Origin of the sequence: Bartonella australis AUST/NH1 (genome assembly GCF_000341355.1) — a bacterium.
Lineage (GTDB): Bacteria > Pseudomonadota > Alphaproteobacteria > Rhizobiales > Rhizobiaceae > Bartonella > Bartonella australis.
Genome location: NC_020300.1, coordinates 807,400 through 865,070 on the forward strand (window position 1 = coordinate 807,400; position 57,671 = coordinate 865,070).

At 39.7% G+C, this 57,671-nt stretch carries 45 protein-coding genes and 1 tRNA gene (2 of these 46 only partly in view); 17 read left to right on the forward strand and 29 right to left on the reverse strand.

The annotated features are described in order from the left end of the window. The 5 genes from tmk to BANH1_RS03460 all read left to right on the forward strand — a co-directional run. Positions 1–123, forward strand: the final stretch of a protein-coding gene (gene tmk, locus BANH1_RS03440; RefSeq protein ID WP_015398032.1) for a dTMP kinase. It extends 522 nt beyond the left edge of the window; the window shows 123 of its 645 coding nt (coding positions 523–645); its start codon lies off the left edge, out of view; its stop codon occupies positions 121–123. Further along, positions 120–1,175, forward strand: coding sequence for a DNA polymerase III subunit delta' (locus BANH1_RS03445; protein ID WP_015398033.1), 1,056 nt, complete (start codon positions 120–122; stop codon positions 1,173–1,175). Before tmk ends, BANH1_RS03445 begins: the two co-directional genes overlap by 4 nt. 62 nt (positions 1,176–1,237) lie before the next feature. Continuing rightward, a complete protein-coding gene (gene metG / locus BANH1_RS03450) occupies positions 1,238–2,797 on the forward strand; it encodes a methionine--tRNA ligase (protein ID WP_015398034.1) in 1,560 nt (519 codons plus the stop codon). Continuing rightward, positions 2,787–3,560, forward strand: a complete 774-nt coding sequence (locus tag BANH1_RS03455; RefSeq protein WP_041583226.1) for a TatD family hydrolase — start codon at positions 2,787–2,789, stop codon at positions 3,558–3,560. The genes metG and BANH1_RS03455 overlap by 11 nt, the downstream gene beginning before the upstream one ends. A 10-nt stretch (positions 3,561–3,570) precedes the next feature. Further along, positions 3,571–4,392, forward strand: coding sequence for an MBL fold metallo-hydrolase (locus BANH1_RS03460; protein ID WP_015398036.1), 822 nt, complete (start codon positions 3,571–3,573; stop codon positions 4,390–4,392). Positions 4,393–5,743: 1,351 nt separating this feature from the next. Here BANH1_RS03460 and BANH1_RS03470 read toward each other — a convergent pair. Both BANH1_RS03470 and pcsA read right to left on the reverse strand, forming a co-directional pair. Next, entirely contained in the window at positions 5,744–6,784 is a 1,041-nt protein-coding gene (locus tag BANH1_RS03470) for an enoyl-CoA hydratase/isomerase family protein (protein WP_041582981.1), read from the reverse strand. Beyond that, positions 6,774–7,556, reverse strand: coding sequence for a phosphatidylcholine synthase (gene pcsA, locus BANH1_RS03475; protein WP_015398038.1), 783 nt, complete (start codon positions 7,554–7,556; stop codon positions 6,774–6,776). The genes BANH1_RS03470 and pcsA overlap by 11 nt, the downstream gene beginning before the upstream one ends. A gap of 224 nt (positions 7,557–7,780) precedes the next feature. On the opposite strand from pcsA, the gene BANH1_RS03480 reads away from it, so the two are divergent. The 7 genes from BANH1_RS03480 to sodC all read left to right on the forward strand — a co-directional run bounded on the left by BANH1_RS03480 (position 7,781) and on the right by sodC (position 14,441). Further along, positions 7,781–9,031: a UbiH/UbiF family hydroxylase gene (locus BANH1_RS03480; protein ID WP_015398039.1), complete on the forward strand. Its 1,251-nt coding sequence runs from the start codon at positions 7,781–7,783 to the stop codon at positions 9,029–9,031. Positions 9,032–9,041: 10 nt separating this feature from the next. Further along, positions 9,042–9,506: an NUDIX hydrolase gene (locus tag BANH1_RS03485; RefSeq protein WP_015398040.1), complete on the forward strand. Its 465-nt coding sequence runs from the start codon at positions 9,042–9,044 to the stop codon at positions 9,504–9,506. A gap of 212 nt (positions 9,507–9,718) precedes the next feature. Further along, a complete protein-coding gene (locus BANH1_RS03490) occupies positions 9,719–10,060 on the forward strand; it encodes a hypothetical protein (protein WP_015398041.1) in 342 nt (113 codons plus the stop codon). Then, positions 10,038–10,367, forward strand: coding sequence for a hypothetical protein (locus BANH1_RS03495; RefSeq protein WP_015398042.1), 330 nt, complete (start codon positions 10,038–10,040; stop codon positions 10,365–10,367). Before BANH1_RS03490 ends, BANH1_RS03495 begins: the two co-directional genes overlap by 23 nt. 261 nt (positions 10,368–10,628) lie before the next feature. Then, positions 10,629–10,718, forward strand: a tRNA-Ser gene (locus BANH1_RS03500). Between the two features lie 544 nt (positions 10,719–11,262). Further along, on the forward strand, positions 11,263–13,215 hold the full coding sequence (locus BANH1_RS03505; RefSeq protein ID WP_015398043.1) for a DUF1561 family protein: 1,953 nt from the start codon (positions 11,263–11,265) through the stop codon (positions 13,213–13,215). A gap of 674 nt (positions 13,216–13,889) precedes the next feature. Beyond that, positions 13,890–14,441, forward strand: coding sequence for a superoxide dismutase family protein (gene sodC, locus BANH1_RS03510; protein WP_015398044.1), 552 nt, complete (start codon positions 13,890–13,892; stop codon positions 14,439–14,441). A 185-nt stretch (positions 14,442–14,626) separates the two neighbouring features. On the opposite strand, the gene BANH1_RS03515 is transcribed toward sodC, so the two are convergent. The 6 genes from BANH1_RS03515 to BANH1_RS03540 all read right to left on the reverse strand — a co-directional run bounded on the left by BANH1_RS03515 (position 14,627) and on the right by BANH1_RS03540 (position 21,189). Next, positions 14,627–15,031 carry an SUF system Fe-S cluster assembly protein gene (locus BANH1_RS03515; protein WP_015398045.1) on the reverse strand — a complete coding sequence of 135 codons (405 nt, stop codon included), beginning with the start codon at positions 15,029–15,031 and terminating at the stop codon, positions 14,627–14,629. Further along, positions 15,024–16,271, reverse strand: a complete 1,248-nt coding sequence (locus tag BANH1_RS03520; protein WP_015398046.1) for a cysteine desulfurase — start codon at positions 16,269–16,271, stop codon at positions 15,024–15,026. Before BANH1_RS03520 ends, BANH1_RS03515 begins: the two co-directional genes overlap by 8 nt. Then, the gene (sufD, locus tag BANH1_RS03525; RefSeq protein WP_015398047.1) at positions 16,264–17,532 is read right to left on the reverse strand and encodes a Fe-S cluster assembly protein SufD; all 1,269 of its coding nucleotides are present in this window, start codon (positions 17,530–17,532) and stop codon (positions 16,264–16,266) included. Before sufD ends, BANH1_RS03520 begins: the two co-directional genes overlap by 8 nt. 11 nt (positions 17,533–17,543) lie before the next feature. Continuing rightward, positions 17,544–18,299 (reverse strand): Fe-S cluster assembly ATPase SufC, encoded by a 756-nt coding sequence (gene sufC, locus BANH1_RS03530; protein WP_015398048.1) that lies wholly within the window; start codon positions 18,297–18,299, stop codon positions 17,544–17,546. Between the two features lie 55 nt (positions 18,300–18,354). Next, on the reverse strand, positions 18,355–19,869 hold the full coding sequence (sufB, locus tag BANH1_RS03535; RefSeq protein ID WP_015398049.1) for a Fe-S cluster assembly protein SufB: 1,515 nt from the start codon (positions 19,867–19,869) through the stop codon (positions 18,355–18,357). A gap of 174 nt (positions 19,870–20,043) precedes the next feature. Continuing rightward, positions 20,044–21,189 carry a cysteine desulfurase family protein gene (locus tag BANH1_RS03540; RefSeq protein ID WP_015398050.1) on the reverse strand — a complete coding sequence of 382 codons (1,146 nt, stop codon included), beginning with the start codon at positions 21,187–21,189 and terminating at the stop codon, positions 20,044–20,046. A gap of 180 nt (positions 21,190–21,369) precedes the next feature. On the opposite strand from BANH1_RS03540, the gene BANH1_RS03545 reads away from it, so the two are divergent. The 3 genes from BANH1_RS03545 to BANH1_RS03555 all read left to right on the forward strand — a co-directional run bounded on the left by BANH1_RS03545 (position 21,370) and on the right by BANH1_RS03555 (position 24,575). Further along, the gene (locus BANH1_RS03545) at positions 21,370–22,050 is read left to right on the forward strand and encodes an alpha/beta hydrolase (protein WP_015398051.1); all 681 of its coding nucleotides are present in this window, start codon (positions 21,370–21,372) and stop codon (positions 22,048–22,050) included. A 574-nt stretch (positions 22,051–22,624) separates the two neighbouring features. Continuing rightward, on the forward strand, positions 22,625–23,878 hold the full coding sequence (tyrS, locus tag BANH1_RS03550) for a tyrosine--tRNA ligase (protein ID WP_015398052.1): 1,254 nt from the start codon (positions 22,625–22,627) through the stop codon (positions 23,876–23,878). A gap of 226 nt (positions 23,879–24,104) precedes the next feature. Next, positions 24,105–24,575, forward strand: a complete 471-nt coding sequence (locus BANH1_RS03555; RefSeq protein ID WP_015398053.1) for a peroxiredoxin — start codon at positions 24,105–24,107, stop codon at positions 24,573–24,575. A 116-nt stretch (positions 24,576–24,691) separates the two neighbouring features. Here BANH1_RS03555 and prfB read toward each other — a convergent pair. The 3 genes from prfB to BANH1_RS03570 all read right to left on the reverse strand — a co-directional run bounded on the left by prfB (position 24,692) and on the right by BANH1_RS03570 (position 29,864). After that, positions 24,692–25,820, reverse strand: a protein-coding gene (gene prfB / locus BANH1_RS03560) for a peptide chain release factor 2 (RefSeq protein WP_144050536.1) whose coding sequence is annotated in 2 segments (ribosomal slippage) — positions 24,692–25,750 and positions 25,752–25,820 — 1,128 coding nt in all. Because the reading frame shifts where the segments join, the coding sequence is not laid out codon by codon here. 188 nt (positions 25,821–26,008) lie between these two features. After that, on the reverse strand, positions 26,009–28,414 hold the full coding sequence (locus BANH1_RS03565) for a penicillin-binding protein 1A (RefSeq protein WP_338022622.1): 2,406 nt from the start codon (positions 28,412–28,414) through the stop codon (positions 26,009–26,011). 220 nt (positions 28,415–28,634) lie between these two features. Beyond that, positions 28,635–29,864: an N-acetylmuramoyl-L-alanine amidase family protein gene (locus BANH1_RS03570; RefSeq protein WP_015398056.1), complete on the reverse strand. Its 1,230-nt coding sequence runs from the start codon at positions 29,862–29,864 to the stop codon at positions 28,635–28,637. A gap of 613 nt (positions 29,865–30,477) precedes the next feature. On the opposite strand from BANH1_RS03570, the gene BANH1_RS03575 reads away from it, so the two are divergent. Beyond that, positions 30,478–33,099 carry an Rne/Rng family ribonuclease gene (locus BANH1_RS03575; RefSeq protein WP_015398057.1) on the forward strand — a complete coding sequence of 874 codons (2,622 nt, stop codon included), beginning with the start codon at positions 30,478–30,480 and terminating at the stop codon, positions 33,097–33,099. Between the two features lie 59 nt (positions 33,100–33,158). Here the strand turns inward: BANH1_RS03575 and BANH1_RS03580 are convergent, their stop codons facing one another. Then, on the reverse strand, positions 33,159–33,767 hold the full coding sequence (locus BANH1_RS03580) for an invasion associated locus B family protein (protein WP_015398058.1): 609 nt from the start codon (positions 33,765–33,767) through the stop codon (positions 33,159–33,161). A 297-nt stretch (positions 33,768–34,064) separates the two neighbouring features. Between BANH1_RS03580 and BANH1_RS03585 the strand changes: the two genes are divergently transcribed. Then, positions 34,065–35,876, forward strand: a complete 1,812-nt coding sequence (locus BANH1_RS03585; protein ID WP_015398059.1) for an extracellular solute-binding protein — start codon at positions 34,065–34,067, stop codon at positions 35,874–35,876. A gap of 295 nt (positions 35,877–36,171) precedes the next feature. On the opposite strand, the gene mfd is transcribed toward BANH1_RS03585, so the two are convergent. The 17 genes from mfd to nuoE form a co-directional block, all read right to left on the reverse strand. Continuing rightward, complete coding sequence (gene mfd / locus BANH1_RS03590; RefSeq protein WP_015398060.1) at positions 36,172–39,660, reverse strand: transcription-repair coupling factor; 3,489 nt, start codon at positions 39,658–39,660, stop codon at positions 36,172–36,174. Positions 39,661–39,668: 8 nt separating this feature from the next. Further along, entirely contained in the window at positions 39,669–39,953 is a 285-nt protein-coding gene (locus BANH1_RS03595; RefSeq protein WP_015398061.1) for an FAD assembly factor SdhE, read from the reverse strand. A 60-nt stretch (positions 39,954–40,013) separates the two neighbouring features. Beyond that, complete coding sequence (locus tag BANH1_RS03600; RefSeq protein ID WP_015398062.1) at positions 40,014–40,694, reverse strand: ABC transporter ATP-binding protein; 681 nt, start codon at positions 40,692–40,694, stop codon at positions 40,014–40,016. Then, positions 40,694–41,962: a lipoprotein-releasing ABC transporter permease subunit gene (locus tag BANH1_RS03605; protein WP_041583230.1), complete on the reverse strand. Its 1,269-nt coding sequence runs from the start codon at positions 41,960–41,962 to the stop codon at positions 40,694–40,696. The genes BANH1_RS03600 and BANH1_RS03605 overlap by 1 nt, the downstream gene beginning before the upstream one ends. Before the next feature lie 11 nt (positions 41,963–41,973). After that, a complete protein-coding gene (gene proS / locus BANH1_RS03610) occupies positions 41,974–43,299 on the reverse strand; it encodes a proline--tRNA ligase (protein WP_015398064.1) in 1,326 nt (441 codons plus the stop codon). Positions 43,300–43,541: 242 nt separating this feature from the next. Continuing rightward, positions 43,542–45,218: a ribonuclease J gene (locus BANH1_RS03615; protein WP_015398065.1), complete on the reverse strand. Its 1,677-nt coding sequence runs from the start codon at positions 45,216–45,218 to the stop codon at positions 43,542–43,544. Positions 45,219–45,271: 53 nt separating this feature from the next. Beyond that, a complete protein-coding gene (locus BANH1_RS03620) occupies positions 45,272–46,081 on the reverse strand; it encodes a biotin--[acetyl-CoA-carboxylase] ligase (RefSeq protein WP_015398066.1) in 810 nt (269 codons plus the stop codon). Then, complete coding sequence (gene nuoN, locus BANH1_RS03625; protein WP_015398067.1) at positions 46,081–47,535, reverse strand: NADH-quinone oxidoreductase subunit NuoN; 1,455 nt, start codon at positions 47,533–47,535, stop codon at positions 46,081–46,083. The genes BANH1_RS03620 and nuoN overlap by 1 nt, the downstream gene beginning before the upstream one ends. 19 nt (positions 47,536–47,554) lie before the next feature. After that, a complete protein-coding gene (locus BANH1_RS03630; protein ID WP_015398068.1) occupies positions 47,555–49,024 on the reverse strand; it encodes an NADH-quinone oxidoreductase subunit M in 1,470 nt (489 codons plus the stop codon). Then, positions 49,024–50,988, reverse strand: coding sequence for an NADH-quinone oxidoreductase subunit L (gene nuoL, locus BANH1_RS03635; protein WP_015398069.1), 1,965 nt, complete (start codon positions 50,986–50,988; stop codon positions 49,024–49,026). Before nuoL ends, BANH1_RS03630 begins: the two co-directional genes overlap by 1 nt. 7 nt (positions 50,989–50,995) lie before the next feature. Further along, positions 50,996–51,304: an NADH-quinone oxidoreductase subunit NuoK gene (gene nuoK / locus BANH1_RS03640; protein ID WP_015398070.1), complete on the reverse strand. Its 309-nt coding sequence runs from the start codon at positions 51,302–51,304 to the stop codon at positions 50,996–50,998. Positions 51,305–51,317: 13 nt separating this feature from the next. Beyond that, positions 51,318–51,938, reverse strand: coding sequence for an NADH-quinone oxidoreductase subunit J (locus BANH1_RS03645; RefSeq protein ID WP_015398071.1), 621 nt, complete (start codon positions 51,936–51,938; stop codon positions 51,318–51,320). A 99-nt stretch (positions 51,939–52,037) separates the two neighbouring features. Continuing rightward, positions 52,038–52,529 (reverse strand): NADH-quinone oxidoreductase subunit NuoI, encoded by a 492-nt coding sequence (gene nuoI, locus BANH1_RS03650; protein ID WP_015398072.1) that lies wholly within the window; start codon positions 52,527–52,529, stop codon positions 52,038–52,040. An 11-nt stretch (positions 52,530–52,540) separates the two neighbouring features. After that, positions 52,541–53,587 carry an NADH-quinone oxidoreductase subunit NuoH gene (gene nuoH, locus BANH1_RS03655; RefSeq protein ID WP_015398073.1) on the reverse strand — a complete coding sequence of 349 codons (1,047 nt, stop codon included), beginning with the start codon at positions 53,585–53,587 and terminating at the stop codon, positions 52,541–52,543. 24 nt (positions 53,588–53,611) lie between these two features. Then, positions 53,612–55,681 (reverse strand): NADH-quinone oxidoreductase subunit NuoG, encoded by a 2,070-nt coding sequence (nuoG, locus tag BANH1_RS03660; RefSeq protein ID WP_041583232.1) that lies wholly within the window; start codon positions 55,679–55,681, stop codon positions 53,612–53,614. Positions 55,682–55,747: 66 nt separating this feature from the next. Further along, a complete protein-coding gene (gene nuoF / locus BANH1_RS03665) occupies positions 55,748–57,055 on the reverse strand; it encodes an NADH-quinone oxidoreductase subunit NuoF (RefSeq protein ID WP_015398075.1) in 1,308 nt (435 codons plus the stop codon). 178 nt (positions 57,056–57,233) lie between these two features. Further along, on the reverse strand, positions 57,234–57,671 hold the 3' portion of the coding sequence (gene nuoE / locus BANH1_RS03670) for an NADH-quinone oxidoreductase subunit NuoE (RefSeq protein WP_015398076.1). 198 nt of this gene lie beyond the right edge of the window; the window shows 438 of its 636 coding nt (coding positions 199–636); its start codon lies off the right edge, out of view; its stop codon occupies positions 57,234–57,236.

The window sequence follows — 57,671 nt, forward strand, 5'->3', positions numbered from 1 at the left end:
CTTCAACTAGCTAAAAATGAACCTCACAGGTTTCGGGTAATTGATGCGACAGGCACAATAGAGATGATCGCACATAAAATAAAAGATATTTGTCATAAAGTGATGTTAGATTATAGCCTATGAGTGATATAAATTTTTTACACCAACATGATGATATTGATGGAATTTTGCCACCATCACAAAACAATATCATAATAGGCCATGAATCAGTTCTTCTTTTTTTAATGCAAATGCGCAAAGAAGGGCGTCTACATCACGCACTATTGTTTGAGGGGGAATATGGGATTGGAAAAGCGACAGTAGCATTTCACTTTGCTTGGAATATTTTAAACAATCAAGAAAGTAAATTTTTACAACCTAAGCGTGATTCAATTGTGTGGCGTCAAATCGCGCAGGGCTGCCACCCCGGCTTTCTGTATGTTTCGCGTCGTTTCGATTCAAATACAAAGAAGTTTAAAACAAGCATATCAATTGACGATATCCGCGACGTCACACACTTCTTAACCCAGACATCGCAAGATGGCGGGTGGCGTGTTGTTATTATTGACTCGGCTGATGATATGAATAGAAACGCTGCTAATGCAATTCTTAAAACACTTGAAGAGCCTCCAGCGAAGACTTTATTTATTGTTATTACGCATTCATTAGGGAGATTACACCCGACAATCCGCTCACGTTGTCAAAAAGTCTCTCTGCGACGGCTACGTGATGATGAGATGAAACAGGTTATTTTACGCGTTTTCCCCAATCAGTCATCTCTCGATGAAAAGACCGTTGAAATAGTTACTCAAAAATCTCACGGAAAGCCTCGAAAAGCGGCTTTATTGATTTGCAGCAACGGGATTAAAATTGTTAAGACCATCGACAATCTTTTAAAAAAAACTATCTATGACCCGACCGTCGCTCACGATCTTGCTCAAACTCTTTCGTTATCTAATACTGATAGTCAATTCCGGCAACTTTGCGACGAAATTCTTGATGAGATTCACAAGAGGGCTGTTATGTTGGCCAGGGGAGGGGCTTTCACTCTTTCCCAAAAATGCGCGCAAACATGGAGAGATATTTATCAAGAAACAGTAGAAATGCAGTTATTTAACCTTGATAAAAAACAATTTGTCACCACTATGCTGCTTAAAGCTCACAAAGTCGTTCAAGAATGTAAGCTTTTTCCGTGACAACGCGGCTAGTAAGAGTTATGTCACTACATCTTTTTATTGCATTTTATGACGGATACGATATGCGTGATACATATTATATAACGACTCCGATTTTTTACCCTAATGCCCACCCCCATATCGGGCACGCTTACAATGCTATTGCAAGCGACGCTTTTGCCCGTTTTCAGAGATTGGAGGGTAAAAATGTATTTTTTTTATCTGGCACAGACGAACACGGCTTAAAAATGCAGCAGACGGCGCGTATATTAGGTATGACGCCCCAGCAACTCGCAGACCGTAATAGTGCTGTATTCCGAAAAATGCTTACAATACTAAATTGTTCTAATAATGATTTTATTCGCACAACGGAAGAACGGCATCATCGGGCTTGTCAAGAAATTTGGAAAAAGATGGAAGCTAATGGTGATATTTATCTTGGGCGTTATGCTGGTTGGTATTCGGTTCGCCAAGAAGCTTATTATGAGGAAAAAGACACCGAAGTTGGAAAAAACGGGATCCGCTATGAAAAGGAGCTTGGATCTCCAGTTGAATGGAATGAAGAAGAAAGTTATTTCTTCAGATTATCTTTGTATGAAAAAGCTCTTCTTGAGCATTATGAAAAATACTCTGATTTTATTGGGCCCGCTGAGCGACGTAACGAAATTATAAGTTTTATTAAGTCGGGTTTAAAAGATATTTCTATTTCACGTACAAGTTTTAATTGGGGTGTTCGTGTCCCAGGTAATCCGAAGCATGTAATGTACGTTTGGGTTGATGCGCTCACAAATTATCTTTCGGCAATTGATTTTTTTGATGAAAGCTCGAAAAAACGTGATTTTTGGCCTGCAAATATTCATATCATTGGTAAAGATATCATCCGTTTTCACGCAATTTATTGGCCAGCGTTTTTGATGTCAGCGGGAATTGAATTGCCTAAGCGTGTTTTTGCTCACGGCTTTTTACTTAATCGCGGTGCAAAAATGTCGAAGTCTATTGGGAACGTAGTCGATCCCTTCGAGATGGTTGAACAATATGGTCTTGATCAGGTACGTTATTTTTTTCTCCGTGAAGTTCCATTTGGGCAGGATGGCAGTTATAACCGCGATAATTTTTTGAATCGTATTAACGCAGATCTTGCCAACGACCTTGGTAATTTGGCACAGCGTTCTTTGTCCATGATTGCGAAAAATTGTGATGCAAAAATCCCTGTACCGGCCGCGTTATTAGCTCAGGATGAGCAGCTATTAGAACAATCTCTTCAAGCACTTGAGATTGCGCGTCAAGTCATGTCACACCAAGCACCGCATTTAGCATTATCGGCTATTTTTTCAGTTGTGACGGAAGCTAACCGCTACTTTGCTAACGAAGAACCTTGGAGTTTACGTAAAAATAATCCCGAAAGATTTCGTACAGTCCTTTATATAACCGCGGAAATTTTGCGGCGGATTGGTATTATGCTTTTGCCTTTTATTCCACAATCAGCTGCTAAACTTTTAGATAGCCTTTCAATCACCGAGGAAGATCGTTTATTGCGGCATATAGGTGATTTGAAAATTAAAGAAGGTACGATTCTTCCGCTACCAGAACCAATTTTCCCTCGCTATATCTTTAAAGAAAGTGATATTAATGATGTTAATTGATACACATTGTCATCTTGATTTTGAGGATTTTTCGCAAGATTTGGATGGTGTTATTCAACGGGCTTTAGCTGCCAATGTTCAACGCATGATAACAATTTCAACGCGCGTTAACGAACTAGACGGCCTTTTGGAAATTGCACAAACTTACGATCAAGTTTTTTGTTCCGTCGGTACTCATCCTAATCATGTGCATGAAGAAAGCCATATTAAAGCTGAAAATCTTATTCATTTATCAAAGCATCCCAAAGTCGTTGCGTTTGGGGAAACTGGACTTGATTATCATTATGATTATACCTCACCGCAAGAGCAAAAAAAAAGTTTTCAAGAACATATCATTGCTTCTCGGGAAACACAGTTACCTCTCGTAATTCACTCGCGCAATGCCGATACAGACATGGAACAGATATTACGCGAACAGATGAAAGAGGGGGATTTTCCATTTATTTTTCACTGTTATTCTTCAGGAATGCGACTTGCTTGTACAGCAATTGAACTTGGTGGTTATATATCTTTCTCAGGTATTCTTACTTTTAAAAATGCAATTGAAGTCCGTGAAATAGCAAAAATTGTACCTCAAAAGCATTTATTAGTAGAAACAGATGCACCGTTTTTAGCGCCTATTCCTCATCGTGGTAAAATAAACGAGCCGTCTTTTGTGCGTCATACAGCAGCTGTTTTAGCGGAGACGATCGGCTTAAGTACTGAAGAAGTAGCTCATATAACGACACAGAATGCTTTTCGCTTGTTTAGCAAAATGAAATAAGGAAGGCGGAATGTTTGATCGGTACCGATTTACAATTTTAGGTTGTGGTTCTTCTTCGGGAGTACCGCGCTCTAACAATTATTGGGGAGCTTGTAATCCGAATAATCCAAAAAATAAACGTTATAGAAGTTCTTTATTAGTTGAACGAGTTTGTAAATCAGGAAAAAAAACAACTGTTGTTATTGATACAGGCCCAGATTTTCGGTCACAAATGATCAATGCAGGTGTTAAACATCTCGATGCCGCTGTTTATACGCACGCTCATGCAGATCATATTCACGGTATTGATGATTTACGCAGCTATGCGCTTTCACAAAAGTGTTTAATAGATATTTATGCAAGCTCATTCACGTTAGAGCATCTCAAAAACTCTTTTGGCTATTGTTTTCAAGTGCCGAAAAATTCGTATTATTCACCTATTTTAAGAGCGCATACTATCAGTGAAGAGAGTAAATTTATAATCTGTGGACAAGGGGGAGAAATCACTTTTAAAACACATTTACAGTTGCATGGCGCTATTTATTCTTTTGGTTTCCGTATTGGTAATGTTGCATATTGCACAGATGTTAATAAATTTCCCGAAAAGACATTACTTGGTTTAATGAATTTAGACGTTCTAATTATCGGAGCTCTTCAATTTAAACCTCATTTAAGTCACTTTTCAGTTGATCAAGCATTACATTGGATAGAGTACCTTAAACCAAAGCAAGCTATTTTAACACATATGGATGACTCACTTGATTATAACGACGTTGTAAATTACGTTCCGTCGCACGTTAAGCCTGCGTATCAAGGCCTTATCTTAGAAACGAACGTACCGTTAAATGATTAATTGTCATAAAAATGTTTTCACTGAATTATAGTCATAATATTGACATAATTCGAACTTATCAAATTTAATATTAATCTTAACTTACGTGGTAAGATCGCGTAATAAAGTTCCATAATATATATTATGCGATATTTATCACGATTTTACGAGAGGAAAGGATAAGATTTATGACGATACCATCACCAACATTGTTATTGTTTATATCTGCATTATCCGCGATCGTTTCGTCCGCGTCCACTCTTGCGTGACCGCCAAAGAAGGGGCGACCGATTTAGCCGCTTTTCTTTTGCCCCTCTCAATCTCAATACCACCATGACTGTTAAGGAAAGGATATTTTTTCATGATAGAGATAATGTTTTTCGGAATTCTCTCTCTCGCGTTGTCGGCAGCTTCCGCCATAACCGCGGCCGCCGGATTACATGGGTAATTTCCCTTCACCACTTGAAAGAAAAAAGAGCAGCCCCATGTTAGCAAATTTTTGGTTTCTTCAATTTCTTAGTCTCTTTTTATCCTGAACGAACCGCCCCCGCGGAGCAAACACTTCTCCGACCGCATTATTTTTTTATTTAACAATTTAATTCAATTATCTAAAGAAAGGACAAATTTATGGTAATCGGATCACTCGTTATATTCGGAATATCCGCTACAGCAGGCTTCATCTCATCTATCGCAAATTTCGCTAAACTTTTCGTATAAATATCAAACAATTTTTATGAAAGGATGAAAATCATGGTTATAGCAGCTTTATGGGGAGCCGCGAGCAGCCTACTCTGGATAGGATCTACAGCAACCGCTACCGCAAGCATTTATAATTTATGGTGGGTCTTTTTCCTATAAACACCTCTCCAACCGCATTTCTTCAACCGTATTATTTTTTCTTTAATTTAACAATTTAACTCAATTATCTAAAGAAAGGACAAATTTATGGTAATCGGATCACTCGTTATATTCGGAATATCCGCCGCGGCAGGCCTCATTTCGTCTGTCACAAGCCTCCTCGGAATTTTTATATAACTAAACAATATCAAAGAACAAAACTGGTCGGCGCTCCACTAAACGCGCCGGCTCACAAAAAGAAAATAGCCGATTTCTCACTTAAGCACCACACACACAGAGCCTACGTACCATAGAACTCTCCCCTACTATGCGAACACTCTCCTCCCCTCTCTAAACGGGACAACTTCTAGCTCACTTTTTATGAGTTGGCTTGTAGCAGATTAACAAACCAAAAGCAAGGGATATTTATCATAATTTTATAAAAAAATGAAATTTACAATCAAATCTAAATAGCTTGTTTAATTATACTTCCTATATTCGCTAAAAAGTCGTATCGCAGTAAATATCCCCTACTTTAAGAAAGAAAAAGTTCTTTCTCAACGGGGTGAAAGTAAGATTCAATTATTTCATTTGTTACAGCTGAAAGTTTGTCCAATTGCCATTTAGGTTTCCGATCTTTATCAATAAGTATAGCACGCACCCCTTCGTAAAAATCATGATTGTTAATCATATGATGTGCAATACGATTTTCAATTTTTACGCACTCTTTCAACGTTTGGGGAGAACTTTGTTTCATTTGTCTCCAGGCAATTTTTAAGCTTATAGGAGAACGTAATTGCAAGGTATTATAACATTCTTTAGTGAATGTAAGCTCTTTTTTACAAAGTAATTCCATACATTTTTCTAATGTGCTGACACCAAAACAAGTGTCTATAACATAGCGTATTTCGCTACTCGTTTCATAATCCCTCGTAATTGCTTGTTTTTTTAAAGCCGGAGTAGGATCCCCCTGTTCAACAATAGCTTTTCTAATTGTATTTAAGCTACACTCAGGAACAGCGTGAGTTGCTAGCCCAAGATTCAAACAATCTCCCCATTTTATACATGCGCCTGTTAATGCAAGATAAACGCCAAAATGACTAGGAATAGGCGGTAAAAAAAAGCTCGCACCCGCATCTGGAAAAAAGCCGATAGCACTCTCAGGCATTGCAAAGAGTGTATTTTCTGTGACGATACGGTGCGAACCGTACACAGAGATTCCCACTCCTCCTCCCATCCAAATACCATTTAAGAAGGAAATATAAGGTTTTGGAAAATCTTTGATATAAGCATTTAAGCGATATTCATCACTGAAATACTGATAAGAAGAATCTATCGGCCCCATCCGATAAATTTCTACAACATCCCCACCAGCACAGAAAGCACGTCCCTCTCCTTCAATTAAAACACAAAGAACATCATCATCTATTGCCCATGTTTCAAGGGCCTTTGTTAAAGAAAGAACCATTTGATGATTAAGAGCATTCAATGCAGAAGGGCGTGTGAGTTTCACAATACCGGCGCAACCTTCTTTTATAAAAGAGATGTTTTCACTTGCCCCAAAGTCAATTCGCATTCTTTTCATTTTTTTGTGCACCTAATTTAGGGAATAGCTGCATAACAGCGCCAATACAATAAATATAAACGCTAGCTACTGAAATCCCGACTTTAATCCACCAAGGAGCATTAAGTTTATAAAAAAACGCGGCAATACCGAAAGCGCACCATATAAAGAAAATCGGAAGATTAAGCATGCGTAAACGAACGACTCTTACTGGATGAATAAAATAAATGGGCAAAAAAGATATGATCGCTGACAGAAAAATAATGGTAAAAGCAATCCATTCCCCTGGTTTAACGACAAAAAGCGTGAAAACCATCATGTTCCAAACGACAGGAAATCCTTTAAAAAAATTTTCTTTGGTTTTCGTGCCAGTATCCGCGTAATAAATAGCCGATGAAATAACGATAATAGCACTTAACAAAAAGGATAGTTTCGAATCTATAAAGCCACTTTGATAGAGTGCGAAGGCCGGAATTAAAACATAAGTTACATAATCAATAACATTATCTAATAATTCACCGGACCATGTCGGGAGTATATATTTAACATCAAGTTTGCGAGCAATCGGCCCATCAATACCATCAACGAGAAGTGCGAGTCCGAGCCAGCAGAACATAGCAACCCATTCTTTCTCAGACGCAGATATCAAAGAAAGAAATGCTAAAAATGAACCTGAAGCTGTTAGCAAATGGACAGAAAAAGCCTTCGCCTGCGGCATTGTTACTTTTTTATGACGCAATCGGCCAGTATTTGTTCTGATTTTTCTTGTTAATTTATGTTCCAAAATTTCTCTATCCTCACTCTTCTCGCTCTCATAGAATTCCCACCTATTTGATTATTGGCATTTTTCTCTTTATTGTATGACTGACCTATAAGAAGAACACAATACGGTTACTTCTTTATATAGCAAATGATTATACGTAATATAATAGAAAGACTTTATATAATAAAAAGGCATCGATTACATATATAAATAATAAAAAAACATCAATTACTCAGAACATCAAAATGATTGGGTATATCGGAAAGGTTCCAGCGCTTGTGATATCTGAAAAAAATAAGCATAAAAATATTACTGTAATTGGAGCAGGGCCAATTGGTATGTTGGCCGCACTTAATCTCGCACATAAAGGCTACTCCGTTTCTCTTATTGGTCCCGCTGCTTGTGAAAATGAATTGCGGACGACTGCCCTCATGATGCCAGCAGTCCATATGCTTCAAAGATTCGATATTTGGAGTACTCTCGAGCCTTATGCAGCAGCTTTATCCTCGATCAGAATCATTGATGCAACGTCTAGACTTGTGCGTGCTCCCACCATAAATTTTTACTCTGCTGAAATCGGTGAAAAGGCTTTTGGCTATAATATACCTAACTTAAAGCTGAACAATGCTTTAGTTAATTCTGTTGCACATACTCCAAGCATTACAAGATTTTTTTCTTCAGCAAAATCTTTTCATCATCAACAAAACCATACACGCATTACTCTTTCAGACGGCAAGATTATTCAAGCATCGCTTATCGTCGCCGCTGATGGGCGCGACTCCCCGACACGCACTGCAGCTGGAATCGGCGCCCAAATATGGCACTATCGGCAAACAGCACTCGTTTTAAATTTTTCGCATAGTTTGCCTCATCACAATACATCAAACGAATTTCACACAGAACACGGCCCTTTTACACAAGTTCCATTACCAGGACATAATTCCAGTCTCGTATGGGTTGTTACCCCCTCTCGTGCTGAAAAATTACTAAATATGCGATCTGAAGCGGTTGCAAAAGTGGTCGAAGATCAGATGCAGTCTATGCTTGGTAAAATAATGGTAAAAACGCCAGTTCAAGCATGGCCTCTTTCAGGACTTATTCCTCACTATTTCGCTGCCAATAGAACAATTCTAGTAGGTGAAGCAGCCCATGTTTTCCCCCCTATTGGAGCACAAGGGTTTAATTTAGGATTTCGTGATATTCAAACTTTAATTGATATTATGCCTGATAAGATATCCAATTTTAATTTCGAAAAAATTATTGCTTATTATAATCTATACCGCAAACCCGACATATTTGTCCGAAGCGGATTTATTCACGCACTTAATTGTGCGTTACTTTCTGATATGTTGCTCGTCCATATTGCACGAAGCTTCGGGATTGAATTATTGCGCAACTTCTCTTCATTACGCAATTTATTTATGCAGGAAGGTATGCATCCTGGCAGCGGATTAAGAAAAATTACGCGAATTTTTACCACAAAATCACCTAGGTGATGACGCTGATATGATAAAAAAAATCACTGGTTCGGATATCGCCCACGGTAAATATATCTTAGTAGATAACACGCATTTTTTACAAGTCGGTGCATTAATTTACCGTGTAAAAAATGGAATCCTCGAATTCCTCCTAATTACTAGCCGGGGATCTGGGCGATGGGTTATACCAAAGGGGTGGCCAATTTCGAGACAATCCTTTTCGCAAACTGTATTGCAAGAAGCTTTTGAAGAAGCCGGAATTCGGGGTATCGTTGATACATTTCCTATAGGCACATATGAATATGAAAAATTAGATTTAAGGAAAAAGAATAGCAAATTTTGCGTTTATGTTTTTTCTGTACTTTATTTACATCAAGAAAAAGAATGGCCAGAACAGAATCAACGTACATATGAGTGGGTTACAGCATTGGAAGCAGCGGGACGCATCAGCGAACCAAAACTTAAAAAAATTTTATTACAATATAAACCGTAATATAATTGCTTCTGCACATTAGTTTTTTTAATTAATTATGTATGCTGTAAACATAATTTAAGTGACTCAAATCCCATTTTCAAAAATTTACATTATTATTAAGCATAATATCAAAAATAAAAGGAATTTTGGAACTTGTCAGCAATACAGGGGTTAAGTCGGAGTACATGAGTTGAATATTTGGAAGCAGTGTTGAGACGAATGGTGACGAAATGAGATTAATTAAAAATTTTAGCTCAATTGTTTTTTTTACAATAAGCGTTTCTGTTTCGACCACAACTATAGCTTCGTCAACTGAGATTTTTTACAATCCCTATTGCAAAACTTCTGAACACATATTTACTCAAAATAACCTTAAAGAAGGGCAAAATTCATTTACCGCTTCTCAAATTAAGGCTTACCTCATAAAAAACGGCTTTAAAACTAAACGACTGCGTTTAGACGACAAAGGCATTTGGCGTGCATTAGTAGAATTTCAAAAATGCCATTTTTTCATATCGGTCGATTATTCTGGGGTGGTTAGTGTCCAAAATGAAAGAAAAGGATATGACTAATTTTGAACCTTATAGTAATTTTAATTTGAAAAGATACGAAAAAACTTTTTTAAAAAAGATCTGTCATTTTATCAAGGAACCTGCAATCATTGGAGGATTAAATGGTGGTGTCTCAGGAGCAATTGCGGCTTTTCTCGCAGTTTACGGCTATATTGCTCTTCCAGGCTTTGGGCCGATTATTGTAATGGGCGTGGGTGTAGCGCTTTCTGTAGGTGTAATAACCGGTATAGCTATAGGATCAATAATAGGCATTATAGTCGGTACGATTTTTGGTTTTGCGGGTGACTTTATATGTCGTAATAACTGAGATGCTCTTAAAATTTTTCAATGAATAAAAACTTCAGATTGCTTGCGCTAGTAATAATTATAAAACAATCTTAAGTTGTATATAATGTATTAAACAATTTTTAATTTAAATGTATGGATTAGCTTCCAAAATAAAATATAGTTTCCGATGATAAAAAGAATACAGAAAAAAGCAATTTTTGTTTTAAATTATTAAAAGCGATTGACCTTTTGAAAGAACCCTGTAAAAAGTACGCGCCTATTATAAAGCTATCTTCGTTTTGGAGGGGTGGCCGAGTGGTTGAAGGCACCGGTCTTGAAAACCGGCGTGCAGGAGACTGTACCGTGGGTTCGAATCCCACCCCCTCCGCCAGCTAATTTATAAAATTTATAACAGGCCTTTGTCGTTTATCAGCAGATATATTATTTGCCACTGGAAGTAAGAGACAAGATCGTTTGGTAAATAGCTAAAGCTTTATGCATCTTATGCAAAACTTAGCGGTTATTGCGTCGTCTTCGGGAGCGTTGTTCATGATCATCTTTTTTCTGATAAGGGATCAATTTTCCGTGATTGAAGCAAAAAATTTCTGCATCCAACGCAATGAAACAAAACTTTCGCCCCCCCATTAAACTTTGAGCTGAAATTAGCGCTCTTCCCTTTATGATTATACACAGCATTTCTTCGTAAAATCGGTTTTCCTGAAATATCAATCTCAAATAAAATAATTTAAACTTTTCAGTTTATTAATTATATAATCCTCCCTTTTTTTATATTTTTTTTAATTTAGTCACCTTTCCGCCTTAAATTTGAGCTTAAAGGCGCGGTCTGTTGTTTTGGTGGGGGCTCATCGTACAATGAGGCGAGGTGCAATGAAATTGCATCGGGTGGTTTAATGTGTTGTAATTCGAAGAAAAAAATGAGTTTTAAGTTTTTTTTGTCCTTTTTTATCGTGTTATCGTCTTTTAATTCTCTGGCTGCTTTTTCAAATCCCCCCAGCCCCGCTGTTATTCAAAAGCCCGCCGATGATCCGGTTGATAAATCTATCCGTGTTAATATTAGCGGCGGGGGGGAATATTGTTATGCTCCGGTATTTACGAAGGGTGAGGGCTATGTTTACCTCGATGACTGCTCTTCTTCCTACGTTCGGTCTGGTCGATATGATGTCTTTCAGAGAATAGCTTGGGAGGTTAATAAAATTTGGCTGTGTATGACAGCCCCGGGTTCGGTCACGGGCATTGATGGAGATGGAAAAGCGAATTGGGATTATATTACGCTTAGGCCCTGTGCCCTTAATGACGCTAACCAGCGTTGGGTTATTAATGGCAGAGCTATTTACACGGCCGATGCAAGGTTTCGCGTTAAGCATACTGGGTGGTATGCTTATATCTCGAAAAATAAAAGAGATCCCTACGACCATGCCTTAAACCAATCGATGGACGGGTGGGTAAAGACTGTTGCAAAACCTGGTACTTTAAGTCTAAAAACCCCTGTTAGCTGGAAATATGCAACTAGTACGGGCTTCGTCATGTATTATCTCACAGACCGTGGCTTTGTGACTGAAGGCAATGACCTTTATTATAATCCCGAAAACGGACATGTTGGCTACTACTATGTCTTTAACGGATTGCTTTCTTGCATGTACTCCCCGCAATCTGCTGCAGGTTCTTATGGCTGGGTGACATGGCAATATTGCGATGATACAATCCCCAAAGCGAGAGATAATTTCTCCTGGGACATAGCTATGTTATTGGGAAATGAGGGGTCCCTTTTTAATAGTTATGGTAGTGTATTAAGGGTTTATCAGTCGGGTCCCGATTGGGGGTATCCTTATGCTGCGAACCTTTCTTTTCTTAAACGGGACACAAGTAATAACCCGACGAGTGATTTTGTTTTTTCTTACGATATTGAGCGGTGGAGTCGCTATATTTCGGGGGATGCGATGGAAGAGCTCCCTTACTGCCCAGCCCCCGGAACGAAGCCGACAATTTTCAAATCTAAGAGGATGAAGCGGTCTTTGCCTCGTGATTTTCGATTCCTTGATTTTGAATTCAATGAAACATGGAAAAGGAGATTTTACGATACAGCGACTTCAACGGCAGGCACTGAAACACTTATAGGAATATGCGGTACCTGTCTTTTGCATACTTATCAAATAATTGCAGAGGTCATGGACAGTTATCCAGGTGATCCCCGTTCGAGAGGTTATTTTTTTGATTTAGGCTCCGGTGTCGACCCGATAGTTGCTGTAGAACGGAGATTTCCTAGACTCCACAGTGCTCTGAGGCATGCTAATGTTATTTCTGGTGTTCCTCTAAATCCGAGGAGAAGGGGTCCTGCAAGTAATGCAAGGTCGGCTGCTGCAGCGACGCAGGTTGCTTTGCCAAATTACAACTGGCAATTATCTCCGATAGCCACTAATCCAGTTGATATTCGAAATGCAGTGGGAGACCTTTTAAATGCGCCCGTCGGAACAGTTTGGGTTGGTTTAACTCACTATACTCGTGCAAGTGGTCAAAGGGTCGCGCATGCTGTTCCGATTTTTCGTTCTAGAGGTGGGATTATAGTGGTTCCGACAAATATACGTGCTCGATCTATGAGCTATGAAGAGTATTCCAGGCATCTCACAGAGCTTAGAGAGGTTGAGGCTATTATGTCGCAGCTTGCTCAACTAAGAACAGAACCGATAATTTTTCATGCTTTTGCAACAGTACGGCTAACTGGAGCAGTAAGTCGACCTCTAAGTGTTACGATTTCTCAGTACAACTGTACCGGAGAAGGAGAAAATAGGAGAGGAAGCAGACATTCAGCGCCAAGCAGTAGTTTGATCAATCAGTGTTCCAGAGCGGGCGGCAGATGTAGTATTATGTAATATTCTCAAAACAGATTCACGCTTAGCGTTTAGTGTTCAGGCCGCCTCTGAGAGTATAAGTTAAGGGTTTCTTTGCTACGTATTCGAATCAGTTTACGGTAGCGCTAATAGAGCGGCGTGCTTCGCGCTGTTTATATGAAACGGAGGGCGTAGGTTTTTGCAATCTCTTTTCTTTTTATGAGCTCCTATTGAAGGCTTCGAAAAAAATCGCAGACCGAGCTAGCAAAACGCCTGCGAAAAATAAAAATTGCTCTCGATTTCAGAAAACGAAAATACTTCGCTCGACACCTTGAAGCTTTCAAGGCCACTACACGCAATTATGAAACATATCTACGAAAGCCCTCTGCTTTCTATGCAGTATCCTTGGATTAGTTAGTGATAGATAAAATTAGTAGGATTCAATGCAGACTCCCCTCCTCCTAGCCTGATGAAAAATTTGGTTGTGCGGCTTATACAACCTATCATAGTACAAAAATAAAACTCTCTTCCTAGAGATGTTAGTGAAATTCACGGAGGAGCTTCATAGGAACGCGAAAAGATAATCGCGTTAAAATTATATTTAGCTCCTTTTTCAACACCCTTTAACACAATCTTTAACTAAAAAAGTGTTTGTTTACATGTCCGCTGAGAGTAGGTATAAATATCCGTGAAAACTAGATAATAAAAGGTGGTGCATGAATAAAAAATTTTTTTTCTTATTAATTGCGCTCGTGTCCCCGAGTTCTAGCGCTTCCGCGTTAGCGTCGCCTACCCAGTTAGCATCGTCTACTCAAGTGGAAATCTATGAACTAGGAGGAAACGGCGCGAAAAATCCCATCGGTGTGATTGAAATTCAAGAAAATCCAGCGGGTTTAATCTTTACGCCAAATCTGTCCTCGTTGCCAGAAGGTCTTCATGGCTTTCACGTGCACGAAAACCCTTCGTGTGATACGAAAGACGGCGTCATTGGCGCCGCTGCGGGAGGACATTACGACCCAAAGAATACTAACAAGCATCTTGGGCCTTACAATATTAATGGCCATCTCGGTGATTTGCCCGCACTTTACGTTGATATGCGGGGCCAGGCAACGATGAGCGTCCTCGCGCCGCGAATTAAAAAAATTTCTGAAATTAAAGACCGCTCCTTAATGGTCCACATAGGAGGTGATAATTACGCAGACGTACCGTCGCCACTTGGCGGAGGTGATGCACGTTTAGCGTGTGGCGTCGTCAAATCCGGTAATTGATTCTAGTCGATCAAACTGCGGAAGTAGCATCGATTTTTTGCAGTTTATCGGCGAGAGTGCTAGTGTTTTGTGTATTTGCGATAAACCAAGGGGGCGCGTGCCGTTATGTACAGTGTTCGTGTTATTCACAATGTATCTCGCGCGTGCCCCTGCTTAGTGTTTTTTAACGCTCACAGGGTTATAATTTAGTTCTCATACCAGCCGATCGAAACTCGCGCTTCCTCCGACATACAATCAGTCGTCCATGGTGGGTCAAAAGTCATAATCACTTCGACGTGTGATACGCCTTCGACTGCACTTACCGCATTGTCTACCCATCCCGGCATTTCGCCTGCAACAGGACACCCAGGCGCTGTAAGCGTCATTTCAATTTTTACTGAACGGTCATCTTCGATATCAATACGATAAATTAATCCCAATTCGTAAATATCAGCGGGAATTTCCGGATCATAAACTGTTTTAAGAGCCGCAATAATATCATTCGTCATGCGGTCAATTTCAGCTGCTGGGATTGCCGATATATGAGACTGCTCTTCCTCGTTTACAGTACCGATAAACTCAGCGGAATTATGCACTTTTGATTTAGCCATTAAAAAATGTCCTTGCTTTTTCTAATGCTTCCACTAGTTGGTCGACGTCTTCGTGATTACTATACATAGCTAATGATGCACGACAAGTAGATGTTAAACCGAAATGTTGCAACAAAGGCTGCGCACAATGCGTCCCTGCGCGTACAGCGACGCCTTGTCGATCGATAAACATAGAAATATCATGAGCATGAATACCTTCGATATCAAAAGATATAATAGCGCCCTTATTTGGTGAACGACCGTAAATACGCAACGACTCGATCGCCCCAAGCTTCTCATGCGCGTAGGCTGAAAGCGCCATTTCATGCGCATGGATAGCATTCCTCCCCCGCCCTTGTATATAATCAATAGCAGCAGCTAATCCAATAGCTTCAGCTATAGGAGGAGTACCGGCTTCAAAACGATGCGGGGGGGCGTTATATACAACTTTATCAATGCCTACCTCCTGAATCATCTCCCCTCCTCCTTGAAAAGGACGCATCTCCTCTAGTAATTTTTTTTTACCATAAAGGACACCAATGCCTGTTGGACCATAAAGTTTATGGCCAGTAAAAACATACCAATCACAATCCAAGTCCTGGACATCAACTGTTAAATGTACAGCTCCTTGAGAACCATCAATAAGAACGGGAACAGAATTCTGATGCGCTAGCTTAATCATCTCTTTAACAGGCGGTACGGTCCCTAATATATTAGACATATGAGTGATAGCCACAAACCGCGTTTTATCACTTAAAGCTTTTTCGAAATCTTCGATATGCAGAATACCATCCTCATCAACCGGAACAAAAATGAGCTTAATACCTTTTTGTTCGCGGATAAAATGCCAAGGAACAATATTTGAATGATGTTCCATAATTGTAAGAACAATTTCATCACCTTCATTTAATTGAGGCATACCCCAACCATAAGCGACAGTGTTGATAGCTTCCGTCGCACTTTTCGTAAAAACGACTTCTTCAACTGTTTGAGCATTTAAAAAAGCGCGAACTGTCTCTCGAGAATTTTCATAAGACTGTGTTATTGCATTTGATAAAAAATACATTCCTCTGTGCACGTTGGCATAACGACATCGATAAAGATTATCCATTGCATCAAGGACTGACTGTGGCTTTTGAGCGGATGCACCGCTATCAAGATAAGCTAACCGCTTACCATAAATACTTGTTTGCAAAATAGGAAAATCACGCCGAACCACTTCCACGTCATAATCTAATGCTCGTACATTGCTTTTAAACATTTTTATCTAACCATTCACTAATGACATCGCCCAAAACAGTACGAATATTATCTTGTGTAATGTCATCAATTAGCTCCGCAATAAATCCTTTAATCAAAAGCCCACGAGCAGCCTTTAAAGAGATACCGCGCGCCATCAGATAAAAAAGGTGGTCATGATTAATTTCAGCAACTGTCGCGCCGTGACCGCATGTAACATCATCAGCAAAAATTTCCAATTCAGGTTTTGTGTCAAATTCTGCTTCATTTGAAAGGATAAGGCTGTTACAGGCCATACGTGCGTCTGTTTTTTGGGCTTTTTGCGCAACATGTATCACTCCTTGGAAAATACCATGTGCTTTATTCGTGAGAACGTTGCGTACAATTTCTTTTGAAGCTGTTTTTTCTTCAAGATGGCGGACAGACATTGTAAGATCACTATGCGTTTTATCAGATAATAAATTGATTGCCCGTAGTTGAAAATCTGCTTCTTCTCCTTGTAGTTTTATATCAATTTCCTGGCGATTAAGCTGGCTCCCTATGTTAATAACATAAAGAGACAGTTTAGCATTTTTGCCAAGAATCGCATGAAATCGAGAAAATTGCGTAGAATTAACTCCTCGGTCTCGGATAAGAATCCACGTAATATTGCTATGAGCTTCGGCATGTAAAGAAGATATCGAGCTGACAAAAGTATCTTGAGTGTCGCCGATCTGGCGTTCAATAATTATCGCGTGGCTTCTTTCGCCAACTTTGATATCTGAAAAAATATGGGACTGTCCACCTATTTGAATATTTTGTAACTCGATAGGAGCGGACAATTTTGTATCTTCAGGAATCTGAAGAAGCCAACCATCTGTAACAAAAGCTGTATTTAATTGCCCAATAAAATCTTCACCTTTAGTAACCGGGTCGATCTTTGCACAATCTTTTGTCAATGCATTTGCAAAACGTTCCACTACAACGTTTTTCAGTTCCGATTGCTGGACTGTTTTACCGTTTTCTATGGAAAAGACAGCGCTTTCTGGAAATAATGAATGAACCAAGTATCCATTATTTATTTCTGAAAAATCGCTAACAGATTTTAATAAAGCACGCAAATTAGTGTAATGCCAATTTTCGATTTTTCGTGAAGGAAGCTTATTTTTTTTGAATAATTCAATAGCCCCTTTCCGTATTGCCCGTACTGTTTCATTGCCAGGTAAGCTATCAATACGTTGATTAAAATTATTTATAATATCTGCTTCAACGGCTATTAGCCCTCGCTGCGAGCTCATACTCATATCCAACGACCTCAAGCTGCTTCACCGATAATATCGGCATACCCATTTTTTTCCAAATAAAGCGCCAAAGATTTATCTCCGCTTTTAATAATGCGGCCTTTATAAAGAACATGCACTGTATCAGGAATGATATAATCGAGTAGACGTTGATAATGAGTAATAACCAAAAATGAACGCTCTGAATTACGGAACTTGTTAACACCATCTGCGACGATTTTTAATGCATCGATATCTAAACCCGAATCAGTTTCGTCCAAAACACAAATCTTAGGCTCAAATAAAGCCATTTGAAGAATCTCAGCTCGTTTTTTTTCTCCACCTGAAAAACCTACATTTAACGGACGCCTAAGCATAGCCATATCTATTTGAAGCTCAGAAGCAATTTTTTTAACACGTTTAATAAATTCAGGAATTTTTAGCTCTTCATCACCACGGGCCTTACGTTGAGAGTTCATAGCAACTTTCAAAAATTCCATTGTTGCGACACCGGGTATTTCCATAGGATATTGAAATGCCAAAAAAATACCATACGCTGCACGTTCCGCTGGATCCATTTCTAAAATAGACTGTCCGTTATACAGAATATCACCTTCCGTCACTTCGTAATCAGCATGACCAGCGAGCAAATAAGACAAAGTAGACTTCCCCGCTCCATTTTGCCCCATAATGGCTGCGACTTCACCATCCTGCACAGTTAAATTTAGACCCCGAATAATTTCTGAATTAGTTTCAGCGACACGGGCGTGCAAATTTTTGATCTCTAACATAATATATCCTACTCTCGCGGTTATTATCCAGCGTGCTATTTTGCCCCATGAACAATTAGCCTACGCTACCTTCAAGGCTGATGCTTATGAGCTTTTGTGCTTCAACAGCAAATTCCATTGGAAGTTTTTGGATGACCTCTTTTACAAAGCCATTAACAATTAGGGCAATAGCTTCTTCTTCAGAAATTCCCCGCTGCATAACGTAAAAAAGCTGATCGTTCGAAATTTTTGACGTTGTTGCTTCATGTTCAAATTGAACAGTCGCATTTTTGGCTTCAATATAAGGTACCGTATGAGCGCCGCAGTCGTTTCCAATTAACAAACTATCACATTGAGTAAAATTACGCGCATTTTGCGCTTTTCGATGCGCAGAAACTTGCCCGCGATAAGTATTATTTGAAAAACCAGCAGAAATACCCTTAGAAATAATACGACTCGAAGTATTTTTCCCTAAATGGATCATTTTCGTGCCGGAATCAATTTGCTGATGACCATTTGCAACGGCAATAGAATAAAATTCTCCACGTGAATTGTCACCCCGCAATAAGCAAGATGGATATTTCCAAGTAATTGCAGAACCAGTCTCAATCTGTGTCCACGAAATTTTAGCATTATCACCTCGGCAATCCCCGCGCTTAGTCACAAAATTATAGATGCCTCCCTTCCCTTCTTTATCGCCAGGGTACCAATTTTGTACTGTAGAATATTTAATTTCTGCATTTTTTAGAGCAATAAGTTCGACAACCGCAGCATGCAGCTGATTTTCATCACGTTGAGGCGCCGTACACCCTTCAAGATAAGAAATATAAGAGGATTCATCAGCAATGATCAGCGTCCTCTCAAATTGACCTGTGTTGCGTTCGTTTATCCTGAAATAAGTCGAAAGCTCCATAGGACAACGGACCCCTTTAGGAACATAAACAAACGAACCATCCGTAAAAACAGCTGCGTTTAAAGCAGCATAATAGTTATCGCCAGCTGGCACAACCGCCCCCAAATATTCCTTAATGAGGGTGGGATATTTGATAATCGCTTCTGAAATAGAACAAAAAATGACGCCAGCACGCGCCAACTCTTCCTTAAATGTTGTCACAACAGAAACAGAATCAAAAACTGCATCGACAGCCACCCGCCCTGATGCATACACATTATCGTCAAGAGTGGAAGGATCCCCTTGTTTTCTTACGCCTGCTAAAATTTCTTGTTCTTTAAGGGGAATGCCGAGTTTTTCATAAGTCGCTAGTAACTCAGGATCGACTTCATTTAAAGACTTGGGCCCTGTGTGATTTTTGGGAGCAGCGTAATAATAAAGCTCCTGAAAATTAATTTTGGGGTATTTAACTCGCGCCCAATGAGGTTCTTCCATCGCAGACCAACGGCGAAAAGCTTGCAAACGCCACGTCAACATCCATTCAGGTTCAGATTTTTTAGCTGAAATGAACTGGATAATATCTTCGTTTAGACCTTTTGGAGCTTTATCCGTTTCAATATCAGTCTCAAAACCATATTTATATTGATCAACATCTATTTCACGTACCTGACGTATTGTTTCCTGCACTGCTGCTAGCATTGGCTTTCTCCATTCTTTCTGGTACTAAAAACCAGTGTTAGAAGTCTCGTTTTTTTTACAAGATTAAAGAAAAAAGGTCACTACCTCTTAAGCTATATGCAAAACAGAACAATTTCAATCAAGCTTATTCTATTTCTTTTTTAACAACAGTTTTAGTTTTTTAAACAATAAATTCTATTTTTTGCCATTAGCTATAATTTGGGAAAAAACCGATAAAAAATCATCAATGTCTTCGGAAGTTGTGCAACGCCCTGTTGAAACACGAATTGCGCCATTTGGGATATCGTACCCCATTGCTTCCAACACTTTGCTGTGTTTCACTTTTCCTGAAGAACAAGCAGAACCCGCTGACACAGAAAATCCGGCTAAATCGAAACTAATTTGCATTGTCTCAGCTTTTATATTTCGAACAGCAAAATAAGTAGTATTTGGCAAACGCTGAGCATTTTTGCCAAAAATTTCAACATCATTGCTGATTTTCTGTAAACCTTTCTCTAATTTGTTGCGTAAATAAATCAGTTGCTCTACTTCTTCTCGAGTGAAACGATCAGTCATCGCTGCTCCAAAAGAAGCAACGAGAGGTAGAGCTTCTGTCCCCCCACGCAGTCCCTTTTGTTGTCCACCAGCTACAATAAGGGGATAAGGCATAAGAAGACCACCGCATGCGACAAAAGCACCAACTCCTTTAGGACCACCAATTTTATGGGCTGATAGTATAAAAAAGTCACCACCGAACTGATTAATCTCAATAGAATTCCCGCGTATGTATTGCACTAAATCAACAATTAGGACACCTCCTGCGCCCCGAACAATAGCAGCTATTTCTTTTATCTGTTGAATAACACCAGTTTCGCCATTAGCGGCTTGGATGGCGACAAGAGGTAGGCCTTTTGTTTTATCGTGAGTAGTCAATAAAAATTTTAATTTATCCTGCTGGATTAAACCGTCCTGGTCAACACCGACAATACTAATTAATTCTTTAGGAAAACGCCCCCCTTCTGCAATAGATGGATGCTCACTAGCTCCAATATAAAGGTGAGAAAATTGAACATCAGCTGCCCCCATTTTGTATAAAGGTGTCAGCAAAGTTACCGCTGCTTCACTTGCGCCGGATGTAAATACAATATGATCTGGATCTGCGTGCAGCCTATTAGCAATTTGGCGGCGTGCTTTTTGCAATAAAGCTTTAGCGGCACGCCCTTCTGCGTGAACAGACGACGGGTTACCAAACGTCTCTAAAGACTCTATTAACGCTATTCGCGCCATTTTTGTGAGTGGTGTTGTCGCGTTATGATCAAAATACCGACGTTTTACAGCCATATTAAATCCTAATCGACAATCTCGTAAACTAATCAAAAAAATAATGCAATTTTCTTGAAAAACACACCCAAAACAGAATATCTAACAATTAGAAAAGTAAAATGACTATATGAAGCAGCTTTTATGGCAAAAGTTAACCAAGGTCAATGAGAACTTTTATAGTATTGTAAGGAACATTTAATGCCAGAAATTATTTTTAACGGTCCTGCAGGTCGTCTCGAAGGACGTTATCAACCTTCACAACAAAAGAACGCGCCAATTGCAATTATTCTGCATCCTCACCCTCAATTTGGTGGAACAATGAATAATAAGATTGTTTATGACTTATTTTACATGTTCCAACAGCGTGGTTTTACAACATTGCGTTTTAATTTTCGTGGCATTGGCCGGAGTCAAGGTGAATTTGACTATGGTGCAGGAGAACTTTCAGATGCAGCAGCCGCTCTTGATTGGGTGCAAACACAACATCCCGATTCCAAAAATTGCTGGGTAGCTGGATATTCGTTCGGTGCTTGGATTGGTATGCAGCTTCTAATGCGCCGGCCAGAAATCGAAAGTTTCATATCTGTTGCTCCTCAACCTAATATTTATGATTTTTCATTTCTTGCGCCTTGTCCCTCCTCAGGTCTTATAATTCACGGCGATATTGATAAAGTTACCCCTCCAAAAGAGGTCGGAAACCTTGTAGATAAATTGAAGACGCAAAAGGGTATTACTATTACGCAAGAAACATTAGAAGGTGCTAATCACTTTTTTAGCGGACATAATAAAGAGCTTATTGAACGATGTGCACGCTATTTAGACAGTCGTATCACGGGCGGATTAGCAATTCTTCCGCGTAAAATATCTGCACTCACTTAGTGCACTGAAAATTTATAAAAAAGAGAAAAATTGCCACAATACGATTTAAAAAGGGCTTTTTTCTCCACAAGATTAAGGTACCCTTGTTTATAATTCGCGCGCACCCCACCGCATCAGGATAAAAAACGGTGAATTAATCGGTGGGTATAAAAGTCCTCACTTGAAAAAAACCGAAATTTCTTCTCGCATAATAATAAAAAATTTAAGTTTAATGATATTACGACTTTAAAATCGTGAATGTCCAATTGAGGCTGCTTTATTAAGCCCTTTAAGAGCTGAAAACAAAGTTGCAACAGCCCCCTCCACCCTATAACTCACCTTAGATATCCTGCATAAACGATATTTAGTCACACTGAAAGCTAAAAAACCCTATTCGACACTGATAATATTGGAACCATTTTTATCACAAACAACGTAACAAAAAGACTTTAATGAAATTCGACTCATAAAACCAACCATTATCCTCATTATTAACATTTTTCATTTCTTGTGAGCCAAATGCTATTTATGATAAGGACGACGTACTAATAATCAACTGTATAAACGAACATAATATTATCAGGAAATAAAATCTATGCTTCCCTTCAAATCTGAATTTTTACATATTATGAACGAACGTGGTTTCATCCATCAAATTTCAGATGCAAAAGGCTTAGATGACCTCTTATCAAAAGAAACTGTGACTGCTTATATCGGATTTGACCCCACAGCTTCGAGCCTCCATGCTGGAAGCCTCCTTCAGATTATGATGCTTCATTGGCTGCAAAAAACTGGCCATAAGCCCATTGCATTAATGGGCGGTGGAACGGGTATGATCGGAGATCCTTCTTTTAAAGATGAAGCTAGACTTCTTTTATCACACAGCGATATTGCCCAAAATATCACCGGTATTAAAAGAGTATTCGCTAATTATCTAACATTTGGGGACGGAAAAACTGACGCTTGCGCCGTCGATAACGCTGAATGGCTGTGTAATTTAAACTATTTAGAATTTTTGCGTGACATTGGAAAACATTTCTCGGTTAACCGTATGTTGTCGTTTGATTCCGTTAAACTCAGACTTGAACGAGAACATTCTTTATCGTTCCTTGAATTCAATTACATGGTCTTACAAGCTTATGATTTTGTTGAGCTTAATAAGCGTTACGGGCTACGCATGCAAATGGGTGGTTCTGATCAATGGGGTAATATCATCAATGGTATTGAATTAGGTCACCGCTTAAAAACACCGCAGCTGTACGCTTTAACATCACCACTGCTCACTACTTCTTCTGGCGCCAAAATGGGCAAATCACTAAATGGTGCAATTTGGCTCGATAAAGATATGCTTTCACCTTACCAATTTTGGCAATATTGGCGCAACACAGAAGACACCGATGTCACAAAATTTTTAAAACTTTATACCACATTACCGATGGACGAGATTGCCAAACTGTCCGCATTACAAGGTGCTGAAATTAACGAAGCAAAAAAGATTTTGGCCACAGAAGTTACAGCGATGTTACATGGGCGCTCTCTCGCACTTACAGCAGCAGAAACAGCGCGAAAAACCTTTGAAGAAAAAGCACTTGGAGAAAGTCTTCCAACTATTGAAATTAAGACAGAAAAATTAAAAATGGGCGCCGGACTGCTTTCTCTTTTGGTGCAAGCAGGGCTTTCCAAATCCAACGGTGAAGCGCGCCGATATGTCCACGGCGGCGGCGTACGTATAAATGACAAAACTGTCGAGGATGAAACACGCCTTATCACCGAAACAGATATTGATACAACAGGGGTGATTAAGCTTTCTCTTGGTAAGAAAAAACATATTCTAATCAAACCGCTATAATCCAGATAAAATTTTTTTGTTTTACTTTATGCTTTACCGCATTTGCTAAACGCAAAATTCTGCGCTTTTTATGTTAATCTAGTTCCCTTAATCCGTGTTTATATAAACAAAAGCACGTATGATAAATAAAAAAAACTTCTAAAACAGCACATCATACAGTTGAATAGTTTTGTTTACTATATATGATGCCAATCTAGCAATTATATAAATAAAGAGAAATGATATAATGACAAAGATAACGCAAGGTGATGTCGCCCCTGATTTTGATTTACCTCGTGATGGTGGAGGCCGGTTGCGTCTTTCTGATCTTCGAGGAAAGCCGGTTGTTTTATATTTTTACCCTAAAGATGATACGAGTGGCTGCACAAGCGAAGCGATCGATTTTACACGACTGAAAGAAGAATTTAATAAAATCGGAGTTATCGTTATCGGTATGTCTCCAGATGAGGTTAGCAAACACGACCGATTTAAGGCGAAACATAATCTTGATATCATTCTTGCATCAGACGAAGAAAAAACAACTCTCGAAGCATATGGTGTTTGGGTTGAAAAAAATATGTACGGACGTAAATATATGGGCGTCGAGCGTACTACTTTCTTAATTGATTCAACCGGGAAAATAGCAAAAGAATGGCGTAAAGTTAGCGTACCCGGACACGCCGAAAACGTCCTAGAAGCTGCGCGGATGCTTAAATAATAACATTCGTAAACCTGATCGTCCTTATATATTCATAGGGCTACGTCGTTGCTACCTTTAATTGAGTTTATCTTACCGAATATATTAGCGAAACTTAAAATTCGTGACTCATATTATCACTCAATATTGCCAGTCCCTTTGTCTTTTTTATAAACACGTTGAGCAAGCGCTGCCTCTATAAATGCGTCTAAATTGCCATTAAGTACAGCTTGTGGGTCGGTATTTTCAACGCCTGTGCGCAAATCTTTAACGAGCTGATAAGGCTGAAGAATATAAGATCTAATTTGATGGCCCCACCCAATTTCTGTCTTAGAGGCCTCAATGGCATTGGCTTCTTCTTCCCTTTTTTTTAGCTCTTCTTCATAAAGTCGCGCGCGCAACATAGCCCAAGCCGTTGCGCGATTTTTATGCTGAGAACGCTCCGTCTGACATTGAACAACGATACCTGTTTTTATATGAGTGATACGAACCGCAGAATCCGTTGTATTAACGTGTTGGCCTCCAGCACCTGATGCGCGATAGGTATCAACGCGGATATCTTCTTCTGAAAGATCTATTTCAATATTGTCATCAACAACTGGGTAGACCCAAATACTTGCAAAAGAGGTATGGCGCCTTGCATTAGAATCGTACGGTGAAATGCGTACTAAGCGATGGACGCCTGATTCTGTTTTCAGCTTACCATAAACATTAAACCCTTTTACAAGGATAGTAGCTGATTTTAGGCCAGCCTCTTCTCCATCATGAATTTCCAACATTTCGACTTTCATTTTATGCTGCTCAGCCCAACGAGTATACATACGTAAAAGCATAGAGGCCCAATCTTGGCTTTCCGTACCGCCTGCTCCAGCGTGAACTTCTAAATAAGCATCGTTCTGATCTGCTTCTCCTGAAAGAAGTGTATCGATACGCCGTTTATCTACTTCATTTTTAAGTCTACGTATCGTATTTTCTGCATCAGAAACAACTTCTGCGTCCCCCTCTTCTTCACCCATCATGATTAATTCAACGGATTCTTCGAGCGTTTGTGTAAGCGATCGGATGCTATTAACTGAATCCTCGAGATTCTGCCGCTCGCGCATCATCTCTTGCGCTTGTTGCGCATCATCCCAAAATGATGGGTCTTCTACCCTTTGATTGAGGCATTCAAGGCGTTTTAATGACTGATCCCAGTCAAAGATGCCCCCTTAGCAACTTAACAGCTTGCTGAATTTCATCTACTAATGTTTCTATTTCTGCTCGCATAATTTAAACGCCTCAGTCTTCAAATTTTGTTATTTTTTCTCGTTACAACACCTGGCATCTTAAATGTTAACAGTAACCAAAACGACAGATGTTGCGATTCCTTCAATCTGCTCCATTACGGGCTAAATCGCGTAAAGAAGCAAATATTGTTTATATTCTTCTATCTTGTTTAAAAAATTACTTTTCGATTAGTATAATCCGCCTGTGCCACTTTCAAGAGCTTTGTTGACCTGCGGAGAAGTAGTTACTGCTGGGACACCTTCCTGAAAAAAGTCAGTTCCGCCAATTACTTGATATATATCGGCAGGCCCCGTCCCGGGTTTAAATGCTTCTATAATAACGTCACTATCCCCTGCTTCAGCGAGCATACCAGTCTTGCGATTAATCGGCATTAAAATCATACCATCTGGTATCTTAAATGGTACATCCGGCTTATTCTTTAGGGCATTTTCCATAAATTCACCAAAAATAGGAGCCGCTAATGAGCTCCCCGTTTCATTCTTTCCCAACGTAGCCGGTTGATCGTAACCAACAAACACACCAACCACAAGACCAGGTGTAAACCCCATGAACCACGCGTCTCTAGAATCGTTAGTTGTTCCTGTTTTAGCGGCAATATGTCGGTTAAGATAACGCAAACGCGCGGCCGTACCACGTTGAACGACCCCCTCCATCATTGAAGTAATTTGATAAGCCGTCATGGGATCAAGAACTTGATCACGTTCATCAATCAAGGTTGGCTCGCTTTGATTATCCCACGATTGAACATTACAATTTTCACATATGCGATCATCATGTTGATAAACAGTCTTCCCGTAACGATCTTGGACCCGATCTATAAGCGAAGGTTTGATAGAGCGTCCTCCATTCGCAATAACTGAATAAGCTGTCACCATCCGTAAAAGTGTTGTTTCTCCTGCACCTAGAGCCATAGGAAGATAAGGCTGCATTTTATCTGTGATACCAAAACGTTCAGCATATTCAGCTACGAGCGGCATTCCCATATCATTGGCGAGTCGTACAGTCATAAGATTACGAGAATGCTCAATACCATAACGTAATGTCGAAGGCCCTGCGAATGTACCAGCATAATTTTTAGGTTGCCATACTTGACCGTTGCGTTGGCGAACTTCAATTGGACCATCCAAAATTACAGATGCTGGTGTATACCCAATATCAAGAGCTGCCGCATAGACAAAAGGCTTAAAAGAAGAACCAGGTTGGCGATAAGCCTGCGTTGCGCGATTAAATTCGGACACAGCAAAGGAAAAACCACCGATCATCGCAAGAACGCGCCCTGTCTGAGGTTCCATAGCGACAATTGCACCTTCGACCTCTGGTATCTGTTGCAAACGATAAACATCGCCCTTATTCGGAATCTTTTCGACAAAAATAACATCCCCGACGCGCAAAATCTGAGACAAATTATCAACAGTTTTCCGACTACCATTTTTGTTAACGATGTGCAGCGCCCATCTTGATTCGGCCCCGGATAGTACAGCAATTTCTCGCTTTTTTGATACAAAACCTGAAACTTCACGCTGTGGCTGCAAGCCAATCTTTATCTCACTGTCGCTAATAGATAGAATAACTGCTAAGCGCCATTCAGGAACATCACTTAGCCCGACGATATCTGCAAGTTCTACACCCCAATCGCTTTTTTCATCGATATGCTTGTAAGCTCCACGCCACCCCAGCGAATGATCAAATTTGATTAAACCATTTCGTAAAGCGCGCCGCGCAATACGCTGCAAACGCGGATTTAACGTTGTACGGACTGATAGCCCACCTTCGTAAAGTGCCTTAACTCCGTAGCGGCTTATTAAACGACGGCGCACTTCTTCAGTAAAATAATCAGCAGAAAAAACATAATCTCCGCTCCCACGCATTGTGGCTCCTAAAGGTTTTATTTTAGCTTGTTTGCCCTGTTCTGGCGTCACATACCCATTTGCAACCATTCGATCTATAACCCAATTGCGCCGGTCGATAGCGCGTTGTGTATATTTGAATGGATCATAATTCGCTGGACCTTTAGGAAGAGCGGCCAAATAAGCGCACTCTTCTAAAGTGAGCTCATTGACTGGTTTATCAAAGTAAGTCAATGCAGCTGCCGCGACACCGTAAGCGCCGCGACCAAGATAAATTTCGTTAAGGTAAAGTTCAAGGATATGGTCCTTCGAGTAAGTTCTCTCGATACGCATAGCGAGAATGGCTTCTTTTAATTTACGCTGAAATGTTGCATCTGAAGTCAAAAGAAAATTCTTGGCGACCTGTTGAGTAATGGTCGACGCTCCTTCCAGGCGCCGACCAGAAGCAATATTGCGGATATTATTAACTAAGGCTCTAGAAAGCCCCTCTGGATCCAAACCGAAATGGTGATAAAAGTTTTTGTCTTCGGCTGAAATAAAGGCCTCTTTAAGAAGATTCGGCATCGACTGAATTGCTAAATAAAGACGATTTTTCGCGGCAAACTCCGCCATGATACTACCGTCAGCAGCATGAACACGGCTCATTACAGGAGGCTCATATAACGAAAGAACTTCATAATCAGGAAGTTTATCAGCTTGATTACCAGCCATCACCCTCCATACCATTGCTCCACAAAACCCAAAAGCAATAAAAAAACTGAGAAAATACCTAGAAAAAATCGTCATTGAAATAGATGTTTCTTTCTTTAAAAATGGCTAAAATAAACGGATCCCAGTCCACCCCGGGTAGAATATAATTGTTACTTAATTGAGACGAATACAAGCTTATTTCCTATTATTTCACCATTTTATATCAAAGCTGGTAGTGCTACTTTACTCTATATACTCAAAAAGATTGCGTAATTTCTCGGCGATACTCAGCAAATTGGCGAACAGAATCAGCAATAGAAGCAGCCACTTGTTCTCTCCATTGGGGGTTATTTAACGATTTTTCATCTTCTTTATTAGATAAGTAACCTATTTCTATCAAGACAGAAGGTATATCCGGGGCTTTCAAAACTTGAAAAGCAGCGTATCGGTGAGGATTATTTATAAGATTGATATTATTTTTTGATAAATTTAAAATAATACGATCAGCAAAATTGACAGAAAATGTATGGGTTTCACGCTGGGCAAGATCAATCAAAATATTTGCGACTTCAGATGATTCTTGCAAAGGTAATCCCTCAAAAAGGTCCATCATATTTTCATTCTCAGCCAAAGTTTTGGCAATAACATCAGATGCTTTATCTGATAAAGTGTACACTGTAGCCCCGCGGAGATACTGAAGATTAATAGTATCTGCATGAATAGACATAAAAAGATCAGCGTTTGCTTTTTGAGCTTTTTTAACTCTTTCGTTTAATTTTAAAAATACATCAGAATCACGTGTTAAGATAACCTCGATATTAGGATCTTTTTCTAATTCACTCCGCAGCGCGCGTACAAAAGCGAGTGTTATATTTTTTTCCAGAATTCCGGTTACACCCTGTGCGCCACTATCGACTCCCCCGTGGCCAGGGTCAAGGACAACTCGAAAAGGATGTGCTAAATCTAATTGTGCTTTTGCATTTTGGCCGTTCTCTCGCTGCTTTTCTAACGTTTGAATGAATTTCTTTTGTGTATTTTGAGTAATATCAATTAAAATCTGCCATAAACCATTGTTTAATTTTTGTACTGCATTTTTTTCAATGGAAAAAGCGGTTTTACTCGTTAAAGTAATATGCGAAGCTTGCGCACCAGGAGCGCTGTAATGTATATCTGACAGCATGGCCGATAGCGCCCTCTGTTTACCTGAAAGCGTATTTTGTACTGAAAGATCAACTGTAGGCAAATTAATAACTAAGCGTGCGGGCGCATCTAAAATCTGTAAAGAAAAATTTGGCTTAGCATTAAAAACAGCGATAATACGCGTGCGTGCGTCGTCACCGATGGTTCGTAAATTGACGAGTTTTAACGTATCTGCAGCGTAAATGTGCATTTGAAATGTCATAAAAAATAATAAACAATATGTAAGACGCAAGATAGCTGTCCAACAGGCCAGTTTTAATCTTTTTGTAAAATAACATTTTGTCATTAATTGAAATACTCTTTCCCGCAATAACAATTGTGTCTCACTGTATATAAAGCGATACATTGAATATAGGTTGCATTCTCAAATAAATGCTGAATCTTTTAACCGTAAATGCCAAAAAAAAATCAAATTAAAGCAATAAATATATTAATATACGGTGTGCATTTATATTGTTACTTGCCAAAAGCATGATATCAACATAAAAGAATATGCACAGCTTTCTAGATGACGATAACCATCTCATATTGGCTTAAATTGTCGGTAATTCGCATTAAGTTACCAGAAGGTTTGTCGCATATTACGCTTTTGGACTTTTTATGGATAAAAAGTCTTCGTGCCTTGAAAAGGCAGGATTGCGTTATCGAAGATTCGTTGGTTCGGATTCCCGAACTGTTTTAGAAATTGTTTTGCTGGAGACTTACAAAAAATATGAGTCGTAAAAAACAGACAGGAATAATGATTGTAAATACCACAAATGCTATAATGTGTTTATCTACAGCACACCATCCTGTTGTATCAGCACCTCCTTTTTATGGCAGACAGCCCTTTATATCCGCAAATAGTTATACTGTTTGCGCGGATAAAGTTGCGCATATCGCCTGCAGGATTTTAACTTATGTCAAACAAAATGCTTATAGATGCCTCTCACCCGGAGGAAACACGTGTTGTCGTTGTTCATGGCAACAAAATTGAAGAATTTGATTTCGAATCAGAACATAAAAAGCAACTTAAAGGAAATGTTTATTTAGCACGTATCACGCGTGTAGAGCCTTCGCTTCAAGCCGCTTTCGTAGAATATGGTGGTAATCGCCACGGTTTTTTAGCATTTTCGGAAATTCATCCCGATTATTACCAAATTCCCGTTGCCGACCGCCTTGCTCTTCTGGAAGAAGAAGAAAATGCTGCTATTAATGAGAATGACGCCAATGATCTGACCGAAGAAACACACCAGAGTAAAAAACGTCTGAGGAAGAAAAATAAAAATGATGATGTCGCAGCTGCGAATATCGAAAGTGATATTATATCCGAAACGATAACGGCTGACGATACAGAAGAAGCGCTCGATACGAATGCCCCCGACGACGATATCGAAATGGTAGGTGCAGAGGATGTAAGTGAGGAGCTTCCTGCTTATCAATATAAACAAAGGCGCCATTATAAAATTCAAGAAGTTATTAAACGGCGTCAAATTTTATTGGTACAAGTAATTAAAGAAGAACGCGGCAATAAAGGCGCAGCGCTCACGACTTACTTATCATTAGCAGGTCGTTACTCTGTTTTGATGCCCAATACAGCGCGAGGTGGTGGTATTTCAAGAAAAATTACTAATATACAACACCGTAAGCGTCTTAAAGAAATTGTAAAAGAATTGGCAGTTCCGAGAGGTATGGGCGTTATTTTGCGAACTGCTGGAGCAAACAGAACAAAAGCTGAGATTAAACGTGATTACGAATACCTTATACGCTTGTGGGACACTATTCGCACTCTGACGCTTAAATCAACTGCACCTTGTCTCATTCATGAAGAAAGTAATCTTATAAAACGCTCTATACGCGACCTTTACAATAAGAATATCAGCGAAGTCCTTGTCTCTGGCGATCAAGGATATCGCGAAGCTAAAGACTTCATGCGCATGTTAATGCCTAGCCATGCAAAAGTTGTTCAACCTTATCGTGATCCTACTCCTATCCTCGCGCGTAATAACATCGAAACTCAGCTTGATAAAATGTTCTATCCGCAGGTCTCTTTGAAATCTGGTGGTTACCTCGTTATCAATCAAACGGAGGCACTTGTTGCTATTGATGTAAATTCTGGCCGCTCTACCAAAGAACACTCTGTCGAAAAAACAGCGTTACAAACTAATCTCGAAGCTGCAGAAGAAGTAGCTCGTCAATTACGCTTACGTGATCTAGCTGGTTTAATCGTGATCGATTTCATTGATATGCTCGAAAATCGCAATATTAAGCTTGTTGAAAAAAAGCTGAAAGATTGTTTAAAAAATGACCGCGCTCGTATTCAAGTTGGCCACATATCGCATTTTGGTCTTTTAGAAATGAGTCGTCAGCGTATTCGTATATCCGTTTTAGAAAGTACGACGCAACCTTGCCCTCATTGCGCTGGAACTGGAAATATACGCTCTGAATCTTCAATTGCTTTACATGTCATGCGTTCAATTGAAGAATATCTTCTTCATAATTCTCAATATAATATTATAGTGCGCACGCACCTGGCAACAGCGCTTTATGTATTAAATCATAAGCGCAATATTCTCGTTAATTTAGAAACGCGGTTTAAGCTCAATATTAGTATTGAAGCAGACGACAGCATCGGAACACAATATTTAACTATCTCTAAGGGCACGATAGCAGAAGGAATTGCTTCGCCTCCTTTGGTAATCGAAAATGATAATAGAAAAGAGGACGAAGATATAATCTCGGTGGAGAACGAACTCGCCCAAGATAAAACATTAGCTGAAAATAATAATCGGCGTCAGTCTAAAAATCGTCAAAGTAAGCTTGATGAGAACTCTTTTTCCCATCCCTCTAAAAACGATGGCCAAAATAGTGAAGAGGCGCGCCGTCGCGGACGGCGCCGCGGACGGCGCGGAGGACGTCGCAATCAAGATAATGATTTTTATCAAGCTCGTACCCCTTATGCAGAACCGGTTGGAAACTTTTCTAACCAAGCTGCAACAGAAGTTAAAGCGAAACGCCGCCAACGCCGTGTTCCACCTGCCGAGACTATTGGATTTAATGAACAAGCAAGCAATACAAAATCCTCAATTACGCAGCAGAGTGAAATTATAAAAGGCGATACGGCTATCAAGACAAAAAAACGTAATACGCGTTTTCAAAAAAAGTCACAAAATCAGCAGATTCTGGAAAATAATCAAAATACGATGGTGCCAACACCTGCCGAAGAGCGACTTGTAGCCTCAGTCCCCCATAAATCTAAAACAAAAAAAGAAGATAAGTTAATTCCTGAAATGACTGAAAAAGATCCTGTTAATACAAAAACATCAACATATAAAGCGCGCACAAAAGCAGTTATCAAAAAATTAACTCAAATAGCAGAAATATCAAAACGAGAACCAACACAAGGAGAATTTGCTGAACATTCCTCAGCAAAAGCCGAAAAGGTATCTGACCAGCCCGTCATCACATCTTCAATGCCCGAAGCCTCTAAAAAAACTGAGCGCGTTGGTTGGTGGAAGCGCAAGACCTCTTCTAAAGGTTAAATAATTATAAATAAACAAACGCAAAAAAGGCAAATAGCCTTTTTTGCGCCGTTTTTTATTTATTCTCCTTGTTTAGCTTTCTTTTGCTCAGCCTTTACGCGTTCTTCAAGCTCTCTCTGCTTTAATTGAATAGCTTGCTGTAACTTCATTTGTTTTTGTTGAAAAGCCTCCTCATCTATACCAGAACCGGTATATGCAGCTGTAAACCCATTAAGAGAAAGTTCGATAGGATTAACTGTCCCCTGAAAATTGGTTGTAGTTACAACCATTTTTGAACCGGCCTTCATAGCATCAATTAATTTATCATCTAAGACTTCATTAGCGATGCAGCTCGGCCCATCGCAGATAATATAGGGAATTTTTTTAGAAAAATTATCCCCAATTTGAATATTAATACCTTCTGGCAAAAAACGGCCTGTAGGTACTTGGACACCTATACGTCTTTCATCTTGTTTGCCCCGTATCTCAACTAAATTAACGGCTGTTAAAAGATGACCGCTGTCTGAAACAATAGAGTTCGTCGTGTTACAAATATCGACATCATCTTGCTTGCTGCAAATTTTATGCCACCCCTGAGATAAATTCTGTGCACTCACCGGAGTATAAGCTATAAAAAAACAAGCAACAGCCCCAACCAATATAGAAAAATAAGAATCTTTATGCGACATGATTAAGTTAATCCTTTCAGTGCGCTTTTATAATAATCTCACTATAAAAATGTTAAATATAAATCCGCTTAAATGCACCAATTTAAGCCAAAAAAAACCTGCTGTATCTTACTCTTAAGCCTAATACTATAAAAAGTTTCTTTAAAGCTGACTGGACTTTTATGCATTTTCGTATAATGATGGCGTTCTTTCTATTGCCCCAGTTTTTTAAGATTTGTCTAAAAATATATCAATACGCTGCAATAAAGTAAAATTACATAAATGCTATTATTATAGCTGTAGTGAAGGTGGGATTCTATGCCGTTCTGCATCACTCATTATTCCAAGTTTATTTCCGTTTTTATCGCTTTTACTTTTTGCTATGGAGCTGAAGCGGGGGGAATAGCGATGCGCGGAACGCCGAAATTACCAGATAAATTTGACTCTTTCTCTTATATATCTCCCAATGCAAAAAGAGAAGGCAAAGTTACCTACGGCGTCGTGGGAACATTTGACGGATTAAATCCATTTGTTATCCGTAGTTTTCGTACTACTGCAAGAGCGCTTTTTATTGACGCGGATTTCTCTGGTCTTGTTTATGAGGCGATGATGGTGCGTTCTCGTGATGAGCCTTTTACACTTTATAACCTTTTAGCAGAGAAAGTTGAACTAAACGACAAACGCACTGAAATTACCTTTTTCCTGAATCCAAAAGCACACTTTTCAGATGGAAACCCTGTAACAGTCGAGGATGTCTTATTCACCATCAAACTCCTTAAAGATAAAGGAAGACCACCATTTAATCAGTACATGAAGCATATAGAAGCCACCGAAAAAATTGGCAGCCACGGTGTTAAAATAAGCTTTCCGCAATTAAAAGATCGTGAATTTCCAATTATTTTGGCAAGCACAATGCCGGTATTACCCAAACATGCCGTTAATATTGATGATTTTGAGAAAAATGGACTAACTAAAATTCCAGGAAGCGGTCCTTATGTTATAGAACACATTGATCCGGGTGAACGAATTATCTACAAGCGCGATCCCAATTATTGGGGAAAAGATCTCCCTGTTAACAAAGGACTTCATAATTTTAGCACTATCCAAATTGAATATTTTCTCCATGATGCAGCGCGTTTTGAAGCCTTTAAAAAGGGCGATATCGACGTCTTCATTGAAACTGATCCAAACCGCTGGAGACTTTCTTATAATTTTCCAGCTGTCTATGAAGGGAAAGTTATTAAGGAAAGCTTTCCCAAAAGAACACCTGCCGATATCACTGGCTTTGTTTTTAATACACGCCGTGACATTTTTAAAGATAAAAAAGTGCGACAAGCATTATCAATGCTTTTCGATTTTGAATGGGTTAATCGCCACCTTTTTAATAGTATCTATATCAGAACAGAGGGTTACTGGGACGGATCTATTTTTTCGGCTGTTGGAAAACAAGCAAGCACAAAAGAAAGAGCGCTTTTAGCGCCTTTTCCTGATGCAGTTCTTCCTGAAGTAATGGATGGAAGTTGGCATATGCCCAAAATAAATGGGCCAGATATAGCGCGATTAAATGCTCAAAAAGCCTGGGATTTACTGCAACAAGCGGGTTTTACTAGGAAAAATAACAGAGCCATTGCCCCCAATGGTTTGCCATTTCAATTCGAAATTATGACTCAAACACTTGACGAAGAAAAAGTTGCGCTCGCCTTTCAGAGTAGTTTAGCGCGCCTTGGTATTCATATTCAGATAAGAACTGTTGATGATGCTCAATATCAAAACCGCTTAGGAATGTTCGATTATGATATGATTATCGGAAAATTCAGGAACTCTCTATCCCCGGGTAATGAACAAATAAATCGTTGGAGTTCAGCATCTCGGAATTTAAAAGGAAGTTATAACTTTGCAGGGGCAGCGGACCCTGCTATAGATGCAATGATAACAGCAATGCTTTCCGCAAACTCAAACGACGATTTTATCGCTGCAGTTCGCGCTTTGGATAGAATTCTCATTTCCGGCAGTTATTATATACCGCTTTATCATTTACCTGACCAGTGGGTAGCCTACTGGTCGTACATCAAACACCCTGCTTACACACCATTATATGGGTACTACCTTCCGGCTTGGTGGCGCGAGTAAAAAATAAATGATAAAATAATCTTCAAATTTCTTTTTTACTTCACATTCTACTCGGGTTAAAAAATCCAGAAAAAATGATTTTTTTGTTAGTTTATTGAATTTCAAGATTATTTTAGCAGGCCCCGCCTACTTAACGTCCGAGCTGTTTATCAGTTCAGAAGTGCCGCATAAAAACTTTACAAAAAACTTAAACACAAAAAAGCCCCGAAAACCTTACACACATAAATATTAACCTATGACATTATTCGGAAACGCTATCGTAAAAACATTACTATAGTAAAGCACAAGAAAGATGTTACTTTGCCATTTCTGCAAGCTGCATCATAATAAGTTCCGCGCTGGCGATTCTTTGTTCTACTGCTGGGGAATCTTGAATAAAAACAATACCCTGATCTGATCTAATTTTTACTGTTGGGCCTTGCTCTCTGATCCATTCAATAAGGCGGGCGCTATTCTCAAAATGATTATTGCGAAACTGCACAACAATTCCCCTTGGACCTGCGTCTAATTTTTCTACATGTGCTTTCCGGCATAATGCTTTAATATAGACGACTTTGAGGAGATGCTGAACTTCAAGCGGGAGAGGACCAAAACGATCGATTAATTCAGCTCCCAGCCCATTAATTTCTTCTAAATCATCCAGCTCCATTAAACGACGATAAAGCTCTATACGCAATGATAAATCGGATACAAAATTTTCTGGTATCATCACTGCTGTACCAAGTGAAATTTGGGGTGACCACTGGCTATTTTCACTATGTTTACCATCTTTTAGCTCGGAGACCGCCTCTTCAAACATTTTTTGATACAGCTCAAATCCTACTTCCTTGATATGCCCTGACTGCTCTTCACCTAGAAAATTGCCTGAACCGCGAATATCCATATCGTGACTAGCTAATTGAAAACCGGCTCCCAAAGTGTCGAGAGATTGTAAAACTTTGAGACGGCGATCGGCAGAAGGTGTTAAGACTCTACCAGGAGGAAAAGTAAAGAGCGCGTAAGCGCGTTGCTTCGAGCGCCCCACCCTGCCACGTAACTGGTAAAGTGCGGAAAGACCGAACATTTCGGCATGGTGCACAATTAATGTATTAGCTGTCGGAATATCAAGACCTGATTCAATAATAGTTGTAGAAAGCAGTACATCATATTGTCTGTCATAAAATGCATTCATAATATCGTCCAGCTGTCTAGCCGGCATTTGCCCATGAGCTACAACAAACTTAATTTCGGGTACATGAGTTTTCAGATATTTCTCCACGTAGGAAAGGTCAGAAATACGAGGACAAACGTAAAAACTCTGCCCACCACGGTAATACTCGCGAAGCAATGTTTCGCGTATAACAAGTGCATCAAAAGGTGAAATAAAAGTGCGCACAGCTATTCTGTCGATGGGCGGAGTGGTTATTAATGAAAGTTCTCGTAACCCCGATAAGGCGAGCCCTAAAGTTCGCGGTATGGGGGTTGCCGAAAGCGTGAGAACGTGAATATCACTTTTAAACTCTTTCAGACGTTCTTTATGTTTGACACCAAAATGCTGCTCTTCATCGATAATAAGCAACCCTAACCGCGAAAAATTGATTGATTCACTAAGTAATGCATGTGTTCCGATAGCAATATCTATCTTACCTTCTGAAATATCCTTTTTAACTTGTGCCAGTTCTTTTGCTTTCACAAGTCTTGAGACATGACCAATCTTAACAGGTGATCCTTGAAAACGTGAAATAAAGGTTTTGTAATGTTGCCGTGAAAGCAAAGTTGTTGGCACCACAACAGCGACTTGATAACCATTTAATGCTGCAACAAAAGCACTTCGGATGGCAATTTCTGTTTTTCCAAAACCAACATCACCACATATCAATCGATCCATTGGCTTTCCTACTGCTAAATCATCTAGAACAGCGTCAATTGCATCCATTTGATCTTCTGTTTCTTCATAAGGAAAACGCGCAACAAATTCATCAAATGCTCCAATTGGTGGAAGCAAAGAAGGTGCAGAATGCGTAGAACGCTCTGCAGCTATGCGGATTAATTGGCCAGCAATGTGCAATAAATGTCTTTTAAGTCGTGTTTTACGTGCTTGCCAAGCAACACCGCCTAACTTATCCAACGCTACATCCGCCGATTCAGCTCCATAACGCGATAAAAGTTCAATATTTTCAACAGGTAGAAATAATCGATCACCTCCTGCATAATTAATTTCAAGACAATCGCGCAAAATTCCAGTTGTCATGATGGTTTTGAGACCAATAAATTGCCCAATACCATGTTCGATATGCACAACGATATCACCAGAATTTAATGCAGAAATTTCAGAAATAAAATGTGCACTGCGCTTACGCCGTCTTACTGGTCTTATTAATCGATCCCCGAGGATATCTTGTTCTGTTATAATGGCAAAATCCCCAGTATCAAAACCATGCTCAATCATTATAACAGCCGCTAATATATGATCTTGCGGCACTGCCTTTGCAGCTTTCAACGATTTTACAATTTCTATTTTTTGTAGTCCATATTCGCCAAGAACCTGCAATAAACGATTCATAGACCCTTCGCTCCAGCAAGCTAAGAGCACTTTTTTTCCATTAGTACGCAATGAAGCAATATGGTCAACCACACTTGAAAAAACATTTTTGTCTTGAGCGTTACGCTCTTTTACAAAATCATATCCCGATGTAACATTTGAGTGAATAATTCTCTGTCCAAAAGTATCCGGAACACTAAAAGGCGTAAAATCGATACGCTGGCCCGATTGTTGCGTGCGAGCTAAAATTTGCTTCGGCGTTAAGTAAAGAAGTTCAGGCTCTACTGGATGATAAAAAATATTGCTTTCTCCATTGTTTTCACGCTCTTTGCGTGCACTATAATAATCTTCGATAAGGCGACGGCGCTCGACAAGAGCCTCTTCAACGAGGTGCTCACAGACAACAAGTGGATCGCCGCAATAATCAAAAAAATTGTCAAGATTTTCATAAAAAAACGGCAACCAATGCTCCATACCAGCAAAGCGTCGTCCTTGAGAAATGGCCTCATAGAGCATATCAGTTTTTTGAGGCACCCCGAACACACGAGTATAATTATTTTTAAACCGACTGATAGACTGATGAGTGAGAATAACTTCACTCATTGGCTGCAAAAAAAAGTCATTTCTATTGGCTATTGTCCGTTGCGTAGCTGAATCAAATACACGAATTGTTTCTAGAGTATCTCCAAAAAAATCAAGACGAAAAGGTTCAATTTCACCAGGAGAAAAAATATCAAGGATTCCTCCTCTTACAGCAAATTCGCCAACGTCACGCACAACAGTAGTACGCTCAAAGCCGTTGCACTCTAAATAACGGACCAAATCGCTCATACAAACTCGTTGACCAACATGCGTGTGAATAATCTTCTCACTGGCAATCGTACAAGGTGGTAATTTTTGGATAATTGCATTTGCCGTTGTCAATATAATCGCAGAACGCGGATCTTTGCACAAATTTAACATACAAGCTAAAGTTGAAATCCGACGTGCACTAACAGCAACTCCAGGCGACGCACGATCATAGGGCAAACAATCCCATGCAGGAAATTGAAAAATAGGCAAATTGGGTTCAATAAAACTCAAAGCTTGCTGTAAATCAGCAATTTTCGTTCCATCGCGCATAATATAGACAAGCGGCCTATCCCGAGCAATTTCCGAACTTAATTTAGCAAGTGCAAAAGGCTCAAATCCGTCAGTAACACCATCAAAGATCGTACTAATATGGGCATTTGTTGAAGCGATAGTTTTCTTTAATACAGGCATCTTTTTAATTAAAACTTGTGTAAGTGATAATGTACAATATCGCGAAAAAGCGGGCTATTTACCTCAGGTGGCGCGGCAATCTCCCCCGTAACCCATGTAAGCAAATCGCGATCTTCAAAAGACATAATATATTCAAGTTCGGAAATTTTTTCATCACTCATCCCAATGATATGTGCATCAACATATTGTCCTAGGATTAAATCCATTTCACGAATACCTCGATGCCGTGCGCGAAAAACCAATCGACGGCGGCGTGCGTCCAGTTGATTTTTATCAATTACAAAACTTGTCATGAAATCCCCTCAACAGACGAAAATAAGCGTAAACTATCATATAAATGGCGTACTTCATCTTCAAGGAAGTTCGACAATTTTCTTTCCTTTTAATGTAATTCGGCGGTTCATTTGTTTGGCCAAACCGTAATTATGTGTCGCGATAAGCGCAGCGAGCCCAGATTGACGAACCAGTGCGGATAAAGCTTGAAATACATAAGCTGAAGTTACAGGATCGAGATTCCCTGTAGGTTCATCGGCCAAAAGTACAGAAGGAGCATTTGCCACTGCGCGCGCAATCGCAACACGCTGTTGTTCGCCACCTGATAATTCTGATGGGCGATGTTTAGCACGGTGAGAAACGCGAAGATATGTTAATAATTTAAATGCCCGATCCTCTGCTATCGATTTTTTTAACCCCGCTATCATTTGCGGTATCATGACATTTTCTAAAGCTGTGAATTCTGGAAGCAAATGATGAAATTGATAGACAAAACCGATATCGTTCCTTCTGATTATCGTTTTTTCATTATCAGGACATTTTGCGCAAGGAACGCCCCGTAATAAAACATCACCAGCTGTTGGCCTTTCCAATAACCCAGCAATATGAAGAAGTGTCGATTTTCCGGAGCCAGATGGTGCAACAAGTGCTACAAGCTCTCCACGATTAAGAGAAAAACTCGCCTTATCCAAAACAACCAAAGGCTTATCGTTATCAAAAAAGCATCGCTCAATTTCGACAAGCTCTAAAACAGCAGACATCACTCGTACCTCAAAGCTTGTACAGGATCTAACTTAGAAGCCCGCCACGCTGGAATAAGTGTGGCAAGAAATGACAAAAGTAAAGCCATCACAGCCACTATAACAGTCTGGCCCCATGCAATCCGGGCCGGCAACTTTGTTAAAAAATAAAGTTGAGGATTGAAAACATCAACATTAAACAGCCAAGATACAAAATCTTGGATGTGATTAATATTTGCTGTAGCTAAAACACCCAAAGCTAATCCCAGTATTGTTCCAATAGATCCAATAACCATACCTACAGTGATAAATATACGCATGATCGCACTCCGGTGCGCTCCCATAGTACGTAAAATCGCAATATCACGACTTTTATCTTTTACAAGCATAATCAAGCCCGAAATAATGTTTAAAGCAGCGACAAGAATGATAAGAGAAAGAATAAAAAACATGACATTACGCTCAACCTGTAAGGCTGAAAAAAAAGCCTGATTGCGCATACGCCAATCAATCAAATAAATTTGTTGATCAATATTTTTTTCTATAGCTGGCTTGATTTGATCAACAGCATCGGGATCATTAAGAAATAATTCTAAAGATTGGACTCCGCTTCCCAAATTAAAAAATATTTGCGCTTCGCGAAGAGGCATAAAGACAAATATTGAATCATATTCGGACATACCAACCTCGAAAATGGCGAGCACTTTGTAAGCTTTGACACGTGGTGTAACTCCAAAAGGCGTTACGTCACCATCTGGCGTAATAATACGAAGATCACTTCCAACTGTGAGACCTAACTTTTCTGCTAAGCCCTTTCCGATCGCCACACCTTCCTCTTTATCAAACTGGGCAAGCGTACCTGATTTAATATTTCGTGATACTGTTTGAAGTTTTTCCAGATCTTCTTTACGCATACCGCGGACTAAAGCGCCAGTTCCTCCCCCGATATCACCCTGAGCGAGCGCTTGACCTTCAACAACTGGTAAAGAAAACTTGACACCATCTATAGATTCCAAAGAAGAAATAAGACTATTATAATCGACAAAATCAGAATCAACTGCTTGAACGACGAGGTGTCCGTTCATGCCAAGAATGCGGTCGAGGAGTTCTGTACGAAAACCGTTCATCACAGCCATCACAACAACTAAAGAGAAAACTCCCAACATAATTCCAATTAAAGAAATAATTGAAATAACAGACGTAAATACGTGTTTTTTATTTGGAATCATGTAACGAAAGGCGATCATCCACTCATAAGATGAAAGGCACTTACTTTTCAAACTTCTCATAATACTGCCCATCAAGCTGCAGAAAATCGGTTAAGTGTGGCTTCAACTGTCAAAATTTCTTTTAAACCCGTTTTTCGATCTTTAACTTCAACTTCATTTTGTACGACGTTTTTAGGACCAACAATTATCTGTATTGGCAAACCGATTAAATCCATCGTTGCAAATTTTGAACCAGGACGCTCATTTTTGTCATCTAATAACGGATCAAAACCGGCGCGTATAAGTCCCTGATAAAGAGTTTCACATATATGACTACATTTTTTGTCATCTGGTTTCATATTAATAATACCAAAATCAAACGGTGCTACAGATTTTGGCCAAATAATACCACTTTCATCATGAGAAGCTTCAATTATCGCTGCAACAAGACGTGAAGGCCCAATTCCATAAGACCCCATACAAACAAGATGTTCTTTTCCATCTCGTCCCGTAACCTTCGCGCTCATTGGAGCAGAATACTTGGTGCCAAAGTGAAAAATATGCCCTACTTCGATACCACGTGCTGCAATTTGATTGTTTTTAGAAATTTTAATCCACTCTTCTTCACTGTGCATTTCCTCCGTTGCAGCATAAAAAGACGTCCACTGTTCAACAATGCTAGCCAAAACAACCTTGTCAGTAAAGTCGACAGAAATATGCGGGATAGTAAGTTCGAGAAATCTTTTATCACAAAATATAGAGCTTTCACCTGTTTCAGCCAGAATAATAAATTCGTGGCTGAGTTCTCCACCAATAGGACCTGTATCAGCACGCATAGGAATCGCTTTTAAGCCCATACGAGAAAAGGTACGTAAATAAGCGATAAACATACGGTGGTAAGAAGTCCTCGCGCCTTCAATATCAATATCGAAAGAATAAGAATCTTTCATTAAAAATTCTCGTGAGCGCATCACACCAAACCGTGGACGAATTTCATCACGAAATTTCCACTGAATATGGTAAAGATTAAGTGGAAGATCTTTATAAGAACGAACATATGAACGGAAAATATCCGTCACCATCTCTTCATTCGTTGGACCATAAAGTAGGTCACGTTTTTGGCGATCTTTAATGCGCAGCATTTCAAAGCCATAATCATCATAGCGGCCACTTTCACGCCAAAGATCAGCAGACTGAATCGTAGGCATTAATATTTCTAAAGCACCGGCTCGCTCTTGCTCTTCGCGAATAATCGCGCAAATCTTATCAAGGACTTTTTTTCCAAGTGGGAGCCAAGAATAAATTCCCGATGTTTGCTGACGAATCATGCCAGAACGTAACATAAGCTGATGTGAAATAACTTCTGCTTCCTTTGGATTTTCTCTTAAAATAGGAAGGAAATATTGAGAAAGGCGCATTGAAATTATTAACTCCTCATCAGTCTCATCAAATTGGGATAATTTAGATATATTATATGCTAAGCTATAACTAAATTCTAAAAGCTTGCAAATACGGCAACTTAAATATCAAAATTTCATACGCCATTTTCTTTTCATTTCAATCATATAAATATAATAGATACATATCCTAGCGATATGGTGAAGCCAACAATTTCTTCCCTATTTTTATAATTAAGGAAAAATATATAAAACAAAAATCCTTATTTCGACCGATGTAAAAAAACTGTACAAACAGGCTTCTTTCCCCAAATTTCATTAACAGCCGCTCGCACCGAACGCCGTGTTGCTTCTCGAATAAGCTCGCTATTTTTCCGTTTAATTCGCGGAATATTATGAACAGTATTTCCTACAATATCTAAAAGAATATCTTTCAATAACTCCCCCTTACCATTATTTGCAGGCAAACCAAATGTAGTAAGGCCAATGTCACTAAGTAAATCGTGCTTACTGTTCATATGAAGGGAAACAGACACATAACCGACGTAACTTAATTTACGACGCTCACTAATTCCTAATTCATCTTCATCACCGATTAGACGGCCGTCTTTATAAATACGACCAACAAATTCTTGCTCGATAACCTCCCCCGGCTCTGGCGCAAGGCGCAGTACATCACCATTTCTGATTTCAGAAACAATTTCGATGCCTGATTGGCGCGCTAACGTTGCTTGAGCTGAAAGATGCAACGCCTCACCGTGTACAGGAACGAGTATTTTGGGCTTTACCCAATCATACATCTGTAAAAGCTCTGAACGGCGAGGATGACCAGAAACATGGACGAGAGCATCATCGTTTGTAATAACTTTAATTTTCTGATCAATAAAACGATTTTGTATCTCAATAATAGCTTTTTCATTTCCCGGAATATTGCGTGATGAATAAATAACCGTGTCGCCCGGAGAAAGGGAAATATTTCTCATTTCATTTCTCGAAAATTTTGCTAATGTGGCAGATGTTTCACCTTGACTGCCCGTTGCCACCAAAACAATATTTTTCCGTGGAATATGAGCATAATCATCTTCTGTTATAAATGGCGCTACATCATCCATATAACCAAGCTCTTGCGCCACTGAAACGCAACGCTTTAAGGAACGACCTAATAAGAGAACTTGACGCCCGGCAGCTTCAGCAGCAAAAGCAATCGAACGTATTCGGCCTATATTAGACGAAAAGGTTGTGATCACAACCCGGCCTTCAGCTTTCAGAATAATTTTGGAAAGGCTTTCCTGAACTTGTTGTTCCGATGGCGATATACCGTCCCGGAGTGCATTAGTAGAGTCGCAAACTAGCGCTAAGACACCTTTTTGCCCTAAAGCGCGGAAGCGTTTTTCATTTGTTTTAGCTCCAAACGAAGGAGTATGATCAATTTTCCAATCACCGGTGTGAATGACATCACCTAAAGATGTTGTAATTGCCAAAGAAACAGATTCCGGAATCGAATGATTAACGGCTATAGCTTCGATCGAAAATGGACCAATCTGCAAGCAATCACCTGCTCTAAAAATATTAAATGGAATTTTATGGTATCCACAATCTGATTGCCTTTTGCTCTCCAATAACCCAGCGGTAAAAGGAGTACAATAAAGCGGAATCTTAAGTCTCGGCCATAAATCAAAAACAGCACCATGATGATCTTCATGAGCATGTGTCAAAATAAGACCGCACAAATTATATTTTTCACTTTCCAGAAAACGAATATCTGGCAAAATGAGATCTGCCCCCGGTAACTCCGGACCGGCAAAACTAACCCCCATATCAACAAGTAACCATTCACGGCGATCTTTTGGGCCGAATCCGTAAGCAGCCAAATTCATCCCTATCTCCCCCACACCTCCTAAAGGGAGAAAAACCAATTCATTTTTGTTAGCAGAAGCCACGAATATCTCCTCACCTACTAAAAGATGACATCACGATGAATAAATTTTATAAGCTAATAACAACCTGCATGAACGGAAGCAGCCAAGCCAAAATGAACATCTCCGGCTGTTATGATTGCCCGACGACCATTTTCTTGTTTTACAACACAGTTAAAATCACAATCAAGACCTTCAAAGAGACCTTCGATAATCTTTCCATCATTGACTATTTTGATATTTTGCCCAAGGTGGGAAGAATATAAAAGCCATTTTTCACGGATTATATCACCCCCCCCTTGCTGTTTCCAAAGAAGATAATTTTCAGCAAAATACTGCGTCAGAACTGTAAATAATTGTTTATTATCAATATCTAAACCAATATTTTTTATACAAGATGTTGGATATGACGTGTCCTTATAATGGTATTTCACATTCATTCCAATACCAATAATTAACGCATACTTTTGCGAAGTTAATCTAGAAAGCTCGAGAAGAATTCCAGAACTTTTTTTCCCCTGAAGCAAAATATCGTTAGGCCATTTTAAACTAATAACACTATCAGCACAGCTTTTATCCTTTATAAACTGCCTGACCGCTTCGACCATACTCACCCCAGCAACAAAACTAAGATAAGCAGCGGTTTTAGGATTGATATCATCGATTAATAAAAGACTGGAATAAAAGTTCCCTTTCGGGCTATACCACGCTCTACCTCTCCTAGCTCTTCCTTGTGTTTGCTCTTCCGCAACAATCCAAAGTTGACCGCGGTGGCCAGCATTTGCTTTTCGTTGTGCAACAAGATTTGTTGAATCAACACTTTCATATGATTCAACATCATATCCTTGTTTTTGTGCGAAATTTGATAATGCATAAACCATATTCATTAAAACAACGATGCCGCTGCTTTTCCAGCTAATTCAGAAAATAAAATTCCAAAAAATGTATAAAATAGAATAAATAATACAGAAGTTATGAGACAGAACTTTAATTCGCTTGATAAAACAATAAAGCTAGATTTTACCTCATCGAACCACATAATTTTTATCACCCGTAAATAATAAAAAGCACCAATAACAGAAGTCAGCATACCGACCACGGCGAGTGGAGTAAGCCCTGCATGAACAGCCGCTGAGAATGTATACCACTTACCAAAAAAACCAGCCATAGGTGGTATACTTGCCAAAGAAAAAAGCTGTATTGTCATCATAACGGCCATAAACGGATTTGTCTTTATAAGCCCCGAAAGATCATAAATATTTTCAACATTCTTATCGTGAAATCGCATTCCAAGGATGAAAGCAAATGAACCGACTGTCATACAGAGATAAATGGTCATGTAGAGAATAACACTTTTAACCCCAACTATATTTCCGGCAGCCAAACCGACAAGGGCATACCCCATATGACTAATAGACGAATAAGCCATTAACCGCTTGATATTTTTTTGACCAATCGCCGCAAATGCCCCTAAAATCATTGATGCAATCGCCATAAATACCAAAATTTGCTGCCACGCAGGCATAGAGCTATCAACATTATCTAGCGGGACAAAAATCACAACAATGACGCGGATAATTAATGCCATTGCCGCGATTTTAGGGGCACTAGCAAAAAATGCCGTAACAGGTGTTGGTGCTCCTTCATAAACGTCAGGGGTCCACATATGAAACGGAACTGCAGAAATTTTGAAGGCTAAGCCCGCCAAAATAAAAACGATTCCTATAATAACACCAAGTTGTAACGCCCCGCTCTTCAAAGCAATGGTAATTTCATGAAAACCAATCTGGCCGGTAAAACCATAAAGTAAAGAAATACCATAAAGCAGTAACCCCGAAGATAATGCACCTAAAACAAAATATTTTATACCTGCTTCAGAAGATTTTACATTATCACGTTTAATTGCAGCTAAAACATATAGAGCCAGTGATTGTAGTTCTAATCCCATATAAAGTGATAGCAAATTACCAGCTGAAATCATGAACATCATGCCAAGAGTCGCTAAAAGGACTAAAACAGGAAACTCAAATATATCGAATTTCTGAGCACAGCTAAAACCAACCGACATAATGAGAGAAAATAATGCGCCAATAAGCATCAAAACCTTCATATAGCGACCAAAAGAATCAATAATGAGTGCATTTGTACAGAAAAAACCATTTTTGGGGAAAATAATTATAATAACGATAATTGCTACAAGAAGAGCAATCGCCAAACCAGTGATCGTTAAATATGAACGCGGGCCAGAATAAACGCCGACTAAAAGTAGCACAACTCCTCCTAACGCTACTAAAATTTCTGGAAAAATTAACACTAATTGAGCTATTATTTCTGTTTGCATGCGTGTTTAATCTCTTAGTTTAGTGCAGGTTATTGATGAGGTTTGTTACCGCAGATGCTGTCGTTTTGAGAATAGGTGTCGGATAGACACCAAACAATATTGTGAGGATAACCATCGGATAAAGAATGAACTTCTCTCTTAAAGAAAGATCAACGAGTACTTTCAAGCTTTCCTTATCCAAAGAGCCAAAAATAACACGCCGGTAAAGATAAAGTGCATAAGCCGCCGACAAAATAACACCAGTCGTAGCAAAAATTGCAACCAGCTTATTAACTTGAAAAACACCTATTAATGTCAAAAATTCCCCCAAAAATCCTGAACTTCCAGGTAATCCTACATTCGCCATGGTGAAGATCAAGAACACGACAGCATATTTAGGCATCTTATTCACTAAACCACCAAAAGCCGAAATTTCGCGTGTATGCACACGATCATAAATAACGCCAACGCAAAGAAACAACGCTGCAGAAACAATTCCATGCGATAACATTTGATAAATAGCACCTTGGATGCCTTGTTCGTTAGCTGCAAAAACGCCCATCGTCACGTACCCCATATGAGCCACCGACGAATAAGCAATAAGTTTCTTGATATCATTTTGGACGAGCGCCACCAACGATGTATAAATAATAGCAATGAGTGATAATGTAAAAACAAAAGAAGTAAAATTAGCCGAAGCAATAGGAAACATTGGCAAAGAAAAACGGAGGAAACCATAACCACCCAGTTTAAGTAATATACCAGCTAAAATGACAGAACCCGCTGTTGGCGCTTCTACGTGAGCATCGGGGAGCCATGTATGAAATGGCCACATTGGCATTTTAACCGCAAAAGAAGCAAAGAAGGCGAGCCACAGCCACGTCTGCATATCTGTAGGAAATTTGTAGGTCAATAACGTGGGTATATCAAGCGTCCCTGCTTCCCAATATATAGCCATGATGGCGACCAACATGAGCACCGAACCAAGCAAAGTATATAAGAAAAATTTCATGCTCGCATAAACGCGACGTGCACCGCCCCAAACACCAATGATAATAAACATCGGAATTAGGCTGCCTTCAAAAAAAACGTAAAACAGTACCGCGTTAAGCGCGCAAAAAACTCCGATAATCGCTACTTCAAGAAGCAAAAAAGCGATCATATAAGCTTTCAACCCATCCTTAACGGTTTCCCAACTCGCTAAAATACAAAAAGGCAATAAAAAAGCCGAAAGAACGATAAAAAGCACAGAAATACCGTCGATTCCCATATGATAGCTGACACCGCTCCCCAACCAATTAAATTTCTCAACCATCTGAAAATCAGAGTTTGTATTATCAAATCCTGCCCAAATAACTAAGGAAATAATAAACACAAATATAGCTGTAAAAAATGCTACATTGCGTATATTACATCTTGCCGTTTCGCTGTCGTCTTTGATTAACAAAATTAAAATTACACCAACAAGCGGCAAAAATGTAATAGTAGAAAGAATAGGCCAGTCGGTCATTAATTTAAGCTCCCGATCGTCATCCACGTGATCAATACTGCAACACCAATGAGCATTGCGAATGCATAGTGGTAGAGATAGCCGGTCTGCATTCGAACAACTTTATTTGTGATATCAATAACACGTGCCGCAATACCATTTGGCCCTAAACCATCAATAATTTTACCGTCGCCTATTTTCCAAAGAAAATATCCAATTTTAAAAGTCGGACGCACAAAAAGAACATCATAAATTTCATCAAAATACCATTTATTATAAAGAAAACGGTATAATGTAGGCATCAATTTAGCGAGTATTTTTGGAATCGAAGGGGCAAGGACATAGAATAGGTATGATAAAATGAACCCAATAACCATTGCTGTAAATGGCGACCATTTTACCCAATTTGGAACATCATGTGCCTCATGAAGAATAGAATTATGCTCCCCTGTAAATAAGGCACCTTTCCAAAAAGAGTCGTATAAATCACCAAAAAAATAAGGCTGAAAAACCACACCAGCAAACAATGCCCCGATAGATAAAATAAACAGCGGGATCAACATAACAGGCGCTGATTCATGAACATGGTGCATAACATCAACAGTTGCGCGCGGCTTACCATGAAACGTCATAAATATGAGTCTCCACGAATAAAAACTCGTCAGAAAAGCGGAAAAAACGAGAAGCCAGAAAGCATATCCTGCAGCAATATTATGCGATGCAAAAGCAGATTCTATAATCGCATCCTTTGAGAAAAAGCCCGCTGTTCCCCAAGATGTTCCAGGAACTCCGACACCTGTTAATGCAAAAGTTCCTATAATCATCATCCAATAAGTCACTTTTATATGTTTCCGCAGCCCCCCCATTTTTCGCATATCCTGCTCATCAGATACTGCGTGAATTACAGAACCAGCTCCGAGAAATAACAAAGCTTTAAAAAAAGCGTGCGTAAAAAGGTGAAAAACGGCTGCTCCATAAGCCCCAACGCCTAATGCAACGAACATATAACCAAGCTGCGAACATGTAGAATAAGCGATAACACGTTTAATATCATTTTGTACTAACCCTACGGTCGCCGCAAAAAACGCGGTCGTTGCTCCAACAATAACAATTACCGTCAAAGCAGTAGAAGAAAGTTCAAAAATTGGCGACATACGCGCAACCATAAAGACCCCAGCAGTAACCATTGTCGCTGCGTGAATAAGCGCAGATACAGGCGTCGGTCCTTCCATCGCATCAGGAAGCCACGTATGCAAAAAAAATTGCGCTGACTTGCCCATAGCGCCAATAAACAGAAAAAGACACGTAATAGTGATCGCTGCCTGCCCATCAAGCTGCCACCCCCAAAATGTTATGCCTTGTACGAAATCATTATCTGCCGCCTTTGCGAAAATAGACGAAAAACTAACTGACTGAAATAAAACAAAAATACTAAAGATTCCCAAAAGAAAACCAAAATCTCCAACACGATTAACTACAAAAGCTTTCATCGCTGCCTTATTAGCGGAAGCTCTTTGAAACCAGAAACCAATAAGCAAATAAGATGCGAGCCCAACACCTTCCCATCCAAAAAACATTTGGATTAAGTTATTGGCTGTCACTAGCATAAGCATCATAAACGTAAACAAGGAAAGATAAGCAAAAAAACGAGGCCTTGAAGGATCATGATGCATATAGCCGACTGAATAAATATGCACCAGTACTGAAACATTATTAACTACAACGAGCATAACAGCCGTCAATGTGTCAACGTGCAATCCCCAATTAAATGTCAACTCACCGACAGTCACCCAATGCAACAGCGGCACATCGATCATCGATGTGTTACCAATAGCAATACTTGAAAAAGCAACCCATGATAACGCGGCCACAATTATCATAAGGCTACATGTAATCAATTCACTGGCGCGGGCTCCTATAATTTTTCCACCCATAGCGGCAATTAAAAAGCCCAAAAATGGGAGAAAGACGATCGCGTAATACATCAACTTATCAGCCTTTCATTACATTAATGTCTTCAACCGCGATAGAACCACGATTACGGAAAAAAACAACGAGGATTGCGAGACCAATCGCCGCTTCAGCGGCAGCCACTGTCAAAACAAATAAAGCAAATATCTGACCAACGAGGTCATGTAAAAATGCTGAAAACGCAACAAAATTAAAATTAACTGAAAGCAATATAAGTTCAATAGACATAAGAATAACGATTACATTCTTCCTATTCAGAAAAATGCCAAAAATACCAATCGTGAACATCATTGCAGAAACAGTGAGATAATGAGTAATATCAATATGCATGACAATCTTCCCGCTAAATACCTTTGCCTGATTCAACTTTTTTGATTTCGATCGCGTTTTCCGCTGTCCTGGCGACTTGCACCGAGATCAATTGCCGTTTAACACCTGATTTATGGCGGAGCGTTAAAACGATAGCACCAATCATTGCGACCAATAAAATCATTCCAGCGATTTGAAAATAGAAAATATAATCAGTATAAAGAATATCTCCTAACGCTTGCGTATTTGTTCGCTGTGTTAAATCTGGCATTGGTTGCGTAATATGGGTTTTGAAAGCCGAAGAAAAATCGCTACCAACAAAAATAAAAATCAGCTCTACCGCAATAATAGAACCAACGACCGCTGCAATAGGAGCGTAGCGAAGTGCTCCACTTTTTAACTCAGCAAAATCGACATCAAGCATCATAACTACAAACAGAAATAAAACGGCCACAGCACCAACATAGACAACCAGCAAAATAAGTCCCAAAAATTCTGCCCCTACAAGCAAAAACAAGATTGCAGCATTAAAAAACGTCAATATCAAAAACAAAACCGAATGCACCGGATTACGCGCAGAAACAACAGCGACTGCACTTGCGAGCATTATAAAAGCGAATAGATAGAAAAATGCCGCCGCTATATCTGTCAGCATGGGCTTCCCCTCAATTAACCAAATAATTGGTGTAAAAAATCACACCTAGTTATAATTTTTGTCAAACAAAATCGTTTAACCACTCATTCAAAAATACACTCAACGATAAGGCGCATCCATCAATATATTACGGGAAATTTCCCGTTCCCAGCGATCTCCATTATCCAAAAGTTTCTCTTTATCATAATAAAGTTCTTCACGCATTTCTGTAGCAAACTCAAAATTCGGCCCTTCCACTATAGCATCAACTGGACAAGCTTCCTGACAAAAACCACAATAAATACACTTAACCATGTCAATATCATAACGAGTAGTTCTACGTGTACCGTCATTGCGCCTGGGCCCGGCTTCAATCGTAATGGCTTGTGCAGGGCAGATTGCTTCACACAATTTACATGCGATACACCGTTCTTCGCCATTAGGATAACGGCGTAAAGCATGTTCTCCGCGAAAACGTGGGGAAATAACACCTTTTTCGTGAGGATAGTTAATCGTAGGTTTCGGCGAAAAAAATTGACGCATCGCCAAAAAAAAAGCACTCACAAATTCTAATAAAAGGAGCGACTTTGCCGCTTGAATAAGACCTGACATAAAAACTCCTCTTACGCGAAACCAGCGTATTTTAAGAAAGCAGCAGTTATCACAACCATTGCCAATGAAATAGGAAGAAACACTTTCCAACCGAGCCGCATTAATTGATCATAACGGTAACGTGGCACAAACGCTTTAACCATAGCAAACCCAAAAAATACAAAACATACCTTCAAGACAAACCAAATTACGCCAGGAACCCAATTAAGCCACCAAACATCTAAAAGCGGCAACCAACCACCTAAAAACAAAATAGTTGTCAATGCGCACATTAAAACAATAGCAACATATTCACCAAGAAAAAAAAGCATATAAGGAGTTGAAGAATATTCAACCATATGACCTGCAACAAGTTCAGATTCTGCTTCGACCAGATCAAAAGGAGGACGGTTTGTTTCCGCAAGTGCAGAAATAAAAAATACAATAAACATTGGAAAAAGAACTAACCAGTTCCAATCAAGAAAACTACTAAAAGGCAAACCAATCTTTGTCCCAAATCCGCTGCTTTGTTCGCGCACAATTGTCGTGAGATCCAGTGAACCGCTCACTAAAATAACCGTTACAAGAACCAACCCGATTGAAACTTCATAAGAGACCATTTGCGCCGCCGAGCGAAGGGCTCCTAAAAAGGGATATTTCGAATTTGACGCCCACCCCCCCATAATAACTCCGTAAACTTCAAGAGATGAAATAGCTAAAATATAAAGTAAACCAACATTAATATGAGCAATTTCCCAACCTTCATTAACTGGAACAACAGCCCAACTTGATAAAGCAAGTGCGGCAGAAACAAAGGGAGCTAAAAGAAAAACACCCTTATTAGCGCCAGCAGGAATAATAGGCTCTTTAACAGCGAATTTAATTAAATCTGCAAAAGACTGTAATAATCCCCACGGACCGACAACATTCGGGCCGCGCCGTAACTGTACAGCCGCCCAAATTTTTCTGTCTGCATAAAGGAGATAAGCAATCAAAACGAGAAGAATAACTAAAAGAAGAAGCGTCTTCCCTACTATAATGAGCAACGGCAACAACCAGGCCGTAAAGAAATCATACATAATTATCCCTTGTCCCTTCTGCCTTTACTCTGAAATTCTCGTAAGACGATTCTTTGCAAGGGAAGAACAGTCAGCCATAGTTACAGAAGCACGTGCTATTGGGTTTGTCAAATAAAAGTCTTTAATCGTAGAAGTAAAGGCTTGCGTACCCAAAATACTTGTTTGCGAAGAAAGTTCTTTAAGATCAGTTACACAAGAAGGCGCTATATCACCAATGGCGCAAAAATGCGGAAAATCGCTAAACAGCTTCTGCCTTAATTGAGACAATGAATCAAAAGGAAGTCTCTGCCCTAAAACATCCGACAAAGCACGCAAAATGGCCCAATCCTCCTTTGCTTCGCCTGGAGCAAAACCAGCTCGGTTTGTCATTTGAACGCGGCCTTCTGTATTAACATAAAGCCCGGATTTTTCAGTATAAGCCGATGCAGGCAAAATCACATCAGCGGCATGTGCGCCATTATCACCATGACTTCCAATATAAATTGTAAAAGCTTTTTTATCGGCCAAGTCCACTTCATCAGCACCGAGTAAAAATAAAACTTCACAAGTTTTAATGATATTTTCGGCCCCCAATTCAGAGATAAAACCAATATCTAAGCCTCCTACAGTCGAGGCAACACTATGGAGAACGCCAAACCCGTTCCATTCTTCATTAAGAGCACCAACAATATCAGCTAATTTAGCCAAATTTTTTAAAACAGATAAACCTTCCTTTCCTGAAATTGCCCCCTCTCCAATAAGAATAAGCGGTCTCTCAGCTTCCTTCAGCACATTAAAAAAAGCAGCCTCCCCACCGATAAGTGTTTTTAAGGCATCTGTACCAGCCCCAAGATAAGAATACGGATAACGTAAATCGACCTGTTCTCCGATTAGCGCGATTGGAATTCGCCCTGTTCGTTGGCGTCTTAAAATACGCGCATTCAAAACAGCGGCCTCAATACGCGGATTGGACCCTACTATGAGTAATGCATCAGCCCGTTCAATACCTGCAATAGTCGGATTAAAAATATAACTCGAGCGTCCTAATTCGGGAGATAAAACCATACCTCTTTGACGACAATCAAATATCTTTGAACCTAGTGAAGTCAATAACGTCTTCAGTGCGTACATTTCCTCAACAGACGCAAGGTCTCCAGCAATCGCTCCAATTTTTGGTGCTGAAGCCTTAGAAATAACAGCTTTAATTTTTGCAAAAGCCTCTGACCAGCTCGCAGGTTGCAACTTTCCATATTTACGGACATACGGTTTATCAAGCCGCTGAGTGCGTAATCCGTCCCAAATAAATCGCGTCTTATCAGAAATCCACTCTTCATTAATATTTTCATTAACACGTGGTGTAATCCGCATAACTTCACGTCCACGACTATCAATGCGAATAGCACTACCAAGTGCATCCATTACATCAATCGACTCTGTTTTAACTAACTCCCATGGGCGCGCATGAAATGCGTAAGGCTTCGAAGTTAAAGCGCCTACAGGACAAAGATCAATGACATTTCCCTGCAATTCAGACGTCATAGCTTCTTCGAGATATGTCGTAATCTCAGCATCTTCACCTCGGCCAATTAAACCGAGCTCCGAAACGCCTGCAACTTCCGTCGTAAAACGAACACAACGCGTACAATGGATACACCGTGTCATAATAGTTTTTACAAGTGGCCCAATATATTTATCTTCTACAGCACGTTTATCTTCTGCATAACGAGAACAATCACGTCCATAAAACATTGCTTGATCTTGAAGATCGCATTCACCACCCTGATCACAAACGGGACAATCTAATGGATGATTAATGAGAAGAAATTCCATCACACCTTCACGAGCTTTTTTTACCATTGCCGTGTTAGTGAAGATTTCAGGGATTTCACCATTTGGACCTAACCGCAAATCACGAACACCCATAGCACAGGAAGCTTGAGGTTTCGGAGGACCACCTTTAACCTCAACCAAACACATACGACAATTTCCAGCAATCGATAAAGATTCATGAAAACAAAAACGCGGCACTTCAGCACCCGCAGCTTCAGCTGCTTGAAGCAGTGTATAGTAATCAGGAACTTCAATTTCTTTACCATCAACTTTGATATTTATCATCATTAATCCAGCCTGTGGATGCCCCCTATCTAAATTTGCATTTCATTATTTTTACAACAAAATACTTTATCCTATTGCTTTTAAAGCAATATTTCTTTTCTGAACCGCATTTCGCGTATAATCATCAATCCTTCGCTCAATTTCTAAACGAAAATTACGTATCAATCCTTGAATAGGCCACGCCGCAGCATCACCGAGTGCGCAAATAGTGTGCCCCTCAACCTGCTTAGAAACTTCGAATAGAAGATCAATTTCACGTTTCTGCGCTCTTCCTTCAACCATACGGCCCAAAAGACGCATCATCCAACCAGTTCCTTCACGGCACGGTGTGCACTGCCCGCAACTCTCGTGTTTAAAAAAAGCTGCTATACGCCAAATTGCCTTAATGATATCGGTAGATTTATCCATGACAATCATACCACCCGTACCAAAAGAAGAACCAATATCACGCATTCCATCAAAATCCATAATCGCATCTACTACGTCTTCGCCACGCACAACCGGACAAGAAGCCCCCCCTGGGATAACTGCTAAAAGATTACCCCATCCGCCGCGGATACCCCCTGTATGTTTTTCAATTAACTCGCGGAAAGAAACGCTCAACGCATCCTCGAATGTACAAGGCGCGTTAACATGACCGGAAACCATAAATAATTTCGTCCCGGCATTATTTGCGCGACCAATAGACGAAAACCAAGAAGCGCCCCGGCGCAAAATTGTCGGAACAACCGCGATGGATTCTACATTATTAACCGTCGTTGGACAACCATAAATTCCCATATTTGCTGGAAACGGCGGCTTAAGACGGGGTTGCCCTTTTTTTCCTTCAAGACTTTCAAGAAGAGCTGTCTCTTCACCGCAAATATAAGCGCCAGCACCGTGATGGACGATGATATCACAAACATGTCCATATTTAGTTTTTTTTCCAAGCAAACCTGCATCATAACATTCGTCAATTGCAGCTTGAAGTGCTTCTCGCTCACGGATATATTCACCACGAACATAGATAAAGGCGACATTCGCCCCCATCGCGAAAGTAGCTATAACACACCCCTCAATTAAAGTATGGGGATCATGCCGCAAAATATCGCGGTCTTTACATGTCCCCGGCTCCGATTCATCTGCATTTACTACTAAATAATGCGGCCGCCCGTCAGTATGTTTCGGCATAAAAGACCACTTCATACCAGTAGGGAAACCCGCGCCGCCGCGACCACGCAAACCCGACGCCTTTATTTCATCAATAATCCAATCACGACCTTTTTCAATAATCGCCTTAGTACCATTCCAGTGCCCACGCGATATCGCAGCTTTTAACGATTTATCTTTCAAACCATAAATATTGGTGAAAATGCGATCTCTATCAGCCAGCATATCCAACTCTTTTCTCTATCACTGGTAGCACTTTTCTGAATTCAGTTACTAAATATCTTTTCAAAATTCCCTAGTCTTTTCTGAAAATTTACGTAATGAACAAACCCTAAACATCCCTCCAACCAAAGTAACACTCATCTCAGCCCCATTTTTTCGTTAATTTTTCTTTTTTGAAGATTTAAGTGGTACTTTCTCTTTTTTTATCTTCTTCAATCAAAGAAGTTAAACCACCGATGGGCTCTGACGATTTACGACCATTCTGTGGCCCTACTGCTATATCAGAACCTTTACCTTCTTTAAATGCATCGATAATTTCTTCAAGACGTTCAGCTGTCAAATCCTCGTAAGTATCCTTGAAAATCATAACCATCGGAGCATTAACACAAGCACCGAGACACTCTACCTCTTCCCACGATAACGTCCCATCCTGATTAACGACAAAAGGCTCGTGATGAATTTTTTTTTGGCAAACTTTAATTAACTCACCAGCACCACGTAACATGCAAGGAGTGGTACCACAAACTTGGACATGAGCCTTTTTTCCAACCGGCTTAAGCTGAAATTGAGTGTAAAAAGTTGCGACCTCTAAAACGCGAATGTAGGCCATAGAAAGCAT

Bases quoted from the DNA above. Each gene is read 5' to 3' on its own strand.
- BANH1_RS03445 (WP_015398033.1), top strand. From the start codon at position 120: ATGAGTGATATAAATTTTTTACACCAACATGATGATATTGATGGAATT.
- metG (WP_015398034.1), top strand. From the start codon at position 1,238: ATGCGTGATACATATTATATAACGACTCCGATTTTTTACCCTAATGCC.
- BANH1_RS03455 (WP_041583226.1), top strand. From the start codon at position 2,787: ATGTTAATTGATACACATTGTCATCTTGATTTTGAGGATTTTTCGCAA.
- BANH1_RS03460 (WP_015398036.1), top strand. From the start codon at position 3,571: ATGTTTGATCGGTACCGATTTACAATTTTAGGTTGTGGTTCTTCTTCG.
- BANH1_RS03470 (WP_041582981.1), bottom strand. From the start codon at position 6,784: ATGCGAATTGACTTTGGGGCAAGTGAAAACATCTCTTTTATAAAAGAA.
- BANH1_RS03480 (WP_015398039.1), top strand. From the start codon at position 7,781: ATGATTGGGTATATCGGAAAGGTTCCAGCGCTTGTGATATCTGAAAAA.
- BANH1_RS03485 (WP_015398040.1), top strand. From the start codon at position 9,042: ATGATAAAAAAAATCACTGGTTCGGATATCGCCCACGGTAAATATATC.
- BANH1_RS03490 (WP_015398041.1), top strand. From the start codon at position 9,719: ATGAGATTAATTAAAAATTTTAGCTCAATTGTTTTTTTTACAATAAGC.
- BANH1_RS03495 (WP_015398042.1), top strand. From the start codon at position 10,038: ATGAAAGAAAAGGATATGACTAATTTTGAACCTTATAGTAATTTTAAT.
- BANH1_RS03505 (WP_015398043.1), top strand. From the start codon at position 11,263: ATGAGTTTTAAGTTTTTTTTGTCCTTTTTTATCGTGTTATCGTCTTTT.
- sodC (WP_015398044.1), top strand. From the start codon at position 13,890: ATGAATAAAAAATTTTTTTTCTTATTAATTGCGCTCGTGTCCCCGAGT.
- BANH1_RS03515 (WP_015398045.1), bottom strand. From the start codon at position 15,031: ATGGCTAAATCAAAAGTGCATAATTCCGCTGAGTTTATCGGTACTGTA.
- BANH1_RS03520 (WP_015398046.1), bottom strand. From the start codon at position 16,271: ATGTTTAAAAGCAATGTACGAGCATTAGATTATGACGTGGAAGTGGTT.
- sufD (WP_015398047.1), bottom strand. From the start codon at position 17,532: ATGAGTATGAGCTCGCAGCGAGGGCTAATAGCCGTTGAAGCAGATATT.
- sufC (WP_015398048.1), bottom strand. From the start codon at position 18,299: ATGTTAGAGATCAAAAATTTGCACGCCCGTGTCGCTGAAACTAATTCA.
- sufB (WP_015398049.1), bottom strand. From the start codon at position 19,869: ATGCTAGCAGCAGTGCAGGAAACAATACGTCAGGTACGTGAAATAGAT.
- BANH1_RS03540 (WP_015398050.1), bottom strand. From the start codon at position 21,189: ATGGCTGTAAAACGTCGGTATTTTGATCATAACGCGACAACACCACTC.
- BANH1_RS03545 (WP_015398051.1), top strand. From the start codon at position 21,370: ATGCCAGAAATTATTTTTAACGGTCCTGCAGGTCGTCTCGAAGGACGT.
- tyrS (WP_015398052.1), top strand. From the start codon at position 22,625: ATGCTTCCCTTCAAATCTGAATTTTTACATATTATGAACGAACGTGGT.
- BANH1_RS03555 (WP_015398053.1), top strand. From the start codon at position 24,105: ATGACAAAGATAACGCAAGGTGATGTCGCCCCTGATTTTGATTTACCT.
- BANH1_RS03565 (WP_338022622.1), bottom strand. From the start codon at position 28,414: ATGGTATGGAGGGTGATGGCTGGTAATCAAGCTGATAAACTTCCTGAT.
- BANH1_RS03570 (WP_015398056.1), bottom strand. From the start codon at position 29,864: ATGACAAAATGTTATTTTACAAAAAGATTAAAACTGGCCTGTTGGACA.
- BANH1_RS03575 (WP_015398057.1), top strand. From the start codon at position 30,478: ATGTCAAACAAAATGCTTATAGATGCCTCTCACCCGGAGGAAACACGT.
- BANH1_RS03580 (WP_015398058.1), bottom strand. From the start codon at position 33,767: ATGTCGCATAAAGATTCTTATTTTTCTATATTGGTTGGGGCTGTTGCT.
- BANH1_RS03585 (WP_015398059.1), top strand. From the start codon at position 34,065: ATGCCGTTCTGCATCACTCATTATTCCAAGTTTATTTCCGTTTTTATC.
- mfd (WP_015398060.1), bottom strand. From the start codon at position 39,660: ATGCCTGTATTAAAGAAAACTATCGCTTCAACAAATGCCCATATTAGT.
- BANH1_RS03595 (WP_015398061.1), bottom strand. From the start codon at position 39,953: ATGACAAGTTTTGTAATTGATAAAAATCAACTGGACGCACGCCGCCGT.
- BANH1_RS03600 (WP_015398062.1), bottom strand. From the start codon at position 40,694: ATGTCTGCTGTTTTAGAGCTTGTCGAAATTGAGCGATGCTTTTTTGAT.
- BANH1_RS03605 (WP_041583230.1), bottom strand. From the start codon at position 41,962: ATGAGAAGTTTGAAAAGTAAGTGCCTTTCATCTTATGAGTGGATGATC.
- proS (WP_015398064.1), bottom strand. From the start codon at position 43,299: ATGCGCCTTTCTCAATATTTCCTTCCTATTTTAAGAGAAAATCCAAAG.
- BANH1_RS03620 (WP_015398066.1), bottom strand. From the start codon at position 46,081: ATGAATATGGTTTATGCATTATCAAATTTCGCACAAAAACAAGGATAT.
- nuoN (WP_015398067.1), bottom strand. From the start codon at position 47,535: ATGCAAACAGAAATAATAGCTCAATTAGTGTTAATTTTTCCAGAAATT.
- BANH1_RS03630 (WP_015398068.1), bottom strand. From the start codon at position 49,024: ATGACCGACTGGCCTATTCTTTCTACTATTACATTTTTGCCGCTTGTT.
- nuoL (WP_015398069.1), bottom strand. From the start codon at position 50,988: ATGTATTACGCGATCGTCTTTCTCCCATTTTTGGGCTTTTTAATTGCC.
- nuoK (WP_015398070.1), bottom strand. From the start codon at position 51,304: ATGCATATTGATATTACTCATTATCTCACTGTTTCTGCAATGATGTTC.
- BANH1_RS03645 (WP_015398071.1), bottom strand. From the start codon at position 51,938: ATGCTGACAGATATAGCGGCGGCATTTTTCTATCTATTCGCTTTTATA.
- nuoI (WP_015398072.1), bottom strand. From the start codon at position 52,529: ATGTCAGGTCTTATTCAAGCGGCAAAGTCGCTCCTTTTATTAGAATTT.
- nuoH (WP_015398073.1), bottom strand. From the start codon at position 53,587: ATGTATGATTTCTTTACGGCCTGGTTGTTGCCGTTGCTCATTATAGTA.
- nuoG (WP_041583232.1), bottom strand. From the start codon at position 55,681: ATGATAAATATCAAAGTTGATGGTAAAGAAATTGAAGTTCCTGATTAC.
- nuoF (WP_015398075.1), bottom strand. From the start codon at position 57,055: ATGCTGGCTGATAGAGATCGCATTTTCACCAATATTTATGGTTTGAAA.